The organism is Streptomyces sp. NPDC088197 (genome assembly GCF_044741185.1).
Taxonomy (GTDB): Bacteria; Actinomycetota; Actinomycetes; order Streptomycetales; family Streptomycetaceae; genus Actinacidiphila.
Map to the genome: position 1 here is coordinate 1 of NZ_JBIUSD010000024.1, position 56123 is coordinate 56123.

The 56123-nt window shown below is 71.8% G+C and carries 52 protein-coding genes (1 of these 52 running past the window's edge); 32 read left to right on the forward strand and 20 right to left on the reverse strand.

The features are described from left to right. The first annotated feature begins 382 nt into the window (after nt 1–382). Nucleotides 383–1426, forward strand: coding sequence for a hypothetical protein (locus ACIOC1_RS33605; protein ID WP_391049828.1), 1044 nt, complete (start codon nt 383–385; stop codon nt 1424–1426). 35 nt (nt 1427–1461) lie between these two features. Here ACIOC1_RS33605 and ACIOC1_RS33610 read toward each other — a convergent pair whose 3' ends face one another. Beyond that, nucleotides 1462–2430, reverse strand: a complete 969-nt coding sequence (locus tag ACIOC1_RS33610; RefSeq protein ID WP_391049830.1) for an alpha/beta hydrolase fold domain-containing protein — start codon at nt 2428–2430, stop codon at nt 1462–1464. A gap of 260 nt (nt 2431–2690) precedes the next feature. Between ACIOC1_RS33610 and ACIOC1_RS33615 the strand changes: the two genes are divergently transcribed. The 4 genes from ACIOC1_RS33615 (at nt 2691) to ACIOC1_RS33630 (ending at nt 6200) form a co-directional block, all read left to right on the forward strand. Next, entirely contained in the window at nt 2691–3167 is a 477-nt protein-coding gene (locus ACIOC1_RS33615; protein ID WP_355349192.1) for a MarR family transcriptional regulator, read from the forward strand. Between the two features lie 290 nt (nt 3168–3457). Next, nucleotides 3458–4495: a glycoside hydrolase family 11 protein gene (locus ACIOC1_RS33620; RefSeq protein WP_401858224.1), complete on the forward strand. Its 1038-nt coding sequence runs from the start codon at nt 3458–3460 to the stop codon at nt 4493–4495. Between the two features lie 151 nt (nt 4496–4646). Next, nucleotides 4647–5675, forward strand: coding sequence for a polysaccharide deacetylase family protein (locus tag ACIOC1_RS33625; RefSeq protein ID WP_401858117.1), 1029 nt, complete (start codon nt 4647–4649; stop codon nt 5673–5675). A 183-nt stretch (nt 5676–5858) separates the two neighbouring features. After that, nucleotides 5859–6200, forward strand: a complete 342-nt coding sequence (locus ACIOC1_RS33630; protein ID WP_355349186.1) for a DUF5713 family protein — start codon at nt 5859–5861, stop codon at nt 6198–6200. A 94-nt stretch (nt 6201–6294) separates the two neighbouring features. Here ACIOC1_RS33630 and ACIOC1_RS33635 read toward each other — a convergent pair whose 3' ends face one another. Beyond that, nucleotides 6295–7113 carry an SDR family NAD(P)-dependent oxidoreductase gene (locus ACIOC1_RS33635; protein ID WP_401858121.1) on the reverse strand — a complete coding sequence of 273 codons (819 nt, stop codon included), beginning with the start codon at nt 7111–7113 and terminating at the stop codon, nt 6295–6297. A gap of 87 nt (nt 7114–7200) precedes the next feature. Between ACIOC1_RS33635 and ACIOC1_RS33640 the strand changes: the two genes are divergently transcribed. Beyond that, a complete protein-coding gene (locus ACIOC1_RS33640) occupies nt 7201–8052 on the forward strand; it encodes a helix-turn-helix transcriptional regulator (RefSeq protein WP_401858124.1) in 852 nt (283 codons plus the stop codon). 32 nt (nt 8053–8084) lie between these two features. Here ACIOC1_RS33640 and ACIOC1_RS33645 read toward each other — a convergent pair whose 3' ends face one another. Beyond that, complete coding sequence (locus tag ACIOC1_RS33645) at nt 8085–8978, reverse strand: helix-turn-helix domain-containing protein (RefSeq protein ID WP_401725492.1); 894 nt, start codon at nt 8976–8978, stop codon at nt 8085–8087. Nucleotides 8979–9435: 457 nt separating this feature from the next. On the opposite strand from ACIOC1_RS33645, the gene ACIOC1_RS33650 reads away from it, so the two are divergent. The 6 genes from ACIOC1_RS33650 (at nt 9436) to ACIOC1_RS33675 (ending at nt 15615) form a co-directional block, all read left to right on the forward strand. Beyond that, a complete protein-coding gene (locus ACIOC1_RS33650; RefSeq protein ID WP_401858127.1) occupies nt 9436–12162 on the forward strand; it encodes a ricin-type beta-trefoil lectin domain protein in 2727 nt (908 codons plus the stop codon). A 300-nt stretch (nt 12163–12462) separates the two neighbouring features. After that, entirely contained in the window at nt 12463–13227 is a 765-nt protein-coding gene (locus ACIOC1_RS33655) for a G1 family glutamic endopeptidase (RefSeq protein WP_355349171.1), read from the forward strand. A gap of 190 nt (nt 13228–13417) precedes the next feature. Beyond that, complete coding sequence (locus ACIOC1_RS33660; protein WP_355349168.1) at nt 13418–13735, forward strand: hypothetical protein; 318 nt, start codon at nt 13418–13420, stop codon at nt 13733–13735. A gap of 136 nt (nt 13736–13871) precedes the next feature. Continuing rightward, entirely contained in the window at nt 13872–14207 is a 336-nt protein-coding gene (locus ACIOC1_RS33665; protein WP_401725483.1) for a hypothetical protein, read from the forward strand. A 93-nt stretch (nt 14208–14300) separates the two neighbouring features. Next, complete coding sequence (locus ACIOC1_RS33670; RefSeq protein WP_391049841.1) at nt 14301–14804, forward strand: N-acetyltransferase; 504 nt, start codon at nt 14301–14303, stop codon at nt 14802–14804. Between the two features lie 64 nt (nt 14805–14868). Continuing rightward, nucleotides 14869–15615: a ribonuclease H gene (locus tag ACIOC1_RS33675; RefSeq protein ID WP_401858132.1), complete on the forward strand. Its 747-nt coding sequence runs from the start codon at nt 14869–14871 to the stop codon at nt 15613–15615. Nucleotides 15616–15622: 7 nt separating this feature from the next. Here the strand turns inward: ACIOC1_RS33675 and ACIOC1_RS33680 are convergent, their stop codons facing one another. Beyond that, a complete protein-coding gene (locus ACIOC1_RS33680; protein ID WP_401858227.1) occupies nt 15623–16753 on the reverse strand; it encodes a nitric oxide synthase oxygenase in 1131 nt (376 codons plus the stop codon). A 336-nt stretch (nt 16754–17089) separates the two neighbouring features. Here ACIOC1_RS33680 and ACIOC1_RS33685 point away from each other — a divergent pair, with 336 nt between their 5' ends. After that, nucleotides 17090–17518, forward strand: a complete 429-nt coding sequence (locus ACIOC1_RS33685) for a nuclear transport factor 2 family protein (RefSeq protein ID WP_391161855.1) — start codon at nt 17090–17092, stop codon at nt 17516–17518. 24 nt (nt 17519–17542) lie between these two features. Here ACIOC1_RS33685 and ACIOC1_RS33690 read toward each other — a convergent pair whose 3' ends face one another. Together ACIOC1_RS33690 and ACIOC1_RS33695 are read right to left on the reverse strand one after the other, a co-directional pair. Beyond that, nucleotides 17543–18502 carry a D-2-hydroxyacid dehydrogenase family protein gene (locus ACIOC1_RS33690; RefSeq protein WP_401858135.1) on the reverse strand — a complete coding sequence of 320 codons (960 nt, stop codon included), beginning with the start codon at nt 18500–18502 and terminating at the stop codon, nt 17543–17545. 56 nt (nt 18503–18558) lie between these two features. Then, nucleotides 18559–19242 (reverse strand): TetR/AcrR family transcriptional regulator, encoded by a 684-nt coding sequence (locus ACIOC1_RS33695; protein WP_401858138.1) that lies wholly within the window; start codon nt 19240–19242, stop codon nt 18559–18561. A gap of 119 nt (nt 19243–19361) precedes the next feature. On the opposite strand from ACIOC1_RS33695, the gene ACIOC1_RS33700 reads away from it, so the two are divergent. After that, the gene (locus ACIOC1_RS33700; RefSeq protein WP_401858141.1) at nt 19362–20357 is read left to right on the forward strand and encodes an SDR family oxidoreductase; all 996 of its coding nucleotides are present in this window, start codon (nt 19362–19364) and stop codon (nt 20355–20357) included. Nucleotides 20358–20369: 12 nt separating this feature from the next. Here ACIOC1_RS33700 and ACIOC1_RS33705 read toward each other — a convergent pair whose 3' ends face one another. Beyond that, entirely contained in the window at nt 20370–22157 is a 1788-nt protein-coding gene (locus ACIOC1_RS33705) for a glycoside hydrolase family 76 protein (protein WP_401858143.1), read from the reverse strand. Nucleotides 22158–22732: 575 nt separating this feature from the next. Here ACIOC1_RS33705 and ACIOC1_RS33710 point away from each other — a divergent pair. From ACIOC1_RS33710 to ACIOC1_RS33735, 6 genes are all read left to right on the forward strand, one after another. Next, entirely contained in the window at nt 22733–24088 is a 1356-nt protein-coding gene (locus ACIOC1_RS33710) for a M20/M25/M40 family metallo-hydrolase (RefSeq protein ID WP_391049854.1), read from the forward strand. Nucleotides 24089–24270: 182 nt separating this feature from the next. Continuing rightward, the gene (locus ACIOC1_RS33715) at nt 24271–25725 is read left to right on the forward strand and encodes a YfcC family protein (protein ID WP_401858230.1); all 1455 of its coding nucleotides are present in this window, start codon (nt 24271–24273) and stop codon (nt 25723–25725) included. 171 nt (nt 25726–25896) lie between these two features. Then, nucleotides 25897–26937: an alpha/beta hydrolase gene (locus tag ACIOC1_RS33720; RefSeq protein ID WP_355349141.1), complete on the forward strand. Its 1041-nt coding sequence runs from the start codon at nt 25897–25899 to the stop codon at nt 26935–26937. Between the two features lie 123 nt (nt 26938–27060). Then, entirely contained in the window at nt 27061–27552 is a 492-nt protein-coding gene (locus tag ACIOC1_RS33725; protein WP_391161846.1) for a DUF5709 domain-containing protein, read from the forward strand. A 312-nt stretch (nt 27553–27864) separates the two neighbouring features. Further along, nucleotides 27865–30042, forward strand: coding sequence for a glycogen debranching protein GlgX (glgX, locus tag ACIOC1_RS33730; RefSeq protein ID WP_391049858.1), 2178 nt, complete (start codon nt 27865–27867; stop codon nt 30040–30042). A gap of 226 nt (nt 30043–30268) precedes the next feature. Further along, a complete protein-coding gene (locus ACIOC1_RS33735) occupies nt 30269–31387 on the forward strand; it encodes a P1 family peptidase (protein ID WP_401858148.1) in 1119 nt (372 codons plus the stop codon). Nucleotides 31388–31498: 111 nt separating this feature from the next. On the opposite strand, the gene ACIOC1_RS33740 is transcribed toward ACIOC1_RS33735, so the two are convergent. After that, a complete protein-coding gene (locus ACIOC1_RS33740) occupies nt 31499–32776 on the reverse strand; it encodes a glycosyltransferase (RefSeq protein ID WP_401858151.1) in 1278 nt (425 codons plus the stop codon). A 318-nt stretch (nt 32777–33094) separates the two neighbouring features. Between ACIOC1_RS33740 and ACIOC1_RS33745 the strand changes: the two genes are divergently transcribed. Both ACIOC1_RS33745 and ACIOC1_RS33750 read left to right on the forward strand, forming a co-directional pair. Beyond that, nucleotides 33095–33370: a GlsB/YeaQ/YmgE family stress response membrane protein gene (locus ACIOC1_RS33745; RefSeq protein WP_391049864.1), complete on the forward strand. Its 276-nt coding sequence runs from the start codon at nt 33095–33097 to the stop codon at nt 33368–33370. A gap of 314 nt (nt 33371–33684) precedes the next feature. Further along, the gene (locus tag ACIOC1_RS33750) at nt 33685–34770 is read left to right on the forward strand and encodes a sugar ABC transporter substrate-binding protein (RefSeq protein WP_401858155.1); all 1086 of its coding nucleotides are present in this window, start codon (nt 33685–33687) and stop codon (nt 34768–34770) included. A gap of 127 nt (nt 34771–34897) precedes the next feature. Here the strand turns inward: ACIOC1_RS33750 and ACIOC1_RS33755 are convergent, their stop codons facing one another. Next, nucleotides 34898–35293 carry a YkvA family protein gene (locus ACIOC1_RS33755; RefSeq protein ID WP_355348990.1) on the reverse strand — a complete coding sequence of 132 codons (396 nt, stop codon included), beginning with the start codon at nt 35291–35293 and terminating at the stop codon, nt 34898–34900. Nucleotides 35294–35614: 321 nt separating this feature from the next. Between ACIOC1_RS33755 and ACIOC1_RS33760 the strand changes: the two genes are divergently transcribed. Further along, nucleotides 35615–35914: a WhiB family transcriptional regulator gene (locus ACIOC1_RS33760; protein WP_401858158.1), complete on the forward strand. Its 300-nt coding sequence runs from the start codon at nt 35615–35617 to the stop codon at nt 35912–35914. Here ACIOC1_RS33760 and ACIOC1_RS33765 read toward each other — a convergent pair. The 3 genes from ACIOC1_RS33765 to ACIOC1_RS33775 all read right to left on the reverse strand — a co-directional run bounded on the left by ACIOC1_RS33765 (nt 35895) and on the right by ACIOC1_RS33775 (nt 38923). Continuing rightward, on the reverse strand, nt 35895–37778 hold the full coding sequence (locus tag ACIOC1_RS33765; protein ID WP_401858161.1) for a RecQ family ATP-dependent DNA helicase: 1884 nt from the start codon (nt 37776–37778) through the stop codon (nt 35895–35897). The genes ACIOC1_RS33760 and ACIOC1_RS33765 overlap by 20 nt on opposite strands. Nucleotides 37779–38020: 242 nt before the next feature. Further along, nucleotides 38021–38287 (reverse strand): GlsB/YeaQ/YmgE family stress response membrane protein, encoded by a 267-nt coding sequence (locus tag ACIOC1_RS33770; RefSeq protein WP_355348999.1) that lies wholly within the window; start codon nt 38285–38287, stop codon nt 38021–38023. Between the two features lie 288 nt (nt 38288–38575). Then, nucleotides 38576–38923, reverse strand: coding sequence for a chaplin (locus ACIOC1_RS33775; protein WP_401858164.1), 348 nt, complete (start codon nt 38921–38923; stop codon nt 38576–38578). Nucleotides 38924–39271: 348 nt separating this feature from the next. Between ACIOC1_RS33775 and ACIOC1_RS33780 the strand changes: the two genes are divergently transcribed. After that, nucleotides 39272–39463 carry a DUF4236 domain-containing protein gene (locus ACIOC1_RS33780; RefSeq protein ID WP_188283018.1) on the forward strand — a complete coding sequence of 64 codons (192 nt, stop codon included), beginning with the start codon at nt 39272–39274 and terminating at the stop codon, nt 39461–39463. A gap of 41 nt (nt 39464–39504) precedes the next feature. Here ACIOC1_RS33780 and ACIOC1_RS33785 read toward each other — a convergent pair whose 3' ends face one another. Further along, nucleotides 39505–39882 carry an MmcQ/YjbR family DNA-binding protein gene (locus ACIOC1_RS33785; protein WP_188283019.1) on the reverse strand — a complete coding sequence of 126 codons (378 nt, stop codon included), beginning with the start codon at nt 39880–39882 and terminating at the stop codon, nt 39505–39507. A gap of 201 nt (nt 39883–40083) precedes the next feature. On the opposite strand from ACIOC1_RS33785, the gene ACIOC1_RS33790 reads away from it, so the two are divergent. Further along, a complete protein-coding gene (locus ACIOC1_RS33790) occupies nt 40084–40494 on the forward strand; it encodes an SsgA family sporulation/cell division regulator (protein WP_401858168.1) in 411 nt (136 codons plus the stop codon). A gap of 14 nt (nt 40495–40508) precedes the next feature. Here the strand turns inward: ACIOC1_RS33790 and ACIOC1_RS33795 are convergent, their stop codons facing one another. Then, nucleotides 40509–41531 carry a DUF6745 domain-containing protein gene (locus ACIOC1_RS33795; RefSeq protein ID WP_401858232.1) on the reverse strand — a complete coding sequence of 341 codons (1023 nt, stop codon included), beginning with the start codon at nt 41529–41531 and terminating at the stop codon, nt 40509–40511. Between the two features lie 91 nt (nt 41532–41622). Further along, nucleotides 41623–41949 (reverse strand): hypothetical protein, encoded by a 327-nt coding sequence (locus ACIOC1_RS33800; protein ID WP_355349009.1) that lies wholly within the window; start codon nt 41947–41949, stop codon nt 41623–41625. 195 nt (nt 41950–42144) lie between these two features. On the opposite strand from ACIOC1_RS33800, the gene ACIOC1_RS33805 reads away from it, so the two are divergent. From ACIOC1_RS33805 to ACIOC1_RS33830, 6 genes are all read left to right on the forward strand, one after another. Further along, nucleotides 42145–43107, forward strand: a complete 963-nt coding sequence (locus ACIOC1_RS33805; protein WP_391049875.1) for an STM4015 family protein — start codon at nt 42145–42147, stop codon at nt 43105–43107. Nucleotides 43108–43237: 130 nt separating this feature from the next. After that, nucleotides 43238–44554, forward strand: a complete 1317-nt coding sequence (locus ACIOC1_RS33810) for an STM4014 family protein (protein WP_401858171.1) — start codon at nt 43238–43240, stop codon at nt 44552–44554. Nucleotides 44555–44594: 40 nt separating this feature from the next. Then, nucleotides 44595–45401, forward strand: a complete 807-nt coding sequence (locus ACIOC1_RS33815) for an STM4013/SEN3800 family hydrolase (RefSeq protein ID WP_401858235.1) — start codon at nt 44595–44597, stop codon at nt 45399–45401. Nucleotides 45402–45451: 50 nt separating this feature from the next. Beyond that, on the forward strand, nt 45452–46876 hold the full coding sequence (locus tag ACIOC1_RS33820; protein WP_401858238.1) for an STM4012 family radical SAM protein: 1425 nt from the start codon (nt 45452–45454) through the stop codon (nt 46874–46876). Nucleotides 46877–46886: 10 nt separating this feature from the next. Then, a complete protein-coding gene (locus ACIOC1_RS33825) occupies nt 46887–47789 on the forward strand; it encodes an STM4011 family radical SAM protein (RefSeq protein WP_401858174.1) in 903 nt (300 codons plus the stop codon). Nucleotides 47790–47878: 89 nt separating this feature from the next. Next, nucleotides 47879–48328, forward strand: coding sequence for a MarR family transcriptional regulator (locus tag ACIOC1_RS33830; protein ID WP_355349027.1), 450 nt, complete (start codon nt 47879–47881; stop codon nt 48326–48328). Nucleotides 48329–48350: 22 nt separating this feature from the next. Here the strand turns inward: ACIOC1_RS33830 and ACIOC1_RS33835 are convergent, their stop codons facing one another. Together ACIOC1_RS33835 and ACIOC1_RS33840 are read right to left on the reverse strand one after the other, a co-directional pair. Next, nucleotides 48351–49919, reverse strand: coding sequence for a UxaA family hydrolase (locus ACIOC1_RS33835; RefSeq protein WP_401858178.1), 1569 nt, complete (start codon nt 49917–49919; stop codon nt 48351–48353). A gap of 382 nt (nt 49920–50301) precedes the next feature. Beyond that, nucleotides 50302–52413 (reverse strand): MFS transporter, encoded by a 2112-nt coding sequence (locus tag ACIOC1_RS33840; protein ID WP_401858180.1) that lies wholly within the window; start codon nt 52411–52413, stop codon nt 50302–50304. Nucleotides 52414–52931: 518 nt separating this feature from the next. Between ACIOC1_RS33840 and ACIOC1_RS33845 the strand changes: the two genes are divergently transcribed. Beyond that, nucleotides 52932–53810: an SMP-30/gluconolactonase/LRE family protein gene (locus tag ACIOC1_RS33845; protein ID WP_401858183.1), complete on the forward strand. Its 879-nt coding sequence runs from the start codon at nt 52932–52934 to the stop codon at nt 53808–53810. A 51-nt stretch (nt 53811–53861) separates the two neighbouring features. Here the strand turns inward: ACIOC1_RS33845 and ACIOC1_RS33850 are convergent, their stop codons facing one another. The 3 genes from ACIOC1_RS33850 to ACIOC1_RS33860 form a co-directional block, all read right to left on the reverse strand. Continuing rightward, nucleotides 53862–54863, reverse strand: coding sequence for a LysR family transcriptional regulator (locus ACIOC1_RS33850; protein WP_355349039.1), 1002 nt, complete (start codon nt 54861–54863; stop codon nt 53862–53864). A gap of 202 nt (nt 54864–55065) precedes the next feature. Further along, nucleotides 55066–55830 carry an SDR family oxidoreductase gene (locus tag ACIOC1_RS33855; protein WP_355349042.1) on the reverse strand — a complete coding sequence of 255 codons (765 nt, stop codon included), beginning with the start codon at nt 55828–55830 and terminating at the stop codon, nt 55066–55068. After that, on the reverse strand, nt 55827–56123 hold the 3' portion of the coding sequence (locus ACIOC1_RS33860; RefSeq protein WP_355349045.1) for an SDR family oxidoreductase. 462 nt of this gene lie beyond the right edge of the window; 297 of the gene's 759 nt are visible here — the last part of the coding sequence; its start codon lies off the right edge, out of view — the gene reads right to left on this strand; the stop codon is at nt 55827–55829. The genes ACIOC1_RS33855 and ACIOC1_RS33860 overlap by 4 nt, the downstream gene beginning before the upstream one ends.

A 56123-nucleotide genomic window follows, 5' to 3' on the forward strand; every position in this document is an offset into this window, starting at 1 on the left:
TGCGGTGCAGTCCTAGACAGCTCCACCACACCGGAGGTCTTCGCCATGATCAAGCACCGGGACATGTCAACAACGCTCGTGATCAATACAGCTAGTCCCTAACGGCAGCGGCTCGCGCACCTGGCGCCTTTCTGCCCGGCACCGCCATCCCCGGGCAGGGAGGCGCCCCGCCATGTCCGGGCCCCGGCGGCCCGCGCGGGCGGACGGTCCGATTCCGCCCGCCGCGGCGGCGGAGTCCGGCCGACCCGTCGGGAAACCCTTCCGGCGTGGCGCGCGAAACAGGGTGGCCGATCGCCGGAGCAGGTGATCTGATGGACGTCGGGGACTGCCGACGCGGGGGCGCGGCGGCACCGAAGAGCCGGTCGAGGACAGGGGCGGGTCGATGTCGCAGGGGGATCCTGCCGGAGCGGTGCCGGAGTTGGAACCGCGGTCGGGCGCGGGGACCGACGAAGAGCACAAGAGCCAGTTGCTCGTACGGGAAGCGCTCTCGGTCATCGGCGCGGTCGTCCAGACGCTGATGGGACTCGTCGCCGACCTCCAGGCGTGGTGCGCGGTCCTGGAGCGCCGGGCGAATGAGGCGGTCGGCATCGACGCCCCGCCGCGGCGCAGGGAACTGGCCGACCACCAGGACCGGTTGGTCGCCGCGGAGTCCCTGCTGGCCAGAGCCCGCAGGGAACGAGAGGCGGCGGAGGAGCTGGCCGTCGGCGTCCGGCGGTCGGCCGTGGAGCAGGGCCGGGCCCGTACGCGACCTGGCCCGTCCCGCACCCCGGTCGTGGACGACGGTCCCGGCTCCGGGGCCGACGAGGGCTCCCGGGTGGGCGCCGCGATCGCCCGGCTGCGGGAATTCGACCTCGCGCTGGAGAGCGCCGACGAACAGCTCGAGGCGTACGACGCTCGGGCCGCCGCCGTACGCGTACTCGTGGAGCCCGGCCCCGAACCGGGTCCGGCCGACGACACCGCCGACGCCGTGACCGGATCGGCCGCGACGCCGAAGACGGCGGACGGCCGCGCGGACGGCTACTCGAAGGACGACCGGGAGACGGACGAGGCGGACCCGCCGGAGGACCGCAAGCCGCCGGCCCCGGTCTGGACGACCTGGTGCACCGTCCTGACCGGCTGCGGCCTGCTGCTCGCGGCCATACTGGCCGGCACCAGCTTCACCTACGCGCGCTGGGAGCACCCGGGCGCCGAGGCCGTGACCTGGTACGCGATCGGTGACCTGCTCGCCCTGTGCGTCGTCGTCTTCGTCGGCCTGATGGTGCTCGGCACCCTCGTGGAGCGCTACGAGCTGTCCACCCTGGGGGAGACCTCACTCGTCCTGGCGATCCTGCTGGTGGTGCCCGTGCTCGGGGTGGGGATGTGGCACCCCGAGGCGTTCGGCCATATGGGCATGTGGGGACGGTCGTTGGCGCGCTCGCTGGTGTGAGGCGCAGGCGAGCGCGTCGCGGGCCGCCGTGACGGTCAGTCGGTGCCGAGCGCTGAACGCAGCACGGTGACCGCCTGGTTGATCGCACCCTCCGCGGCCTGCGTGCCGCGCAGCGCGTTGAGCATCACGAAGTCGTGGATGATCGCGGGGTAGCGGGTCGCGGTGACGGCGACACCCGCCTGCCGGAGCTTGTCGGCGTACGCCTCGCCCTCGTCGCGCAGCACATCGGCCTCACCGGTGACGACCAGCGCGGGCGGCAGCCCGGTGAGCTGTTCCGTGGTGGCGCGCAGCGGGGACGCGGTGATCTCGGCGCGCTGCGCGGGGTCCTTCGTGTACTGGTCCCAGAACCACTGCATGCCGTCGCGGCGCAGGAAGTAACCGGTCGCGAACCGGTGGTACGAATCGGTGTCGAAGCTCGCGTCGGTGACCGGGTAGAACAGCACCTGCTGGACGAGCGGCACATCACCGCGCTCCTTGGCCATCAAGGTCAGCGCGGCGGCCATGTTGCCGCCGACCGAGTCACCGGCGACCGCGATACGGCTCGCGTCCAGACCCTTGGCCGCGCCGTCGGTGACGACCCAGCGGGCGACGGCGTAGTTCTGCTCGATCGCGACCGGGTAGCGGGCCTCGGGGGACAGGTCGTACTCGGGGAAGACCACCGCCGCGCCGACACCGGCCGCCAGTTCGCGCACCAGCCGGTCGTGGGTGTGGGCGTTGCCGAACACCCAGCCCGCGCCGTGGATGTAGAGGATCACCGGCAGCGTTCCGACGGCGCCCTTGGGACGGACGACGCGCACCCGTACGGACTCGGTCGGGCCGTCCTCGACGGTCACCCACTCCTCGTCCACCTCGGGCGCGTCGATCTCGCCGGACTGCACCTCGTCGACCGTCTTGCGGCCCGCCACGGGGCCGAGATCGAACAGATACGGCGGGTTGGCCGTGGCGGCGGCGAATTCCGCGGCGGCCGGTTCCAGGACGGGTGCTGCGGGAGTGGACTCGGACATGACGGGGGCTCCTCGTGGGACGGAAGGGGAGGGACGGACGGTGTGGGCGTCGGCTCCGGGCGTGCTCCGGGCCGGCGCGTCGTGGTGGATCGTGCTCGGCCGTGCCCTGTCGTGCTCGGCAGGGAGAGCCGACCACACCCCAGAAGACTAGGACACGATTAGCTCGCGTACAAGCTAATCGTGCGCGTTGAAATTGCCTCATGGTGAAGCTAGGCTGATCGGTCGACCCCGTCACCCGTCCCCGAGGAGGGCCAGCCCGCATGGACAGCACGGAAGCCGCCGACGCCGAGCCCGCGTTCACCCTGCTCCTGGACGACCAGCTCTGCTTCGCGCTGTACGCGGCCTCCCGTGCGGTCACCAGCCGCTACCGTCCGCTGCTGGACGAGCTCGGCCTCACCTATCCGCAGTACCTGGTGCTGCTGGTGCTCTGGCAGCACGGCGACGTCCCGATCAAGGACGTCGGCGCCGCCCTGCAACTCGACTACGGCACCCTCACCCCGCTGATCAAGCGGCTGGAGGCGGCCGGTCTGGTCCGCCGCGAGCGCAGTGCCGAGGACGAGCGCACCGTCCGCGTCATCCTCACCGAGCGGGGCGACGCGCTGCGCGACCGGGCCCGCGACGTACCCCCCGCGATAGGCGCGGCGATGGGTCTGTCGCCCCGGGAGACCGAGGCCGCCATGACCCTGTTGCGCCGTCTCGCGGACAACGTCTCGGCCGACCTCGCCCGCCGGTCGTAGACCTCGCGCCCGCACTCGGAAGGCTTTCCGAAACATTCGGGATTTCATCCCCTTGGGGGTGATCTCGCGGGTCGGCGGTTTTGTGGGTCAACCAATTCCTCCGGCTATTGATGCGCGTCTGCCTGCGGAAACGACTGGTGCCGTACGCCTGACTGGTGGCGAAGCTTTCGTAATCGGTGCCGAAAGTGTTGACACGTGACGTGCTCCGCTCAACACTGTCGCGGCAGACGGTCCTCACGAGACGAGGAGGAAGCACGCACATGAACGACGCACCCGCACCCGCACCCGACATGAGCCGCAGACGGCGGCCGTTAGGGCTGCTCAGCCGTTTCCGGCTGCTCATCAGCGGCGCCTGCGCGATAGCGCTGGTCGGCGTGGCCGCGCTCATCCTGCCCGGCACCGCCAACGCCGACACGATCATCACGTCGAACCAGACCGGCACCAACAACGGCTACTACTACTCGTTCTGGACCGACGGCGGCGGATCCGTCTCCATGAACCTGGGCTCCGGCGGCAACTACAGCACCTCGTGGAGCAATGCCGGCAACTTCGTCGCAGGCAAGGGCTGGGCCACCGGCGGACGCCGGAGCGTCGCCTACTCGGGCAGCTTCAACCCCTCGGGCAACGCCTACCTGTCGCTGTACGGATGGACGACGAATCCGCTGGTCGAGTACTACGTCGTCGACAACTACGGCACCTACCGGCCGACCGGCACGTACAAGGGCACGGTCACCAGCGACGGCGGCACGTACGACATCTACGAGACGACTCGGGTCAACGCCCCGTCGATCGAGGGCACCCGGACCTTCAACCAGTACTGGAGCGTCCGGCAGTCGAAGCGGACCGGCGGCACCATCACCACGGGCAACCACTTCGACGCGTGGGCCAGCCACGGGATGAGCCTCGGCAGCTTCAACTACATGATCCTCGCCACCGAGGGCTACCAGAGCAGCGGCAACTCCAACATCACGCTGGGAAGCACCGGCGGCACCACCGGAGGGTCGACCACGGGTGGTTCGACCACCGGCGGGTCCACCACCGGAGGCTCCACCGGAGGCGGGGGCAGTTGCACGGCCGCGCTGTCTGCCGGCGAGCAGTGGAGCGACCGCTACAACCTCAACGTCTCGGTCTCGGGCTCCAGTTCGTGGACGGTGACGATGAACGTCCCGGTGCCGGAGAAGATCATCGCGACGTGGAACATCAACGCCACGTATCCCAGCGCCCAGGTCTTGACCGCCAAGCCCAACGGCAGCGGCAACAACTGGGGCGTGACGATCCAGACCAACGGCGCCTGGACCTGGCCGACGGTCTCGTGCAGTCCGAGCTGACGCCGTACGCCGGTACGCGCGTAGCCCGTACGCCCGTATCCCCGGACCGTGTTGCCCGGTACCGCGTTTCCCGGCACCGCGTGTACCGGTACCGCGTGGCCCCGTCATCCCCCCACGGAGTTCGCAACGCCACCACAAGGAGGCCCCCCACATGCGAACCAGACCGCACATGTCATTGCGTTCCCTGATCACGGGACTTGCCGTCGCCGCCACGGCGGTGGCGAGCGTCGTCACCTTCACCGTCGACGCCACCCCGTCGCACGCCGCCACCTGCAACGGGTACGTCGGACTCACCTTCGACGACGGTCCGTCCAACGACCACACCCCGAGCGTCCTCAACGCCCTTCGGCAGAACGGCCTGCGGGCCACGATGTTCAACGAGGGACAGTTCGCCGCGTCCTATCCGTCCCAGGTCCAGGCCGAGATCAACGCGGGGATGTGGGTCGGCAACCACAGCTACACCCACCCCCACCTGATCCAGGAGAGCCAGGCCCAGATCGACTCGGAGGTCTCCAGGACCCAGCAGGCCATCGCCGCGGCGGGCGGCGGCACACCGAAACTGTTCCGTCCGCCGTACGGCGAGACCAACGCGACCTTGCAGTCGGTCGAGGCCAAGTACGGTCTGACCCAGGTCATCTGGGACGTCGACTCGCAGGACTGGAACGGCGCGAGCACCGACGCGATCGTGCAGGCCAACGCCCGGCTCACCAACGGCCAGATCATCCTCATGCACGAGTGGCCCGCGAACACGCTCGCCGCGATCCCGCGGATCGCGCAGGGCCTGGCGAGCCGCGGCCTGTGCGCGGGCATGATTTCCCCGCAGACCGGCCGCGCCGTCGCCCCCGACAGCGGCGGTACGAGCGGCGGCGGGACCGGCGGCACCACCGGAGGCACGACCGGGGGCGGTGGCGGGGGCAGTTGCACCGCGACCCTCTCCGCCGGTCAGCAGTGGAGCGACCGGTACAACCTGAACGTGGCGGTGTCCGGGTCGAGTTCGTGGACGGTGACGATGAACGTTCCCGCGCCGGAGAAGATCATCGCGACGTGGAACATCAACGCCACGTATCCCAGTGCCCAGGTCTTGACCGCCAAGCCGAACGGCAGCGGCAACAACTGGGGTGTGACGATCCAGACCAACGGCGCCTGGACGTGGCCGACGGTGTCGTGCAGTCCGAGCTGACCTGAGCCAGCCCGCGACGAGCGGCGCCGGACCGCGCTGAAGCGCGGGCTCACGCGACCGGGGCGCGGCGGCCGACGGCCGTCGCGCCACCGGCGTTGTCAGTGGTGTGGTGCACGATCGGAGACGTCGGACATTCCACACTGGACGCGGGGCTGATCCAGGGCAGAAGGGGAGGGCGTCGCCATGACGATCACCAACCAGCAGGTCAAGGAACGGGCGTTCCTCGAGGTGCTGTACGAGGACGAGTATTTTCCCGACCACGTCCTCGACAAGGGGAAGGCCATCCTGCTGGACCTGTGCGAGCGGATCGAGGCGGAGCGGCCCGCGGACCTGAAGGCGCTGTACGCGCTGACGGCGGTCGCGACGGAGCGGTTCAACGCTCTGGAGGCGGAGTTCGACGCCGCGGGCAGCGAGATCGAGACCGTCGCACGGGAGGAGATAGGCGGGGACATCTGGTTCGTGGCGACGGCCTACGGCTTCGAGGACGCGGACGTCGAGGAACTGATCGCCGCCCGCGAGTGGTGACGGCCCGAGTGGCACCGCCGCCCGCCGCCCGGTGACACCCGCCGATAACCGGTGACATCCGCCGACGACCGGTGACGGCCGCGGGCCGCGCGGCTCAGGCCGCCGCGCCGCCGTCCACCCGCAGGACGGTGCCCGTCACGTAGGACGCGCGGTCGCTGAGCAGCCAGGCGGCGGCCTCCGCGATCTCGGCGGGGTCGGCGGCCCGGCGCAGCGGGGTGTGCGCCGTGATCCGGTCGAGCAGACCGGGGGACTCCGCCGCCCAGGCGTGGATCATCTCGGTCAGTGTGCCGCCGGGAGCGATGGCGTTGACGCGGATGCCCTCGGGACCGTATGTGACGGCGGCCGACTCGGTGAGGCTGTTGACCGCCCGCTTCATCGCGCCGTAGGCGGGCAGTTCGGGGTTGCCCCGCAGGCTGCCGACGCTGGAGTTGTTGACGATGGCGCCGGTCCCCGCGGTCGCCCGGATCGCGGCGACCTCGGCGGCCATCGCGAGCCACGGACCCCGGAGGTTCACGGCGTAGAGGCGGTCGAAGGCGGCTTCCGGTACCTGGTCCAGCGGGCCGGGGGACGCGTTCGTGGCGCCGTTGTTGAAGGCGACGTCGAGGCGGCCGAACCGCTCCACCGTACGGTCGACCGCCGCGCGTACGCTCGCCGCGTCGGCCAGGTCGCACACCACGTGGTCGGCGGTGCCGCCCGCCGCCCCGACCTGCTCGGTCACGGCCTTGAGCTGCGCCTCGGTACGGGCCGCGAGCATGACGCGGGCGCCCTCGCGGGCGAAGAGCAGGGCCGCGGCGGCGCCGATGCCGCGACCCGCGCCGGTGATGAGGGCGACCTTGTCCGCCAGCAGCCCGGTGGCGGCGCCGGTCGCGGTGGTGTCGGTGGTGGGTGTGTCGACGTTGGGTGTGGTGTTCATGGCATCGAGCGTGCGCCGGACCGCCGGGCGCAGCCAGGCACCGGCTGTACCTGGCTGCGCCCGGCGGCACACGAGCACACTGGAGAGGTGGACAGACGAGAACTGGCCGACTTCCTGCGCAGCAGACGCGAGCGGATCACCCCTGCCGAGGTGGGGCTGCCCGCCGGGACCCGGCGCCGCACGCCGGGGCTGCGCCGCGAGGAGGCGGCCCAGCTCGCCTTCATCTCGACCGAGTACTACACGCGGCTCGAACAGGCCCGCGGCCCCCGCCCGTCCCGCGAGGTCCTGGCGGGGCTGGCCCGTGCGCTGCGGCTGACGGACGTCGAGCGCGACCATCTCCACCACCTCGCGGGCGCCCCGCCGGGACCGCCCGCAGGACCCTCGCGCGAGGTGCGCCAGAGCATCCTCGACCTGCTGGACCGCCTGCCGCAGGCCGCGGCGACCGTGATGTCCGCGACCGGAGAGGTCATCGCCTGGAACGACCTGGCGGCGGCCCTCATGGAGGACTTCTCCGCCCTGCCGCGCCGCGACCGCAACTTCGTCCGCCGCGCCTTCCTCGGACCGCACCGGCAGGGGCAGCGGCTGTACGGGGTGTCGGACGTGGACCGTTTCGCGAGCAACGCCGCCCAGCGGCTGCGTACCGTCGCCGCCCGCTACCCCGACGACCCCGAGGTGACGGAGCTGGTGGCCGAGCTGCGGGCCGGGAGCGCGGAATTCCGCGAGCTGTGGGCCTCCCACGACGTGCGCAGCGAGCCCACCCTCCGCAAAACCTTCCACCACCCGCTGGTCGGGCCGGTCACCGTCAACTGCGACGTCCTGGACATCGCCGACCGGGACCAGCAGGTCGTGATCTACACCGCGACGCCCGGCTCGCCGTCCGAGGAGGCACTTCGGCTGCTGTCCGTCATCGGCACCCAGCGCATGGACGTGACCGGCTGAAGCCACCGCCCGGCCGGGTGCGGGCCGGCGTGTCAGCCGAGCGGGTGCTCCTCAGCGGCCGATGCGGGGGTGCCACCCGCCGGGAGGTGGGACGCGGCCCACGAGGCGAGGAAGCGCAGGCCCTCGTGGGTACGGCTGCCCGGCTCCGCGGTCCAGACGATGAGCTGCTGGTCGGGGTCGGTACTCGCGGTCAGGGTGTCCCAGTCCAGACTGAGCTCCCCGGCGACGGGATGGCGCAGGGCCTTGGTGCCCACGCTGAGCGTGGCGACCTGATGGGTGGCCCACCACTGGCGGAACTGCTCGTCCTGCACGGACAGTTCACCGACCAGTTCGACGAGCCCCGGGTCGTCGGGGTACTTGGCGGCCTCCATCCGCAGCTGCGACACGCAGGTGCGCGCCACTTTCTCCCAGTCCGCGTAGAGCGATTTCATCGACGGATCGGTGAAGATGATCCGCACGTAATTCCGGTGCTTTTCCGGGATGGCCGAGAAATCGGTGATGAGCGCCGAGGCGAGCGAATTCCACGCGATGATATCCATGCAACGGCCCATGACAATGGCGGGTGTCGCACCGAGGTCGTCCAGAAGCCGTCGCAATTGCGGCTGGACTTTCTGCCGGGTGCGGCGGCGCGGTCGCACGAGTGTCTTCCCGGCCAGCCCGAAGAGGTAGTCGCGCTGGTCGTCGTCCAGTCGCAGCACCCGGGCCAGGGCGGCCAGCACGGACACCGAGGCATGGATACGGCCCTGCTCCAGGCGGGTGTAGTAGTCGGTGCTGATCGCGGCGAGCTGCGCCACTTCCTCCCGGCGCAGCCCGGGCACCCGCCGGGGTGTACCGGGGTCCGGCAGCCCCACGGTGCGCGGGCCGAGCTCGGCCCGCCGGGCCTTCAGGAACTCGCCCAGCTCATTCATGTGCGCGTCGCCGGTCATGCCAGCCATTGTCGCACCGGCGGCCCGCCGCGTGCGGGGGAGAGTTTCCTCCCCGGATGACCTCCTCCCGTGAGCCGGCGCTCCCTTTTTCGTATTCCCTTGAGGTATGTGATCACGGCCGTCGAATGGCCGCGGCGGTGAGACGGCCGATCACCGGGCGCCGAAGGCCCATTCCCCGGCCGACCGGGCCGCGCTGATCAACTCCCGCCTTCACCCGCTCCCGACTTCGCCACTCCCGCTCTCACCGCTCCCGTTCTCTCCGCTCACGCCCCCGCTGATCCACTTCGAGCGCCGTGCGACGGCGCGGCCCGCTGACGACGACTGCCGACGTTTGTTTCTGTTTTCTTCGTTCGCCATATTGACCAAGAAGTGAACATGACAACACACTGAACGCCATCCCCCCACGGTGAAGGGTTCAGTCATGTTACGAACATGGAGATTTGCCCCGTTGTGGGTCATGGGGCTGCTCATCGCACTGCTGACCGTCGGCGTCGCCCCCGCGGACGCGGCCACCACCACGATCACGGTGGACGGGACACAGGGCGGCCGGACCTTCGACGGCATCGGCGCGATCAGCGGCGGAGGCGGGAACTCCCGGCTGCTGACCGACTACCCGGCCGCGCAACAGGCGCAGATCCTCGACTACCTGTTCAAGCCCGGCTACGGCGCGAACCTGCAACTGCTGAAACTGGAGATCGGCGGCGACGCCAACTCCACCGACGGCTCGGAACCGTCGATCGAACACGTCAAAGGCCAGATCAACTGCGACGCCGGATACGAATTCTGGCTCGCGGAACAGGCCAAGGCCCGCAATCCGAGCCTCGGTCTCTACGGCCTCGCCTGGGCCGCGCCCGGCTGGATCAACGGCGGCTTCTGGTCCACCGACACGATCAACTACCTGATCTCCTGGCTCGGCTGCGCCAAGCAGCACGGCCTGACGATCAAGTACCTCGGCGGCTGGAACGAGCGCGGGCACGACGTCAACTGGTACGTCCAACTGCGAGCGGCGCTGAACACCGCCGGATACTCCGGTGTGCAACTCGTCGCCGACGACAGCGGCTGGGGCGTGGCCGACGACATGGCGAACAACGCCGCGTTCAACAACGCCGTCTCGATCATCGGCACGCACTACTCCTGCGCGGGCGGCGACGGCGGCAGCGCCGACACGTGCAGCAGCACCGCCGCCGCGCAGAACAACGGCAAGCCGCTGTGGGACAGCGAGAACGGCTCGCAGGACATGAATACCGGAGCCCCCGCCCTGATCAGGGCCATCACCCGCGGCTACACCGACGCCAAGATGGTCAGCTACTTCAACTGGCCGCTGCTCGCCGCGATCTACCCCAATCTGCCGTACAACACGGTGGGTCTGGCCACCGCCAACTCGCCCTGGTCGGGGAACTACACCATCGGCGCCAGCACCTGGGCCACCGCCCAGGTCACCCAATTCACCCAGCCCGGCTGGAAGTTCATCGACTCCGCCTCCGGCTACCTCGGCGGCGCCGAGTCCAACGGCACCTACGTGACGATCAAGTCGAACACCACCTCCGACTACTCCACCGTGCTGGAGACCACGACCGCCACCGCCGCGCAGACCGTGAACCTCCACGTCCAGGGCGGCCTGTCCACCGGCGCCGTGCACGTCTGGGCCACCCAGGTGAACGCGCCGACCGCGGCCACCTCCTTCGTCCACACGCAGGACATCATCCCATCGGGCGGCTCGTACTCCCTGACGCTGCAACCCGGTTACGTTTACACGGTCACCACGACCACCGGCCAGGGCAAGGGCACCGCCACCGGCCCGGCGGCGCACGCGCTGCCGCTGCCGTACTCCGACACCTTCGACGCCGCCGCCACCAACACCGAGGCCCGGTATCTCTCCGACATGCAGGGCTCCTTCGAGGCGCGGCCCTGCGCCGGCGGACGGACGGGGCAGTGCGTGCAGCAGGTGGCGCCGGTCAAGCCGATCGAATGGCAGGAGGACTCCGACGCGTTCACCCTCGTCGGCGACACGACCTGGTCGAATTACACGGCCGGAGTCGACGTCAACCTCCAACAGGCGGGCAGCGTGACCCTGTTGGGCCGGGCGGGTACCCAGTCGCGGCCCCAGAGCCACCAGGCTGCCTACCAGTTGCGGCTCTCCAACACCGGAGCCTGGTCGATCGCGAAGAGCACCAGCTCGGGCAACCTCAGCACGCTGACGTCCGGGAGCCACGCCGCGCTCGCGCTCAACACCTGGCACACCGTGACGATCGGCTTCTCCGGCGACCAGATCACCGCGACCCTCGACGGCGCCACCCTGGGCACCGTCAACGACGGCTCGTACGCCAGCGGTCAGGTCGGTTTCGGTGTCGTCGGCTACCAGACCGACCAGTTCGACAACCTCGCGATCACCCCGAAGGCCGCGGGCGACGTCAGCGGCTTCCTCAAGGACCGGCACTCCGGGATCTGCGCCGACGTGCCCGCCCGCGGTCAGGCCAACGGCACCGTGGTCACCCTGTGGGACTGCAACGGGGACACCAACCAGACCTGGACCGCCACCCCCGCCAAGCAACTCATGGTCTACGGCACCAAGTGCCTGGAGGCGGCGGGCGGCGGCACCGCGGACGGCACGGCCGTCGACATCTCCGACTGCACCGGCGCCACAGGTCAGCAGTGGAACGTCAACGCGGACGGCAGCGTCGTCAACGTCGGCTCGGGCAAGTGCCTCGACGTGACCGGCGCCGGCACCGCGAACAGCACCCCGCTCGAACTGTGGACCTGCAACAACGGGGCCAACCAGAAGTGGGACCGCGGCGCCGTCGCGGCCTCCCTCACCGGCCAGGACTCCGGCCGCTGCGTGGACGTGCCCGCCGCGAGCCAGGCCGACGGCACGAAACCCGCGCTGTGGGACTGCAACCGCGGCAATCAGCAGACCTGGACGTCCACCGCCACCAACCAGTTGACCGTCTACGACACCAAGTGCCTGGGCACCATCGGCCACGCCACCGCGGACGGCACCGGCCTGGAGATCAACGCGTGCGACGGCAGCGCCGCCCAGCAGTGGCGGGTCCGCTCCGACGGCACGGTCGTCAACGTGGCCTCCGGCACCTGCCTGGACGCCGTCGGTACGGGTACGGCCAACAGCACGCCGTTGGACATCTGGACCTGCAACAACGGCGGCAACCAGAAGTGGGCGCGCAACTGAGCGATGCCGGAGGCCGGTTCTCGCAGGTCCGCCGCGCGTGAGGCCGTCCCCGCGTCCGACACCCGGACGCCGGGACGGCCCCCTTTTCACCCCTGTTCGAGTGCCGTGGAGATCAACTGGACCTGCCCACAAGGCGACTTGGCGTGAGTTTTGCCGATCGTTTGATTCCGCCTGCACCTACGCGCCGCGCTTGTCAGCACACTGTCAAGCACCACTGGTGCCACGCACCCCTCAGGGGTCACACACCCCTCCGGTCGCGCCGGTGACACCTGTACCGCGAGACCCGCGAGAAGGAGCAGCATGTCGGCAACAACGCGCATCACCGCCGTATCCGCCGTGGCCGCAGCAGTCCTGTCCGCCCTCGCGACCGCGCCCTCCGCGGTCGCCTCGGCCGACTCATCGGTCCGCCTCACCCCCATGGGCAGCCACCGCCTGATCGGCCCGAACAGCCGCATCGTGCACAGCACCAGTTCCAACTGGGCCGGTTACGCGGCCACCGGCTCCACCTTCACCAGCGTCTCCGCGAGCTGGGTCCAGCCGTCGGTCACCTGCACCGGCGCCACTACGTACTCCTCGTTCTGGATAGGTCTCGACGGCGACGGCAGCAACTCCGTGGAGCAGACCGGGACCGAGGCGGACTGCTCCGGCGGTCGCGCCGTGTACTCCTCGTGGTACGAGATGTACCCGGCCTATCCCGTGAACTACTCCAACGCGGTGAGCCCCGGCGACCACTTCACCTCGACGGTCTCCACCAACGGCAGCGGCTCGTTCACGCTCACCCTCAGCGACACCACCAAGAACTGGACGAAGACCACCAAGAAGACGCTCCAGGGCGCCTCCCTGGCCTCCGCGGAGATCATCGCCGAGGCGCCGTCCAGCTCCACCGGCGTCCTGCCGCTCGCGCACTTCAGCACCGCGTCCTTCACCAACGCCACCGCCAACGGCCAGGCGATCGGCACCTACGGCCCCGACAAGATCAACATGGCCTCCGGCAGCACCACCAAGGCGACCACCTCCGCGCTCTCCGGCGGCAACGCCTTCAGCGTCACCTGGAACCACAGCTAGCCCCAGCGCCTCCGGACGCCCACCGCGCAGGTGACCGCGCCGTACGGACTCCGGCACCGCGCACGGCTCCTCCGTCCGGATGACGTACCCACGTCAGTCGTACCGCGAGGTGCCCGACACGCCGTACGCCGGCGGGCCGGGCACCTCGCGGGTGGGATGGCGGGCGGCGGAACGGGCAGACGTAACCCTCATGACCACCTATGTTGTGACCGTCCCCGGCACCTTCCTCGACGCGCCGACCGCCGAGGCCCGCTCGACGCTCGTCCGGGCCCTGCGCCCCGTCGACCCGCAGAGCACGGACTTCGGCGAGGACGAGGAGCTGGACATCCTGACGATGTACGGCGACTCCAGCGCCTTCAGCGTGCGCGTCGCGGTCGACGCCGACAATCCGCCCGCCGCCGAGGGGGCCGCGCGCGACCTCGTCAACGACGCGCTCGGCGTCGCGGGCTTCACCGAGGAGACCGCCCGGCTCGGCGACCCCGTCATCACTGGCATCGACGCGGAGTGAACGGGCCCGCGGGCGCGGCGGGCCGGTCCCCGACGACGGTCCGCCGCCGCTGTCCGCGCGCCTGCGGAACCGAGTACGGGAACTCACGCGCCCGCCACCGCCCGGCGGGCATGATCGTGGGCATGACCCGAGCCCGATGCCGCAGAGCCGCCCTCGTCCTCCCGCCGTCGCTGACCGCCGTGGCGGCGCTCGCGCTGACCGGCTGCGGCACGCGGACCGTGGACAGCGCGGGGGCCGAAGCGCCGTCCGGGCGGCCCACCGCGGCCGTCACCTCCGCCTCGGCCTCGTCGCCCTCGGCTACGCCCCCGACTCGGTCAGCGTCTCGGCCTGCGGCTCCACCCATGTGGGCTTCGTCGTCGACCACACCCCGATCTGCCTCAAGGGCGCGCTGAACACGGCCGTCACCGAGGTCGACGCCTTCGCCGGTTACGCCGACGGCACCGGCTGCCAACAGCCGCAGGGCGGTCACTGACCGCCGACGGGCCTTCGCGGAGCGTCCGCCGCCACGTCGCGGCGGCGATAAATCCGGTGCGGTGCGACGTTCCAGCGCGCTAGCCTCCGCCGCATGACCTGGCTGCCCGCTGACTTCGTCCACCCCGTCCGCGTCCCCGTGCCCGGCGGCCACCATCTGCGCCCGATCGCCGGATCCGACACCGCGCTCGACTACCCCGCGGTGATGGGCTCGCGCGACCGCCTCTGGTCGATCTTCGGCCCGGCCTGGGGCTGGCCGCCCGCCGACATGACGTACGAGGCCGATCTCGCCGATCTCGAACGGCACGCGACCGAGATCGCCGCGCACCAGTCCTTCAACTACGCGCTCTTCGACGACGCGAACACCGCGCTGCTCGGCTGTGTCTACATCGACCCGCCGGAGAAGGCGGGCGCCGACGCCGAGATCTCGTGGTGGGTGGTGGACGACCGGGTGGGCACCGACCTGGAGCGGGCGCTGGACGCCCTGGTGCCGCGCTGGATCGCGGAGGACTGGCCCTTCGAGCGCCCGCGCCACATCGGCCGTGACCTGTCGTGGAAGGAGTGGCTCGCCCTGCCGGACCACTCGCCCGAGCCGTAGCCCCCCCTCACCCCTGCCGGGGCGCCTCCTCGGGCCGGGGCCGTACGACCGTCCGCGGGCTGGCATGATCTCTGGCATGGCAGAACGCATCATCGCCGCGTGTGACGGGGCATCGAAGGGGAATCCGGGACCGGCCGCGTGGGCCTGGGTGATCGCCGACGGTACGGGGGAGCCCGACCGCTGGGAGGCGGGCCCGCTGGGCACGGCCACCAATAACGTCGCGGAACTCACCGCCCTGCTCCGGCTGTTGGAGACCGTCGACCCCGCCGTGCCGATGGAGATCCGGATGGACTCCCAGTACGCGATGAAGGCGGTCACCACCTGGCTGCCCGGTTGGAAGCGCAAGGGCTGGAAGACCGCCGCGGGCAAGCCCGTCGCCAACCAGGAACTCGTCGCGGGCATCGACGCGCTGCTCACCGGCCGTGACGTCGAGTTCACGTATGTCGCCGCCCACCAGGTCGACGGCGACCGGCTCAACGACTACGCCGACCGCGCCGCCAGCAACACCGCCATCACCCAGCAAGCCTCGGGCACCCGCTACGACTCCCCGCCGCCGCCCCGCAACCCCGACACCCCCCGCGCCTCGTCCGCCCCCAAGCGCAAGCCCTCCGGAGGCGGAAGCGGCAACGGCGGCGGGACCGGGACAGCGAGCGCCGCCACCGGCACCACGTCCGCCTCCTCGCGCACCCTCAACGCCAAATTCCCCGGCCGCTGCCGCTGCGGCCGCTCGTACGCCGCGGGCGAGCCGATCGCCAAGAACCCCGACGGCTGGGGCCACCCGGAGTGCCGCGACCAGGGCGGAACGCGGTAGCGCCGGATCAGGCGTACGAGGCGCCGTCCGCCGCCTCCCGCGGGTGGCGGACGAAGCCGGGGCTGAGGACGCGGTCGTCGTAGGTGCGGTGGAAGACCGGGGTGGTGGCGCCGGACATGGGCGGGACGATCCAGGCCCAGTCGGCCTGGACCTCGCGGCCCTTGCGCCGCTCGCGGTCGAGGTGCTGGAGGAAACGTTCCGCCTCGGTGTGGTGGTCGGCCAGGGTGACTCCGGCGCGGTCGAAGGAGTGCAGGACGGCGCGGTTGAGCTCGACCAGGGCGCGGTCCTTCCACAGGGAGCGGACGCTGCCGGTGTCGATGCCGAGACTGTCCGCGACGCGCGGCAGGAGGTCGTAGCGGTCGACGTCGGCCAGATTGCGGGCGCCGATCTCCGTCCCCATGTACCAGCCGTTGAAGGGCGCCGCCCCGTAGCAGACGCCGCCGATCTCCAGGCACATGTCGGAGACGGCGGGGACCGCGTGCCAGCGCAGTCCCCACTGGGCGCTCCAGGGGCGCTCGGGGTGGTCGAGCGGCACGTGCAGGACGGCGTCGGAGGGCAGATCGAACAGCCGGGGCTTGTCGTCGACGCCCTCGACGATCAGCGGGAGCACGTCGAAGGCGGTACGCGGGCCGCCGGGCCAGCCCAGCCGCGCCGCGAGGCCGGTGATGTCCGCGGTGCGCGGATCACCGGTGACCGTGCCGTCGGCCGCCCGGTATCCGGCGTAGCGGATGAGCTGCTCGTTTCTGATCCGCGGACCGCGCCGCTCGGGGGTGTCAGGGGCGAAGACCGAGATCAGCGGCCTGATCCGGCCGCCGTTGGTGGCGATCCGCAGATGCGTCGCGCACTCCTCGGCGATCTCCTCCGCCTCCGTGACGTGCCGTAGGTCGCGCACCTGCAAGGACCGCCAATAGAGCCGCCCGATGCAGCGGTTGCTGTTGCGCCACGCGACCCGCGCGCCGAACGCCAGCTCCGCCGCGGTGTGTTGATACGTGCCTGTGTCGCCGATCTCCGCGCGCACCGCCGTGAGCCTGCTGTCCAGGTCGCCCGCGGCGGGCTCCTCGCTGTGATAGAGCCGCAGGAACTCCTCGGCCTTGCGCCCGAGTTCACGCGCCGCCCTGAGCTTCGCGCGCCCCGCCATCACATCGACGGGGGCCGCCGGTGGCAGTGGCTCGCGCCCCGCGTCGTCCTGCCCTGCCGTGTCGCGCTGCCGGAGTCCCGGTCTGTTCAGGATTCTGAGTATCACAGGCACCTCGGATCGACGAAGGGCTGACCTCGATCGACGGTCCCGGAATTCACCCCCCGGTGTGACACGACCGTCGGCAGTGATCACAGTTGGCCGGACTCCGTCCGAACCGCGTCGCCTTCTGCCCGCCGACACGTCCGGGTCCGACCGCCGCCGGACCGTACGGCGGCGGTCGCGTGCGCACTACGCTGGCAGACCGGTCGGGACGGGCCCGGCCCGAGAGGAGTCCCGTTGCCGCTCACCACCGAGGACCGCGTCGCCGTCACCGAGCTGATCCACCTGCACGGCCACCTCTTCGACGGCGGTGAACTCGACCGGCTGGACGAGCTGTTCACCGCCGACGTGGTCTACGACGTGAGCGACTACGGCGGCGGAGCGCTCGTCGGCATCGCGGCTGTCCGGGAGGCGGCGCTCACGCTCGGCGACCGCAATCCCGTCGCCCACCACGTCACCAACGTCGTCATCACCGAACTGCCCGACGGCGCTGTCCGCGTCCGGTCCAAGGGCTTCGGCGTCAACACCGACGGCACGTGCGGGAGTCTGACGTACGACGACCGGGTGACGCGCGGCGCGGACGGCTGGCGGATCAGCCACCGTACGCTGCTGGCCCGGCGGATCCCGCTGAACGGCGTCGGCCGGGAGCCGGGACCCAGCGCCTGAGCCGACCCCCCCTTCACCTCGGCGTCAGTCGAGGCGACGGACCGGCGCGCCCGCCAGATACGCCCGGATGTCCTCGACCGCCTGCCCGTAGTACGTACGGTAGTTGGCCTCGGTGACATAGCCGAGGTGCGGTGTGGCCAGCAGCCGGGGCGTGGAACGCACGGGGTCGTCGGCCGGAAGCGGCTCGATGTCGAAGACGTCCAGACCCGCTCCGGCGATCCGGCCCTCGCGCAGGGCGGCGAGCAGCGCCGCCTGGTCGACGATCGCCGAGCGCGAGGTGTTCACCAGATACGCGGTCGGCTTCAGCAGCGCCAGTTCCGCCGCGCCGATCAGGCCGCGACTGCGCTCGCCCAGGGCGAGGTGGACGGAGACGAAGTCGCTGGTGGCCAGCAGTTCCTCCTTGGTGGCCAGGCGCGCCGCACCGACCTCGGCCGCCCGCTCCTCGGTCAGATTCCCGCTCCAGGCCACCACATCCATGCCGAAGGCGAGCCCGACGGCCGCCACCCGCCCGCCGATCCTGCCGAGCCCGAGCAGACCGAGCCGCGCGCCGTGCAGGTCGGCGCCGACCGTCGTCTGCCAGGGGCCGCCCGCGGCGAGGTTGGCGCTCTCCGGCACGATGCCCCGTGCCAGTCCCAGCAGCAGCGCCCACGTCAGCTCGACCGGCGGGGTGCCGGCGCTCTCCGTACCGCACACGGTCACGCCGTGCTCCCGCGCGGCGGCGTAGTCGATCACCGAATTGCGCATCCCGGAGGCGATCAGCAGCTTCAGCCGGGGGAGCGCGGCCAGTACCGAGGCGGGGAAGGGCACGCGCTCGCGCAGGGTCACGACGATGTCGAAGTCGGCCAGGGCCGCGACGAGTTCGGCCTCGTCCGCGACATGATCGGGGAAGCCGACGACCTCGACCTCGTGGGTCAGCGAGGACCAGTCGGCGAGCGTCGTGGCGACGCCCTGGTAGTCGTCCAGCACGGCGCAGCGCAGTCGCATCTCGGTCTTCTCTCCGTCAGGGTGCGGGGGTCGAGGGCTTGGACGGTGTCCCGGCGCTACTCGGGCACGCGGCGTGCCAGCAGCCCGCTGGCCAGGACTTCCAGCGTCTCGCGGACCGTCGCGGCGAAGTCCAGCCGCAGCGCCTCGAGCGCCGGGTCGGCGTCATAGGCGGCCAGCATCGCCGCCGACGGGTGGGCGTGCGTCCACACGGCGCCCGTGACCATCACGGCCGCGCCCGCGTACCGCAGCGCGTCGCCCTCGCCCAGTTCCGGCACGTGCCGCCGTACGAGGTCGGCCAGCGCGTACACGTTCCGGACGGCGGTGCGCTTGTAGTCGGCGGCGACCTCGGGCGAGACATTGCGCTCCAGCACGGCGGCCTGGGCGCCGGTCAGGTCGCAGAACACCGGGCGGACCGCCAACGACCCGGCGAGGACGGCCGCCACCTGGTCGCCGCGGTGCCGGGGCGGCGCGCCGGGGTCGACCTCGTCGTCCAGTTCGGGTCCGAGGTGCGCCAGCCACTCCCGGAAGGCGACGTCGAGCAGTTCGAGCAGCACGGCCTCGCGGGACTCGAAGTAGCGCAGCACATTCGACTTCGCCAGGCCGACGCGGCGGCTCAGCTCGTTGAGGCTGACCTCGGCCACCGGCATCTCGGCGAGCATCGCGGACGCGGTGTCCAGGATCGCCTGGCGGCGCTGGGCGCGCTGCTCCTCGCTGCGGGCGCGCTGGAAAGTCGTGGGCATGCCCACATTCTACGGACCTGCGGTCTGTTGTTATCGGACCGCCGGTCTGATAGCGTGAAACGTAACAGACCACCGGTCCTTTATTGAGGTGTCCCGGCACGGACGCCGAAGGAGTCACCATGTATGTCGTCCCCGACCTGACCGGCCGGAAGGCCGTCGTGACCGGCGCCAACAGCGGCACGGGCAAGGAGGCCGCCCGCCGCCTCGCCGCCGCGGGAGCGCAGGTGATCATGGCCGTACGCACCCCGGAGAAGGGGGAGCGGGCCCGCGCCGAGATCCTGGAGCGGCACCCGGACGCCCGCCTGGAAGTGCGCCGCGTCGACCTCGCCGACCTGGCGTCGGTCCGCGCGTTCGCCGACGGCGTGCTCGCCGACCCCACCCCGCTCGACCTGCTGGTCAACAACGCGGGCGTGATGGCCCCGCCGACCCGGATGACCACCGCCGACGGCTTCGAGCTGCAATTCGGCAGCAATTTCCTCGGCCCGTTCGCCCTGACCGTCCGGCTGCTGCCCGCCCTGCTCGCCACCACCGCGCCGCGCGTGGCGACCATGAGCAGCGGCACGGCCGCCTACGGGCGGATCGGCTTCGACGACCTCCAGTGGGAGCGGCGCCGCTACCGCCCGAATCTCTCGTACGCCCAGTCCAAGCTCGCCGACCTCATCCTCACCCGGCAGTTGGCCGCCCTCGCCGCCGACCGCGGCTGGAATCTGCTGAGCACCGCCGCCCACCCCGGCTACACCACCACCAACCTGCAAACCGCGGGCGCGAGCCTGGGCGGCGAGCCGTCACGGCTGCACAGGCTCGGAAGGCGGCTGGACTTCCTGCCCCGCCAAGGGGTCGAGCAGGGCACGGAACCGCTGCTGTTCGCCGCGGCCGATCCCGGCGCCGTCGCGGGCGGCTACTACGGCCCGGGCCGACGCCTCGGCCTGGTCGGCCCGACCACGACCGCGCGCATCACCCGCAGAGCGCTCGACGCCACGACCAACGCCCGGCTGTGGGCGGCGGCCGAGCGCCTGACCGGTGTCACCGTGCCCGAGACCGCGCCGACCGGGACGACCGGGCCAGGGAGGACCATGCGCGAGACGACCGCGCCCGCGACCCCGCCCGGAGCCTGATACCCGTGCCGCTCAGCCCGCCGCCAGCAGCGCGCTGAGCGCACTGGCCTGCGTGCGCCAGTCGCGCACATTGGGATGGTCCGTGCTGCCCTGGCCCGACCAGCGCTCGCCGAGACGGTTGAGCGAATCGCGGTCCGCCGACCAGATCGAGTTGCCCTGGGTGGTGGCGAAGCCGCGATAGGCGCCGCCGGTCGCGCCGTTGAGGTCCTGGAGGTAGCGCATGAAGACGCCCTTGAACTGCTTGGCGTTGTCGTCGCAGGTCGCGTTCAGCGCGTCGCACTGCTCGGTGAGCAGCCCCGAGGTGACCAGCGACGGTGCCGCGACCGCGGCGTCGGCCAGTTGGCGCGCCTTCGCCAGCGCCGTACCGTCACCCGTGGCCCGCCAGATCTCCACCGCGGCCCCGATCGCCAGGCCCTGGTTGTAACTCCACACGGTCTGGCCGTTGTTGGCGCAGGTACCGGTCAGCCCGTCGTTGACCAGCCCGGACGCGTTGATCAGACCGCTGTTCCTCAACCAGTTCCAGGACGTGGTCGCCCGGCCCAGCCAGGTCGTGTCCCCGCTGATCCGGTTGTGCAGCTCCGCGGTCAACCGCACGTACAGCCCGTTGGTCACCGCGTTCTTGTACGTCCGCTCGCGGTCCCACCACACCCCGCCCCCGCAGGTGCTCGTGTCCCACAGCCCGTTGACGTACGTGGCGATCGTGACGGCCTCGTTGAGATACGTGACGTTGCCGGTCAGGTCGTAGGCGTCGATCCAGGCCAGGGCCCACCACTCGGCGTCGTCGGTGGCCCGGCTGATGAAGTCGCCGTCGATCGGGTCGGAACTGCGGGCCCCGGCGGGGAAGGCGGCCTTGTTCACCTGGAAGGTGCGCGCCACCACCCACAGATAGCGGGTGTCGCCGGTCTGCCGCATGTAGTCGATCACCGTGCTGAGCGCCACCGCGGAATTCCACCAACTCGACGGCCAGTAGGCGGTGTTCGGGTCGTAGGAGTACATGAGGGCGTCGGCCGCCGCCGCGCTGCGGACCGTCGTCGGCCGCGCCCACGCGGTGCAGCTCCCGTTCTGGCCCTCGACGGCCCGGCCGCAGGCGCGCACCGCGCCGCCGTAGAGCTTGCCGAGCGGATCGGAGGTGTTGAACTCCGCTGTCCTGGTGCCCGACGCGCCGGACGGCACGGATGTCCGCCCCTTCGACGATCCGTCGGGCCAGCTCGCGCCGCCGTCCCACGAGCGGTCGAGCCAGATCTCGTCGCCCGCGCCGCCGCCGGAGACCGTGCCCCAGGCCATCCCCGAGTTGTCCATGTGCAGCGCGATGGTCCGCCCGTTGAGCGTCGCGTCCGCCACCGGCCGGGTGTCACCGGTGCCCGTGGACACATCGGCGCCGTCGCAGCGCGCGGCACACACGCTCAGCCGCGCCCAGCCCGTACAGCCCACGCCCTGCGCGTCACCGCACGCCCGCAGTACGGCGCGCCGGTGGTGGGTGGGGTCGTAGAGGTTGTACATCAGGGTGCGCGTGCCGGTCCAGGTCGACGGGATCGAGGCCCTGCCCAGCAGCCCGTCCCAGGTCGTCCCGCCGTCCCACGAGCGGTCCAGCCACACCGAGTCGTTGAGCTGTCCCGCGTCGATGGACGCCCAGGCCATGCCGTCGGCGTCCGAGACGTGCAGCGAGACCCGGCGGCCGTTGAGGGTCTTGTCCGCCACCGGGAAGGTCTCCTGCCCCGCCAGTGACGGGTCGCGGGTGTCGCAGTAGAGCGCGCACACGGCCGTGGCGTCGCTCGGCGCGGCGAGCGCGACCGGCGACACCGTAAGCGACGGCTCCGTGGACGCCAGCGCCGTGGGCACAGGCCCCGTGGACGACCGTCCCGTGTGCGACGACCCCGCAGCCGCGGAGGGCGACGAGCCGCCCGCAGGCGAGGCCGATGCGATGCCCGGCTGCGCGGCCAGGACGAGCAAGGCGAGGAGAAGAACGCGCCACAACCACCGTCTGCTCACACGACACCCCTGTCCGGGACCGGGCGGAACGGGTCACGCCGCGCTCGACCGCACGGCACGGCAACTCCGGTCGAAGCGCGGGCACTTCACCGTTTCTCACGTTACATTTCCACATTGAGACAGCGTTGTCATGCACAGTCAACCCCTTGGGTCACCCGCGTCCCACGGCAACCGTCCGCCGCGGCCACCGTGGCCCGTTCGGCCCATTAACGGCTGCGCCTCACCCGGACAGTCGACAGAGTGCTCGAAAGGACCGTCATGGCCCTGACCGCACCGGGGATTTCGGACGGCAGGGCGCGTCGGACCACGGAAGCGATCGCACGACAGCGTGACCGCGCCACGGAGCGGTCGGAAGACAGAGAACTCGGGATGAGGAGCACGCCGGTATGGATCTCGCCGCCACCGTCGACAGTCTGATGGAACAGCTCACCGCCGACCTGGTGCGGCTCGCCGAGATTCCCTCGATCGCCTTCCCGGGCTACCCCGCCACGGAGGTGAACCGGGCGCACGACCTGCTGGTCGAGCTCCTGAGGGACGCCGGGGTCGAGCACATCGAGCGGATCGACCTGCCCGACACCTCACCGGTCATCTACGCCGAGATCCCGCCGCCGACCCCGGACGCGCCGACCGTACTGCTCTACGGGCACTACGACGTCCAGCCGTCCGGCGACGAGTCGGCCTGGCAGTCGCCGCCCTTCGAGCCCACGCCCATCGAGGGCGGCCTGCGGGCCCGCGGCATCGCCGACGACAAGTCGAACGTCATGGCCCACCTCGGCGTCCTGCGCGCGTACGGCGGCCGGCCGCCGACCGGCGTCAAGATCGTGCTGGAGGGTCAGGAGGAGTACGGCAGCGCCTTCGACGACTACCCGCCGACCGACCCCGAGCGCTTCGCCTGCGACGCCATGGTCATCGCCGACATGGGCAATCTGCGGCCCGGCACCCCCACCCTGACCACGGGTCTGCGCGGAGTCGCCGAGGTCGTCGTGGAGGTGCGGACGCTCGCCGAGGCCCGGCACAGCGGCGAATTCGGCGGCGCCGCGCCCGACGCGCTGCTGGCCCTCATCCAGGCGCTCGCCTCGCTGCACGACGCGGCCGGTGACGTCACGGTCGAAGGGCTGCGCCGCGAGCCGTGGGACGGGGCCTCGTACACCGAGGAGGAGTTCCGCGCGCTGGCGACCGTGCCCGACGGCACACCGCTGATCGGCACCGGCAGCCTCGGCGAGCGGCTGTGGAGCGGCCCTGCCGTCACCGTGATCGGCATGGACACCCCCACCGTGGACGGCGCCGCGTCGGCCGTGGTGCCGTACGCGCGCGCCAAGCTCAATCTGCGCGTGCACCCCTTGCAGGACCCGAAGGAGGCCACCGACGCGCTGGTCAGGCACCTGCGCGAGCACCGGCCCTTCGGCATCGAGCTGACCGTGACCCCCAGCGACGCGGGCCCCGGCTTCGAACCGGCCACCGACGGCCCCGCCTACCGCGCCGCCCGCACCGCGCTGCGCGAGGGCTGGGGCGAGGAGGCCCAGCTCGCCGCCAGCGGCGGCTCCATCCCGCTGGTCAACGGCCTCGCCAAGGCCGTGCCCCACGCGGAGGTGCTGCTCTTCGGAGCCCAGGACAGCATGTGCAATCTGCACGCCCCCAATGAGCGGGTGCTCTTCTCCGAGCTGCGCGGCGCCGTCATCGCGGAGGCGGCCTTCCTCCGGGAGTACGCGGCGGACTTCCGCGCGGCGGGCGGGGCGCGGTGAGCGGCGATACGGCGCCCGGCGCCGACGCGGCCGATGCCAACGGATCCACCGCGTACCGGGACACCGGGACGGCGGGGACCGCGGACGGGGACTCCGCCGGCGGCTCCGGCTCCGGCACGACGGGTGACGGCGATCCGGGCCGACAGCCGCCCAAGAAGCACAAATTCACCTTTCCCAGCGCCCTGACCATCCTCGCCCTGGTCACCCTCGCGGTGTGGGCGCTGGCGTTCCTGATCCCGTCGGGCGAGTACAAGCGGAAGGACACGGGCGCGCCCATCCAGGGCACGTACCACCGTGTCTCGTCCGGACTGAGCTTCGTCGACCACCTCAAGGACCTGTTCCTCTCGCCGGTCAACGGCCTGTACGGCATCCAGAACGCCAAGACCGGCTTCGTCGCGCCCGACAACTCCGGTGACCTGTACGGCAGTGCGGGCGTCTTCCTGTTCGTGCTCGCCATCGGCGCGTTCATCACCGTGGTCTTCGCCACCGGCGCCCTGGACCGCGGCATCGCCCGCCTCGCGCACGCCCTGCGCGACCGCGGCGCGCTGCTCATCGCGGGCATCATGGTGACCTTCTCCGTGCTCGGCACGGTCGAGGGCTTCGCCGAGGAGACCCTGGGCTTCTACGGCCTGATCGTGCCCCTGATGCTGGCGCTGGGCTACGACCGCATGGTCGCCACCGGCGCGATCATCCTCGGCGCGGGCGTCGGCGTGCTGTGTTCCACGGTCAACCCGTTCGCGACCGGCGTCGCCTCGTCGGCCGCCGACATCTCGCTCGGCGACGGCATCGTGCTGCGCTTCGTGATGTGGATCGTGCTGACGACCGTGACGGTCGCCTACGTCGTCCGCTACGGCAAGCGCGTGCAGAAGAACCCCGACCGCTCCCTCGTCGGCTTCCTGCCCGGCGACCGGGAGCAGGGCGTCGACCGCGACCAGGAGCCGCCCGAGCTGACCGGCCTGCACAAGGCCGTACTGATGGCCGTCGGCCTGGTCTTCGCCTTCATGATCTTCTCGGTGGTGCCCTGGTCGAGCGCGCTGACCGGCAAGGCCGACGCGACCCCGTACGCCTGGGAACTGGACTGGTCCTTCGCCGAACTGGCCGCGCTGTTCCTGGTCGCCGCGGTGAGCATCGGCCTGGTCGGCCGCATGGGGGAGCAGAAGCTCAGCGCCACGATCATCCAGGGCGCGGCGGACTTCATCTCTCCCGCGCTGGTCATCGTGCTGGCCCGCGGCGTCACCGTGATCATGAACAACTCCAAGGTCACCGACACCGTGCTGCACTCCATCGAGGGCGTCGTCTCCGGCACGTCCAACTCGGTATTCGGGATCATCGTCTTCCTGGTCAACCTCCCGCTGGCCTTCCTCATCCCGTCCACCTCGGGGCACGCCACCCTCGCCATGCCGATCCTGGCCCCGCTGGCCGACTTCGCCGGGGTCTCGCGCTCGGTCGTCGTCACCGCCTGGCAGTCGGCCAGCGGCTGGATGAACCTCTGGGTGCCGACCACCGCCGTCACCATCGGTGGTGTGGCCCTGGCCAAGGTCCGCTACGACCAGTACCTGCGCTTCATCTGGCCGCTGCTGGCCATCCTCTTCGTCATGATCTGCGGCTTCGTCGCCGTCGGCGCGGTCGTCACCTGACGCCCGGCGGGACGCCGTTTTGCCGGAACGGCAACGGAATTGGCCTGCACTCCGGCCGGGCCCGCACACTCGCGGCAACGGCTCACGGCGTGCCGGGTCTCCCGGCCCGTGCACGACGTACGCCGCAGGTCAGACCGCCGCGAGCGCGGCCCGAAGCTCCGGGAGGAAGCAATGGCGCAGCCCACCCGTCCACAGCCGACCCGTCCGCACTCCGCGGCCACCGAGGACCCCGCGGCCGACGCGCGGCACCGGCTGGTCGACGTGCCCGGCGGCCGCATCCATCTGGTCGAGCAGGGCGCGGGACCGCTGGTCCTGCTCGTGCACGGCTTCCCCGAGTCCTGGTACTCCTGGCGCCACCAGCTCCCGGCCCTCGCCGCGGCGGGCTACCGCGCCGTCGCCGTCGACGTGCGCGGCTACGGCCGCTCGTCGAAGCCCGCGGAACCCGAGGCGTACCGCATGCTCCAGCTCGTCGCCGACAACGTGGCGGTCGTCCGCGCCCTCGGCGAGCGGACCGCGACGGTCGTCGGCCACGACTGGGGCTCGCCCGTCGCCGCCAACTCGGCGCTGCTGCGGCCGGACGTCTTCACCGCCGTCGGCCTGCTCAGCGTGCCCTACGCGCCGCGCGGCGGCCCCCGGCCCACCGAGGCGTTCGGCGCCATCGGCGGCGACGAGGAGTTCTACGTCAGCTACTTCCAGGAGCCGGGTCGGGCCGAGGCGGAGATCGAACAGGACGTGCGCGGCTGGCTCGCGGGCTTCTACGCGGCGCTGTCGGCCGACACGATGCCGGCGGCGGGGGAGAGCGACCCGCACTTCGTACCGCCCGCCGCCAAGCTCTCCGACCGCTTCCCCACCGGGCGGCTGCCCGGCTGGCTGACCGAGCGCGACCTGGACTTCTACGCGGGCGAGTTCGAGCGGACCGGACTGACCGGGGCGCTCAACCGTTACCGCAACGTCGACCGCGACTGGGCGGACCTCGCGCCCTGGGACGGCGCTCCGATCCGGCAGCCCTCGCTGTTCATCGGCGGCGACCTCGACGCCTCCACCACATGGATGGCCGGCGCCATCGACGCGTATCCGAGCACCCTGCCCGGACTGGTCTCCTCGCACATCCTCAAGGGCTGCGGGCACTGGATACAGCAGGAGCGCGCCGAGGAGGTCAGCGGCCTGCTCACCGACTGGCTGGCCGCGCTGCCCGCACCGCGCGAGGATTGAGGGGTACGCCGCACGGCCGCGGTGGGATGTCCACCGTTTCCGCCGCCGCACCACGGGCAGGCGACCGTCCGTGATGCCACCACCGGCATCGCGAATCCGCCGACCGACCAGGAAGAGGAAAAGATGTCCGACCGCATGACGGACGACGGCATGGGGGACGACGTCTACCAGCCGGACGGGAGCGAGATCCAGGAGGACGCGGGCCCGCTGGAGCCCGAGGACACCCTGGTCGACCGGGGCGTCGAGGACGTCCTGGACGAGGGGTACTCGCCGCCCGAGCGGCCCCTGGCCGTCGAACAGAACGGCACCACGGCCGAGGAGCAGCACGACGGCGACTCGCTGGACCAGCGGCTGGCCAGGGAGCGCCCCGACACCCCGCAGTTCCCCGACGGGGACGGCCTCGGCGACGCCGCCGACACCGACGGGGAACTGCTCGACCCCGAGGCGGGCGACCTGCGCGCGGGCCGGCTGACCAGCCCGGAGCAGTGGGTGGACAGCCCGGTCCAGGACGGTGTGGCCGACGACGTCGGCATCGACGGCGGCGCCGCCTCCGCGGAGGAGGCCGCCGTGCACCTCCTGGACGACCCGGAGGCCCTGCCGGGCGACGACGCCTGACATCCCCCGGCGCCCGAACCCGGACTCCTGACCCCCGGCGCCTCCACCCTGCGACAGCCGAACCCCCTCGACAGCCGAACCCCCTCGACAGCCGAACCCCCTCGACACCCGAACCCTCGCGACACCCCGAGCCCGACGCGGCTCGCGACAGCGACCTCCGGCCACCGCCGGAGGTCGCTGTCGTACGGTCCGCGACCCGTCCGCGCGGGCCTTCTGCGACCGTTCACTTCACGAACCCATGGCCTGAGATCAACGGGGTATGAGTGGGAGGACGTCGGATCGTCGCTCACGCAGGGTCGAGAGGGTCAGTGAATGCAGCAGTGGAACGGTCGTCCCTATCCGCTCGGAGCCACGTACGACGGCTCGGGCACCAACTTCGCCCTGTTCTCCGAGGTGGCGGAGAAGGTCGAGCTGTGCCTCGTCGATGACGCGGGACGGGAACAGCGCCTCACGCTGACCGAAGTGGACGGATTCGTCCGGCACGCGTATCTGCCGGGCGTCGGCCCCGGCCAGCGTTACGGCTACCGCGTGCACGGCCCGTACCGGCCGGACGAGGGGCATCGCTGCAATCCGGCGAAGTTGCTGCTCGACCCGTACGCCACGGCAGTGGAAGGCCAGGTCGACGGTGACGAGTCGGCGTTCGGCCACCGCTTCCACGCGCCCGAAGAGCAGAACACGATGGACAGCCTCGGCCACGCCATGCTGTCGGTGGTGACCGATCCGTCCTTCGACTGGGGGGACGACCGCGCGCCGGGTCACTCGTACCACGAGTCGGTGATCTACGAGGCGCACGTGAAGGGTCTGACGATGACCCACCCGGGCCTGCCGGAGCGAATACGCGGCACCTACGCGGGAGTCGGGCACCCGGCGGTCATCGAGCACCTGAAGGAACTGGGCGTGACGGCGATCGAGCTGATGCCGGTGCACCAGTTCGCGCAGGACGGCCATCTGCGCGACCGGGGCCTGTCGAACTACTGGGGCTACAACACCATCGGCTTCTTCGCGCCGCACAACGCGTACGCGTCGAGCGGGGTGCGCGGCCAACAGGTCACGGAATTCAAGGAGATGGTGAAGGCCCTGCACAAGGCGGGCATCGAGGTGATCCTCGACGTGGTCTACAACCACACCGCCGAAGGCAACCACATGGGGCCGACGCTCTCCTTCCGCGGCATCGACAACGCCTCGTACTACCGGCTGGTGGACGACGACCCGCGGCACTACTTCGACACCACCGGCACCGGCAACAGCCTGCTCATGCGGCATCCGCACGTCCTCCAGCTCATCATGGACTCGCTGCGGTACTGGGTCACCGAGATGCACGTGGACGGCTTCCGCTTCGACCTCGCGGCCACGCTGGCCCGGCAGTTCCACGAGGTGGACCGGCTCTCGTCCTTCTTCGACCTCGTGCAGCAGGACCCGGTGGTCAGCCGCGTCAAACTGATCGCCGAGCCGTGGGACCTGGGCGAGGGCGGCTACCAGGTGGGCAACTTCCCGTCCCTGTGGAGCGAGTGGAACGGCGAATACCGCGACACCGTCAGGGACTTCTGGCGCGGCGAGGACGGCACACTGCCCGCCCTCGCCTCCCGGCTCACCGGCTCCTCCGACCTCTACGAGGACGACAACCGCCGCCCGCGCGCCGGGATCAACTTCATCACCTGCCACGACGGCTTCACGCTGCGCGACCTGGTCTCGTACAACGACAAGCACAATGAGGCCAACGGCGAGGACGGCAACGACGGCGAGAGCCACAACCGTTCGTGGAACTGCGGAGCCGAGGGCGAGACCGACGACCCCGGTGTGCTCGCGCTGCGCGCCAGACAGCAGCGCAATCTGCTGACGACACTGCTGGTCTCGCAGGGTGTGCCGATGATCGCACACGGCGACGAGATGGGCCGCACCCAGCGCGGCAACAACAACGTCTACTGCCAGGACAACGAAACCGCCTGGGTGAACTGGACGTTGGACGCCGAGCAGCGCGAACTGTTCGACTTCACGCGCCGGTTGATCAAGCTGCGCGCCGAGCACCCGGTGCTGCGCCGCCGCCGGTTCTTCCGCGGCGACACCGGGGGATCGGCCGTCGCGGACGCCGTGTGGTTCCGGCCGGACGGCGGTGAGATGTGCGAGGAGAACTGGCACCGCGGCGACGCGCGCGCCGTCGCCCTGCTGCTGAACGGCGACGCCATCACCGAGTCCGACCCGAAGGGCGGCCGGATCTCCGACACGTCCTTCCTGATCCTGCTGAACAGCCACTACGAACCGCTCGACTTCGTGATCCCCGAACGCGAGTACGGCGGCCTGTGGCAGGTCGCCGTGGACACCGCGGCCGAGGCCGACGGCACCGACGAGTCCGAGGTGAAGGCCGGCGGCCGGATCCGGGTCCAGGACCGGGGCATGATCGTGCTGATCGCCGTGCAGCGGCCCACGGGCGGTCGCCTGCGGCGCGCCATCAAGGCGTCCCGCATGCCGAGACGGCGAGGAGCGCGCACCTGACACCGAGGCGGCAGTGACCGTCGATTTCACTCTTCGGTCAACTTGTTGCGTAAAAAACATTGAAGTTTACGTCGTTCTTCTGATGGGATACCCCTTGCTCCGGCGCGCCCTGACACGCGCCGGAGCACACCGACGTTCGGCCGCGGTCTCGTACGGTGAGGGGGCGGGCCGCGAGTACGCGGATGGCGCGGGCCCGCGTGATCGTGGCTACCTCACGGAGGACGACATGAGCGGCAGCGCACGGCCGGGTCCCGGCAACGGCCTCACCGACGTGGAGGGAGTGCGCGTCGGTCACGCCCAGCGGACCGGCGACGGCTGGCTCACCGGGACGACGGTGGTGCTGGCCCCCGAGGGCGGCGCGGTCACCGCGGTCGACGTACGCGGCGGCGGTCCCGGCACCCGCGAGACCGACGCCCTCGACCCGCGCAATCTCGTGCCGTACATCGACGCCGTGGTGCTCACCGGAGGCAGCGCCTTCGGGCTCGACGCGGCGGGCGGCGTGGTCGGCTGGCTGGAGGAGCGGGGCCGGGGCTTCCGGGTCGGCGGTCCCGGCCAGGTGGTGCCGGTGGTGCCCGCTGCCGCGCTGTTCGACCTCGGCCGCGGCGGCTCGTGGACGGCGCGACCGGGAGCGGAGACGGGCCTCGCGGCGGTACGCGCCGCGGCGGCGGCCCCGGAGGGCGCGCCGGTGCCGCAGGGCTGCGTCGGCGCGGGTACGGGCGCGGTGGCCGGCGGCCTCAAGGGCGGGGTGGGGACGGCCAGCACGGTCCTGGAGTCCGGCGTGACGGTGGCCGCGCTCGCGGTGCTCAACGCGGCCGGTTCCGTGGTCGACCCGGACACGGGCGCGCTCTGGGGCGCGAGGCCGGGCCCCGCCGCGGCGGAATTCGCCCCGTACGGCCCGCCCGTCGCGGCCGACGCCCTGGAGCGGGCCCGACGCCGTACGGCCGCCGCTGCCGCCGAGAACGCCGAGCGGCGGAGCCACCCGCTCAACACCACGCTGGCCGTGGTCGCGACGGACGCCGTCCTCACCCGCGCCCAGGCGCGGAAGCTGGCGGGCACCGCGCACGACGGACTCGCCCGCGCCGTCCGCCCCGCCCACTCCCTGTCCGACGGCGACACCGTCTTCGCCATGGCGACCGGCCGCCGCCCCCTCGTCCCGCCGGGGACGGCCGACGCCGCCGACCCCGCCTTCGGCGTGCACATCGAGGCGGGCGCGATGAACGCCGTCCTCGAGGCGGGCGCCGACGCGCTCACCCGGGCCCTCCTGCACGCCGTCCTCGCCGCCGAGACGGTGGACGGACCGGGCGGCCTCTTCCTCTCGTACCGGGACGCGTACTACGGCGCCTGACGGCTTCGGCGCGGCTTCGGTACGGCTTCGGTACGGCTTCGGTACGGCGCGGGGGAGCGGTGGGGCCCCGCCGCGCCGTACCGCGTACTCCGGCTTGCCGTCCCGGCGGGCTCAGGCGCCGTACGGGACCCCCGCGCGCGTCCTGGTCCTGCGACGGGCCGGACGGACCGCGCGCACCGCGTCCTGGTGCACCCGCTCGATGAGCGCGCCGTAGGCGGTCACCATGCGGGTCTGGCTGAAGCGCTCGCGGCTGCGGGCCAGCGCCGGGGCGAAGTCGGCGGCCAGCGCCGCCGCCCGCGACCAGGCCGCGGCGATCGGCTCGGCCTCCGCCGGGGTGAGGAAGCCGTGCCCGGCGACCAGCTCCGCGCAGTCCCCGACATCGGTGGCCACCGGGACCGCGCCGCACATCATGCCCTCGATCAGGCACAGCGGCGCCGCCTCACCCGACGACGACGTCAGCGAGACCACGTCCGCGGCGGCGTACACCGTCTCCATGTCCTGCCGCACGCCCAGCAGCGACAGCCGCCGCAGCAGGCCGGGAGCGTCACCGAAGGCGGCCGTGATGTCCGCGGTCAGCTCCGGGTTCTCCGCGGTCATCCCGGCGCCGCACATCAGGACGTGCGCGCCGGGGTCCCGCCCGAGATGGATCCTGGCCGCCCGCAGGAACAGCGGCACGTTCTTCATCTCCGCGTAGCGAGCCGCGAAGACCGTGACGGGCGCGTCCGCCGCGATACCGAGCGAGGACCGCATCGCGGCCCTGCGGACCGCGTCGGGCCGGAACCGCAGCAGATCGACGCCGTTGGGGATGACGTGCATCAGCTCGGCAGGGATGCCCGCGGCGACGTACGCGGCCCTGGTCGACTCCGCGCAGCAGACGCAGGCCCGCACCCGGCCCGCCGCCACCGCGGCGCGCAGCGCGTCCAGCGCGGGGCCCTGATTCTCCGGATCGGACCTGTGCAGGCACACCACCACCGGCCGGTACGGCAGCCCGGCCTGATTGAGCAGCGCGAGCGGCTGTTCCTTGAGCGAAAGGAGTACGTCGGCCGCCGCCGTCGCCCTGGCGGTGGCCGCGAGCTCCGACCGGCTGAACACGCCGCCGCCGCTCTCGTGGCCGCCCTCACGGCTGCCCGCCTCGGCGTCCTCCCGGCCTTCGCCGCCGAAACGGTCGCGCAGGGCCGACACCGGTACACCCGCCGCCGTGAGCGCCCGGTAGCAGGCGTCCTCGGACATCGGCTGCCTGGTCGCCTCGCGGTGCATCTCACCCTCGATGCTCAGCACCGCGTGCCGCTGCGCGCCGCCGCTGAGACCGCGCACGACGTCGCTGTGCAGAATCCTCGCACCGCCGGAAAAGAAGCCCTCGTAGATCGACAGCACACGCAGCTCGTTCATGACGCGCACCCATCGCAGGTCCCGCTCTGCGGGAAATCGACAAACCTGGTTGACCAGCGGATTAGCCGCGATGGGACCACCTAAAACTTGCGCGCGTGTGAATTCCAGATTTCACCGAGTGACGCTTTCTGTAACGTGCGGTGCGGATATGGAAATATGCACACCGAGGGGCGCCCGGCGGCCGGGCGACAACCGTGCCGTATTCCACGCGGCCGGACCGGGCGGCGTGCCCCGACTCCGGTGCCCCCGCCCGGTGTTGACCCCCGCGCGGTGCGCACTCGTGTGTGTGACCCGCGGGTCGCAGGGCAGACGGCCCCTATGGGAATCATCAGTTGGGTCATCCTCGGTCTGCTCGCCGGGGCCGTCGCGAAGATTCTGCTGCCCGGTCGCGATCCGGGCGGCCTGATCGGAACCACCCTGATCGGCGTCGCAGGGGCGTTCGTCGGCGGCTGGCTGTCCGCCAAAATCCTCGACAAGCCGGTACAGCACCACTTCTTCGACGCCGCCACCTGGGGCGCGGCGATCGGCGGGGCGCTCGTGCTGCTCATCCTCTACCGCATCTTCTTCGGCGACTCGCGGGACGCGAGGCGCTGACCACCGGTCACCCGGGCGCACGGCCGGGGGGGGGGCCCCCCCCCGGGGGGGGGGGCCCCCCCCCGGGCCGTGCGCCCGGTCCTGTCGTGAGCGGTATGACACATATCCGACCCGTGAAAGCGCATTGCCTCGAACGCCCGGCTTCGGATTCACATGTTGTAGGCGTTGCCTCATGAGGCGACGACAGGAGAGCCCAATATCGATTCAATGAATCGATCCGATGTTTACTTCTTGACGTACGGAGCGTCCCGAGAGTTGACTCGCCTGCACCCGGGTCGCGGTGTTGCGGCCCAGTCAGGGAGGGGCAACCGCGCATGAAGGCAATGACGCGACGGCTCATCGTCGGAACCGCCGCCGTTTCGCTCGCGCTCACCACCGTGGCCGCCTGCGGCAAAACCCATGACAAGTCGTCAGGCGGCGGCAAGGACAAGACGATCGGCCTGCTGCTCCCGGACACCACGACCACCCGGTACGCCAAATTCGACCGTCCCCTGATCGAGGCCAAGATCAAGGAACTGTGCTCGGACTGCAAGGTCAGCTACGACAACGCCTCGGCCGACCCGGCGAAGCAGGCGCAGCAGGTCAGCAGCATGATCGCCAAGGGCGTCAAGGTGCTCATCCTGGACGCGCAGGACTCGGTGGGCATCCAGTCCTCGGTGCAGGCCGCGGTCGACAAGGGCATCAAGGTCGTCGCGTACGACCGCCTCGCGCAGGGTCCGGTGTCCGCCTACGTCTCCTACGACAACGAGAAGGTCGGCGAGTTGCAGGGGCAGGCGCTGCTGGACGCCATGGGTCCCAAGGCCGTTCCCACCTCGAAGATCGTGATGATCGACGGCGACCCGGCCGACCCGAACGCCGCCGCCTTCAAGGAAGGCGCCCACAAGATCCTTGACGGCAAGGTGAACATCGCCTACGAGCAGTCGGGTCTGTGGAAGGACACCGTCGCCAACCAGAAGGTCACCGCGGCGATCACCCAGCTCGGCAAAGCCGCCATCGCCGGTGTCTACTCCGCCAACGACGCCATGGCGGGCGGCATCGCCACCGCCCTCAAGGGTGCGGGCATCAACCCGCCGCTCACCGGTCAGGACGCCGAACTCACCGCGATCCAGCGGATTCTGGCGGGCACTCAGACCAGCACCGTCTACAAGGCGTACAAGCCGGAGGCGGACGCCACCGCGCAGATCGCGATCGACCTGCTGAACGGCAAGGACGTCAAGTCCGTGGCCGACGGCGCCGCCAAGAGCGGTTCCGGCCAGGACGTCCCGGCGAAGCTGCTGGACGCCATATCGGTGACCAAGGAGAACATCAAGGACACGGTCATCAAGGACGGTCTCTACACCACCGCCCAGATCTGCACCGCCGAATTCGCCCAGGCGTGCAAGGACGCCGGCATTCAGTAGGAGACGCTTCGAGCGGGACGCGCATCCGACGGATGACGCGTCCGGCGAGAAACCTCCGGCAGCGGTTTCGACCGGCCGGGTCAGGGGCGCGTACCGCGTACGCCGTATCCCTCGGCCCGGCCGGTGGTCACACCGCCGAACCCTTCGGGGGCAGCGCGCCGCCGCGCGGACCGTCGGACTCCCAGCTCACGAAGCGCCCCGACTCGCGGACCAGACCGGTCATGAACCACAGCACCACCGCCGAGTCGTCCGTCCACCCGAGAACCGGGATGACGTCCGGGATCGCGTCCAGCGGCGAGACCACGTAGATCGCCGCCAGGACCGTGAAGGCCAGCAGCTTGGCGCGCGACAGGCCCGGATAACGGCGGTGCAGTACCGCGCTGACCAGACGCGGTGTCGCCACCAGCCGCCGGAACAGGCCCGGTTCGCCCGGGCGGCGCGTCTCGCGGTACAGGCCCCACGCGGAGCGGCCGGTGCGCAGCGGCACGGGCGCCCTGCTCGGCTTGCGGTCGCTTCTGGCCATGGCGGCGGCTCCTTCGGCGTACGGACGGACATGGATACGGGGCGAGGCCGAGTGGAGACCTGACGGCCTCCGGTCGGTCGGGAACCTCCCGGCCTCACTGTCACCGCCTACCCCCGATCCGGCCGTGCGTGACGCCGCCACGCCCGACGGAAGGCGTCCGAGAGCGAATCGGGTCATCGGGTTGTCGGATGTCCGTAAGGCTTCGGGCGCCGCCGCCCTCACAAACTCCTCACGTTGAGCGCCGACCGCCTGGGCAGGCGAGTACCCATGGGCCCGGTACGTGGGCCCGACACTCCGCACCCGACGAAAGGCGGTGTCTCCGTGAGCTGGCAACACCAGGCCGCATGCCGCACCGAGGACCCCGAACTCTTCTTCCCCGTGGGCAACGCCGGACCGGCCAAACTCCAGGTGCAGAAGGCCCAACGGGTCTGCGCGGACTGCCCGGTCAGGGAGACCTGCCTGAGCTACGCCCTCGACATGGGCGAAAGCCTCGGCGTGTGGGGCGGCACCAGCGAGGAGGAACGCCGCACCCTGAAACGTCGGAGGTCTCGGCAGCAGGCCGCGGTGGCCCGCGCGTCGTCGGGCACCGCGGAGCCGCATGTCACGCACCGCGCCCCTTGACCGGCGTCAGCAGATCCCGCTCCCGGACGACGGACAGCGACAGGGTCCGGTATCCGGCGGATTCGAAGAGCACGGTGACCGTGTCGTCCGCGACGCCCATCACCTCGCCCTGACCCCATTTGTCGTGCAGGACCCGGACGCCGGGCGCGTACCGGCCGTGCGAAGCGGCCGCGGCCCCGGCGTCCGGCCGCCCGCGGCCGCGGCGCCAGATACGTGCCCGGCTCCCGCCCCGCGCGGCTGCCGCGGCTGACTCCCGGCCGCCGGAACCGGACTCCGCGTCCTGCCGGGAGTCGCCCCGCGAGCCCGTACCGCGCAGGACACCCGCGTGACGGTCCCTTCCGGAGGCCGGGGCGCCGGGTCCGGCCGCCGAACCGCACGTGTCGCAGTTGCCGCAGTCTCCGGGGAGCGCCTCGCCGAAGTAACCCAGCAGGAAGGCCCGCCGACAGCCGTCGGTCTCCGCGAAGCCGCGCATCATGTCCACGCGGGACTGCTCCAACTGCCGGTGGCTGTCGGCGGTTTCCAGCGCCCGCTCCACCGCGGCCTTCCGCGCCGCGGCCGTCGCGCACTCCGGCGTCAGCGACACCTTCCCGTCCGCCGCCGTACGGACCGCGCCCGCCTGCCCCAGCAGATTGAGGACACCCGTCAACCGGCTCGCCGTCAGACCGGTGTCGCCGCGCAACGCCGTCACGGAGACCGCGCCGGGCTCCTCGGCAGCCTTCTTCCCGGCCGCCTTGCCCGTCGTCCGTTCGGCCGACCGCTCGGCGAGCTGGTCCGCGACCAGAGTGAGGGCGTCGGCGTCCGGGCGGCCGGAGGAGAAGAACCGCCGCAGCCCCAAGTCCTGCGGCCGGTAGGCCATGTACGCCCGCGCCGGTTCCCCGTCGCGGCCCGCGCGGCCGATCTCCTGGTAGTACGCGTCGAGCGATCCCGGCACCGAGGCGTGCACCACGAACCGCACATCGGGCTTGTCTATGCCCATGCCGAACGCCGAGGTGGCCACGACGACCGCCAACTCCCGGCGCTGGAAACGGTCCTGGACGGACGACCGCTCCGCGGCGCGCAACCCCGCGTGGTACGCGGCGGCGGACACCCCCGCGTCCCGCAACTCCTCGGCGTACGACTCGGATTCGCGCCGGGTTGCCGTATAGACGATGCCGGAGCCGGTCTCGGCGCCGACGCGGTCGAGGACCGCGCGCCGCTTGGCCTTCTCCTCCTGGAAGTAGCCGACCGCCAGGTGGATGTTGGGCCGGTCGAACCCGGCGATGACCTCCTGGGCGCCGCGCATGCCCAGCAGTTGAAGGATCTCCGCGCGGACCGGCGCCGCCGCGCTCGCGGTGAGTGCCAGGACCGGCGGGCGGCCGATCCGTTCGCGTACGGCGCCCAACCGCAGGTAATCAGGGCGGAAGTCGTGGCCCCAGGAGGAGACGCAGTGCGCCTCGTCCACCACGAACAGCGCGGGACGGGCCTGCTTCAGCCGCAGGATGACGTCCTCCCTGGCCAGTTGCTCGGGTGCGAGGAAGATGAAGTCCAGGTCGCCGCTCTCCACCCGGTCCCAGGTCTGCGCGTTCTCCGCGTCGCGGTGCGTGGAATTGACCGATGCCGCGCCCGGTCCTTCGCGCTTGAGCAGCCCCTCGACCTGGTCGCGCTGGAGGGCGATCAGCGGGGACACCACGACCGTCGGGCCCTTCAGCAGGACGCCCGGCACCTGGTAGACCGCCGACTTCCCGGCACCGGTCGGCATCACGACGATGACGTCCTGGTGCCGCATCACCGCCTTCATCGCCTCCAGTTGCGGCGGGCGCAGGCTCGGCCAGCCGAACACGTCACGTGCGCAACGCCGTAGCCGACGGGCGGTCGATCCGAACATGCTGCTCCCTGCGGTCGTGGTGGTTGAGGCGGTCGGTCGATGAAGGTCGGCCGATGAAGGTCGGGCGTTGGAGGGGGAGGGCGCCGGGGCGGTGTCGTGGGTGCGGGTGACCGTCGGCGGCGCGATCGGGCAGACGGAAGGCGCCCTTCCCGGGGTCGGGTTCCATGCGGAACTCCTCGAGGAAAGGCGCCTGCGTTCATATCATCCGGATGCCGGGTGTGGCCGGGACCAGGACTCATGGATCACCGACGGCGCGGGCTCGACCTGTCGAGAGCGGCGATACCGACAGCGGCCAGACCGATCTGGATGAGCCACTCGATCCAGTCGACTCCGCTGGTGTCGTCGACGTTGAGACCGTGGGCGATGGCGGCTCCGATGATGGCCGCCACGATGCCGATCAGGATGGTCCAGATGACGCCGATGTGCTGACGGCCGGGGACCACGAGCCGACCGAGCACGCCAATGATAATGCCGATGATGATGGCACTGATGATGCCGGAGATCTCCATGACGTCCCTTCTTGTCGTACGTGGCCACCCACGTGCGTTCTCGGGGGTCGTCTGCCCTTGAAGGACACGAACACGCACTCGGCCCCAGCGAGGGGGAGTTGGGCCCAAAGGGGTGCTTCGCGCGGCCGGGGCCGAGGGGTGCGGGCCCGCGGCCTCCCGGCGTGAAGCGTTCCGGCGTGCGGTGTTCCGGCAGGGAGCGTCCCGGCATGGAGCGTCCCGGCATGGAGCGTCCCGGCCGCCGGCCCTTGCGGGCGGCGACCGGGACGGGGTGCTCAGGAAGCGGTCCGACTACTTGCAGTCGTCCTTGGCCTCGGGGTGCCAGACGTGACCCTCGTGGCCCCAGTGACCCATGCCGTCGTGGTTCGCGCCGTCCCAGCCGGCGCTCTCGTGGTGACCGCCGCCGTTGTAACAGGTGTTGCCGAAGGCGGGGTTCAGCGCGCCGATCAGGTTGATCGAGTTGCCGCAGGCGTTGATCGGCACGTCGATCGGGATCTGGATCAGGTTGCCCGACAGGACGCCGGGCGAGCCGATGGCCGCGCCGGTGGCGTCGGCGTCAGCGGCGGCGACGCCGCCACCGGCAAGCACGATCCCGCCGACGAGCGCGGCCAGGACGGCGCCGTTGCGCATGAGCTTCATGGGTACTCCTTTGGTGCTGGTGGTCTGCACTGAGCCCACCGGCATGCGGAGTGTGATCATCCGCCTTACCGGTGTCCGCACTCAGAGTTCGCCACCCGTCGTCGGCCCGGTGGCTGCCGCGCCCGCAAGTCACTCGTCCGGACGGCAGCGAACACCGCTCCCCGAGTGAGCCCGCGGCCCGACTGCGCCGGACGGCTCTGCCGAACGCCTCTGCCGAACCCCTCGGCCCGGGGCCTCCGCGGTATCGAACGGTCGGAACGCGGGCGGACGGCGACGGTTCAGGAGTCGTCGGGGTGAGGCGGTGTCAGCTGGGCAGACGAGCCGACAGGCCAACCACCGGAGGACATCATGCCGCTGACGTTCCGTAAGTCGTTCCACATATTTCCCGGCGTACGTATCAACGTGAACCGGAAGTCGCTGTCCCTCACGCTCGGACGCAGAGGCGGCGCGCACCGCACCTGGTCGACCACGGGACGGCGGACGACCTCCGCGGACCTGCCGGGCCCCTTCGGCTACCGGCACACCGACCGGCGCAAGTGATCGGCGCGGGCGACCCGCCCCGCCGGTCTCGGAGACCCGTCTCAGAGACCGGAATCCCGCACGAGGGCTCGCGGCGCCTGGCAACGCCAGGCGCCGACGAGCAGCTCCCGCAGCTCGTCCTCGGCGACGGCCTTGAGCCGTACGAGCACGGCGGGGAATCCGTTGTAATGCGGCTCGGTGAAGAACTTCGCCGGGTCTGAGGCGAGGAGCGCCTCCTTCTCCTCCTGGCCCGCGACCCGGACGGCCACCACGTCGGTCCGCGGGACGCGGGCCTGCTTCGGGTCGGTCCGCTCCAGCCACACCCAGGCGAATTTCTTGTGCCTGCCGCCATTCGGCACCGATACGGACATCCCGTCGTCCGCCGCCACCGCCTCCGGCAGGGTCAACGCGATCCGGCGCACATCGTGATGATCAGCCATCTCCGCATCCTCCATGGAATGCGGGTGCCCGCGCCCGTGGTGGCCATGCCCCGCCGGGAAATCCGCCGGGCGGCGTACTGGCGGCCGGTATGTGAGCGGCATGTGATCCGCGGGCGGGGGCACACGGAGCCTCAGAGGTCGAGGACCTGTCCGGTAGTACCGCCACCGGCCGCGTCCCGTCGTTCGGCGAAAAGAGACTCGATGCCCGACTCCTGCTGCCACGCGGTGACGGCGTCGATGCCGCTGCCCAGCGGCCACCGGCTGCGGATTCCGGCGTGGATGGCCTACGACCCGCAGGACTGCCTCGCGGTGCGGATGACCTTCGGCCTCGGCGGCCCCGAGACCGCCACCTGGATCTTCGCCTGGGACCTGCTGGCCAGGGGCCTGACCGGAGCCGTCGGCCTCGGCGACGTCCGGGTCACGCCCTCGGCCGGAACCGGCTCCCGGCTGCTGATCCGCCTCGGCCGTCCCGGCCAGGACGCCCGCGTCGAGCTGGACGCCGCCCCCGTGCGCCGCTTCGTCTCCTTCGCCCGGGAGCGCGCCCCGCTCGACGCCCGGACCGTCCGGTCCGCCCTGGACACCGAGCTCTCCCGCATCGTCGAACGCGCCTAGGGCCTGTCCGGCGGTCAGGTCTGGAGCAGCGGCTCGTAGGCGTCGGCGGTCAGGCCGAACGTCCAGGCCACGCCCTCCTTCGCCGTGCTGGTGCCGGGCGGCACCCGCAGCCAGTACGTACGGCTCGTGCCGTCCGGCTCCGGCGTGGAGTTGACGACCTCGACCATCGTCACGTCCTCGTCCCCGGTCAGCGCGATCCGCCAGAGGATGCCGGTCTCGTCCCGGTGCACGGGGACCGCGCCCGACTCGGTCAGATAGCGGTCGTAGCCGTAGTGCTCCAGCATGACGCGGCGAAGCTCCGCGTTCTCCTCGCCGCGTATCCGCTCCGGCGTGAGGGTGCCCAGCTCACGCAGGAACTCGGCGGGGACCGGCATGCCGCGCCAGGCGTGCAGCGCGAAGCCGTCGGGGAAGGCGAGCGCGGGACCGTCGGCCCGGTCGAGGCGGCCCGCCTCGTCGCGGTGCAGCTCGGCGGGGCGCTCGCAGACGATCGCGACCCGCTCGTACGGCCACCACCAGCCCGCCGAGCGGGCGACCGCCGCCAGCCCGTCCAGCGGGGAGCCCTCCCGCGTGTCGAACGCGCACAGCCAGGCCGCCTCGTGCTGACCGAGGACCGCGTCGAGCAGCAGCAGCCGGATCTCCGGCTCCTCCTTCCGCCCCCGCGCCAACTCCTCGACCACACCGGCCCTGATCCGGCCCGCCAGCGCTTGCGTCCCCTCCCACAGCCGCGCCCCGGTCGCGTTCCACCGCTCGCTCCAGCCCGCGGGGCCGAGCGCCGCGTGCAGCCGGGCCCGCTCCGCGGCCCACGGCCGTCCGCGCACCTCGTCCCGCACGCTGTGGCCCTTGCCGCGCGTCCCCTGAAGCGCGGCCTCCGCGCGCAGCATCGCCACGGCCGCGCGCGGCGATCCGGCCCAGCGGACGCGCTCCGGCTCGGCGAGACCCGCGCGCCGGTACGCCAGCCGCACCCCGGCCTCGGCCGCCGCGCGGTCCGCGGATCCGGTGGCCACGGCGGCCTGCCTCCACTGCTCGACGGTCGACATGCCGTCCCCTCCCATGAGTTCTGCTCCCTGCCCTCGACGTGCTGTCCTGCCGTGCCCGCGCGCCCGGACCCCGGGCGCCACCGCGGGACGCTCAGTCGGCGACCACGCGGACCGAGCCCGGTACGTACTCCCGCTGCCGCACCACGCGGTACCAGCCCTTGGGCAGCGATATCGCCGCGTGCTCCTCGTGCACGACCCGTCCGCCGTCCGGCAGATGCAGCAGCATCGGCGCGAACGGGGCCGGCGGGCTGAAGAGCCGTCCCGGTCCCATGACGGCGTGCGCGTGACCCGTCACCTCGCCCAGCGCGAGGACGAGCCGGCCGCGCGCGTCCCGCGGCTCCTGCGGCGCGTCGTCCATGTGCGGCGGCAGCGCCGCCTCCTCGGTCGGCGCGATGAGCACATCACCCTGCCGGTACATCGCTCTCCCTCCGCGCGGCGCTCCGTGCACCGCGTCGACACCGACCGTAGGCCCGGGGTCTGACAACGGCTCAGAGTCGGCCCGGCCGCAGCCGTTGTCAGTGCGGCTTGGTAGAACTTGCTCACACATCGGCCGGTGATCGCCGCGGCCGAATTCGTACGGCCGTCGAATGTCGAACGTCAGGAGCAGGCGGACATGACCATCGGGAACCACATGCGGGAGCTGCACGGCCTGCCCGCCTTCGACTTCCCCGGACCCGACGACAAGGGCACCGACCTGCCGGAAGCGGACGCCGCCGCCTGGCGGATCGGCGTCGACTCCTACGACAGCGAGGAGAAGTGGGAGGACGCCTTCGCCCGGTTCACCCAGGCCGTCGACATCACGCGGGTGCGCGCACTGATCGTCGGTTCCTGGAGCGACGCCTACGAGAGCGGACCGGAACCGCTGATCGCGGCCATCTTGTCCGTGAAGGACCGACTGCCCGCGCTGCGGGCCCTGTTCCTCGGCGACATCGTGGGCGAGGAGTGCGAGATCTCCTGGATCAACCAGGGCGATGTCACCCCGCTGCTCGACGGCTTCCCCGAACTGGAGTCGTTCGGGGTACGCGGCGGACAGGACCTGGCCTTCCCCGCCGTGACGCACGCCCGGCTGCGCTCGCTCACCGTCGAGACCGGCGGCATGCCCGCGCAGGCCGTCCGCGGCATCGCCGCCAGCGACCTGCCCGCGCTGGAACACCTCGACCTGTGGCTCGGCACCTCCGAGTACGGCGGGGACAGCGAGATCACCGACCTGGCGCCCTTCCTCACCGGCGCGCTGCTGCCCAAGCTCCGCTCGCTGGCCCTGCGTAACAGCGAGATGCAGGACGAGATCGCCGCGGCCCTCGCCTCCGCGCCCGTCGTGGCCCGGCTGGAGACCCTCGACCTGTCGATGGGCGTGCTGACCGACGAGGGCGCCACGGCGCTGCTCGCGGGCCAGCCCCTCACCCACCTCAAGACACTCGACCTGCACCACAACTACCTCACCTCGCCCGTCGCCCGGCGCCTGCGGGAAGCCCTCGAACCGTCGGGCGTCCACGTCGAACTGGACCGCGACGACGCCGACGAGGAGGTCGATGACGACGACGAGACCGTGTGGCGTTTCGTCGCCGTCGGCGAGTAGCCGGTCGTTCCGTCAGTCGTCCAGTCGGTCGCCGACCGGGCGATGACCACCGCCGGGCGGCGGACCGTGGACCGGTGACCGTCCATCAGCGCCGGGCACGTGGGCGACCAGGGGAGAGGGGGAAGGTGACGTGAGAGACGAACCGCGCTTCGCGGTCGTCGGCAACCCGGAGAACCGGCGGGTCGGTCTCTTCGCGCGCGCCGCGACCGAGGCCGGGCTGCCCGCGCCCCGCGTCGTGCCCTGGCGCGACGTCCTGCGCGAGGGCGGCGCGACCTTCGCGGCGGACGAGGTCGTACGACTCGACTCGCCCGGTGAGGACGCCGAAGTGGACCGCGCGCTGCGGGACATGGACGACCCCACGCGGGTGGAGGGCAGCGCCCGCTGGTACGCCCGATTCACCGCCGCCGTCCGCACCCTGGACGGCGGCAGGCGGCTGGACGACCCGGACGAACTGGCGGTGCTGTTCGACAAGCGCCGCTGCCACCGGAGGCTGGCCGAGGCCGGGGTGCCCGTACCCGCCTCGCCCACCTCGGGTGCCGCCGCCCCCGCGGTGCGCGGCTGGGCCGACGTACGGGCGCTGATGCGCGAGCACGCCATGCCGCGCGCCTTCGTCAAACTCGCGCACGGATCGTCGGCCTCCGGGGTGCTCGCCGTGGAGACGGCGGGCGGCGGGCGCGTCCAGGCCACCACGTCCGTCGAGTCGGCGGACGGACGCCTGCACAATTCGCTGCGGGTGCGCCGTATCACCCGCGAGACCGAGATCGCCGCGCTGGTCGACGCGCTCGCACCGGACGGCCTGCACATCGAGCGATGGCTGCCCAAGGCGTCGCTGCACGGGCGCGTCGCCGACCTGCGGATCGTGGTCGTCGACGGCCGCGCCACGCACGCCGTGGTGCGCACCAGCCGCTCGCCGCTCACCAACCTCCACCTGGGCGGCGCGCGCGGCGACCTCGGCGCCGCGATCGAGGCCGCGGGCGTCCGGTGGGAGCAGGCGCTGGAGATCTGCGAGCGGGCCGCCGCCTGCTTCCCCGGCACGCTGTGCGTCGGCGTCGACCTGCTCCCCGCGATCGGCTGGCGGCGCTTCGCCGTCGGCGAGGTCAACGCCTTCGGCGACCTGCTGCCGAGGCTCACCGGACTGCCGGGCAGCGGAGCGGAGGGCCTGGACACCTACGCCGCCCAGATCGCCGCCGTACGCGCCCGCGCCGCGTCGCCGACCGGAGTCCGACCGCCGTACGCACCGGTCGCGTACGAACGGAGAGCGTACGAACCGGCCGCGTACGAACGGAGCGCGTACGAACCGGCCGCCGTTGAATCCGCCGCGCCCGTACCGGCGCCGCACGAACAAGCCCCGCCCGAACCGGCACCGCACGGCGCGGCGCGGCACGTACCAGCAGGCCACGAACCGTCGCACCACCAAGCGCCCAGGACCCGACATGCGACCCTCTGACGCGTCCGCGCCCGCCCTCCTGGACGGCGGAGGCCCGGACATGAACGAGGTCGTGGGCCGCGACGACCTCCTCCTGATCACCCTCGACACGCTCCGCCACGACGTCGCGGCCGAGTTGGCCGCGGCCGGCCGCATCCCGCATCTGGCGCGCCATCTGCCGGGCGGGCGCTGGGAGGAGCGGCACGCGCCCGGCAGCTTCACCTACGCCTCGCACCAGGCGATCTTCGCCGGATTCCTGCCGACCCCGGCGGCGCCCGGACCGCACCCCCGGCTGTTCGCCGCGCGCTTCGCCGGGAGCGAGACCACCGAGGCGGGCACGTACGTCTTCGACACGCCCGACCTGGTGTCCGGGCTCGCGGCGGCCGGATACCGCACCGTCTGCATCGGCGGCGTCGGCTTCTTCAACAAGCGCGGCGCGCTGGGCGACGTCCTGCCGGGACTGTTCCAGGAGAGCCACTGGGAGCCGGAGTTCGGCGTCGCCTCGCCCACCTCCTTCGAGGCGCAGGTCGCGCGCGCGGAGCAGGTCGTCGCCGAACTGCCCGCCGACCAGCGGCTGTTCCTCTTCCTCAACGCGTCCGGGCTGCACCAGCCCAACTGGTTCCACACACCGGGCGCCACCCGCGAGGCCGGTGACACCCGCGCCACGCACGCGGCGGCGCTGGAGTACATCGACCGGCACATCGGACGTCTCTTCCACGCCATGGCGGCCCGCCGCCGCTGCTTCGCCATCGTCTGCTCCGACCACGGCACCACCTACGGAGACGACGGCTACACAGGTCACCGCCTCGGCCACGAGGCGGTCTGGACGGTGCCCTACGCCCACTTCTTCCTGGAGCCGTCCTCATGAACGCGCCGATCACCACGACCACACCGATCTCCGTGACGACACCGACCAGCATGACCGCGCCGACCAGCACGACCACACCGACCAGCACGACCACACCGGTCTCCACGGCCACGCCCGCCGACGCGCCGTCCCCCGACCAGCCCGCGCCCCCCGCCGACAGTCCTTACCAGAGCTACGTCTACGCGTATCCGCACAAGACCGCCTACCGCCCGCTGCCCGACCGGCCCGCGCTGAGCGGCCTGTGGCAGGCGGAGCCCAAGGACGCGCTCTCGCTCTATCTGCACATCCCGTTCTGCGAGGTCCGCTGCGGATTCTGCAACCTCTTCACCCGCATCGGCGCGCCCGGCGAGCTGACCACCCGCTATCTCGACGCGCTCGACCGGCAGGCCACCGCCGTCCGGGACGCGCTCGGCGACAGCGAGCCGCTACGGTTCGCCACCGCGGCCTTCGGCGGCGGCACCCCCACCTTCCTGACGGCCGCCGAACTGGAACGGCTCTGCGACATCGCCGAGCGCCGGATGGGCACCGACCTGCGCGCGATCCCGCTCTCCGTCGAGGCGTCGCCCGCGACCGCCACCGCCGACCGGCTCGCCGTCCTCGCCGACCGCGGCGCCACCCGGCTCAGCCTCGGTGTCCAGAGCTTCGTGGACGACGAGGCGAAAGCCGCCGTACGGCCCCAGCGCCGCGCCGACGTCGAAGCCGCGCTCGCCCGCGTCCGCGACGCCGGTATCCCGGTCCTCAACATCGACCTCATCTACGGCATCGACGGCCAGACCCCGGCCAGTTGGCGCACCTCGCTGGAGGCCGCGCTGCGCTGGCGGCCGGAGGAGCTGTACCTCTACCCGCTGTACGTACGGCCGAAGACCGGCCTGGAGAGCCGCACCGCCGTCAGCGACCCGGCCTGGGACGAGCAGCGGCTGCGGCTGTACCGACAGGGCCGCGACCACCTCCTGACGCACGGCTACGAGCAGGTCTCCATGCGGATGTTCCGCCGGGCCGACGCCGCGCCCCAAGGGCCCGACGACCACGCCTGCCAGACCGACGGCATGATCGGCCTCGGCTGCGGCGCCCGCTCCTACACCTCCACGCTGCACTACTCCTTCGACTACGCCGTCGACATGCGCGAGATCCGCGCGATCATCGACGAGTACACCACCACCGACGACTTCACCCGCGCCGCCCACGGCCGCCGGGTCGACGCCGACGAGGCCCGCCGCCGACACCTGCTCCAGTCGCTGCTGCAAGCCGACGGCATGCCCCTGGCCGACTACCGCGACCGCTTCGGCACCGACGCCCACGCCGACTTCGCCGCCGAGATCGACCGCTTCGCGGCCCGCGGCTGGCTCGACGACGAGGCCCCCGCGACCGGCCGCATACGGCTGTCCCCCGAAGGACTCGCCCACTCCGACGCCCTCGGCCCCGAACTGTTCTCACCCCGGGTCCGGGCGGCGATGGCCGCGTACGAGCTGAAGTGAGGACGCCGCCATGGATCTGACGCTGCTCTACCGCGGCCCGCTCGCCTCCTGCGACTACGACTGCCCGTACTGCCCCTTCGCCAAGCGCCGCGACAGCCCCGCGCAACTGCGCGCCGACCGCGCCGCGCTCGCCCGCTTCGCGCACTGGGCGCGAGAGCGGCGGGGCGACCGGCTGTCCGTGCTGTTCACCCCGTGGGGCGAGGGCCTGGTCCGCTCCTGGTACCGGAACACCCTGGCCGAGCTGTCGCACGAGCCGCACATCGACCGGGTCGCCATCCAGACGAATCTGAGCTGCCGCACCGACTGGCTCGCGGACGCCGACCCCGGCACCCTCGCCCTGTGGTGCACCTACCACCCCGGCCAGACCCCGTACGACCGCTTCCTGCGCAAGACGCGCGAAGTGGCCGACCGCGGTGTCCGGTTCAGCGTCGGCGTCGTCGGGCTGCCGGAACACCTCGCGGACGCGGCCCGGCTGCGCGCCGCGCTGCCCGGCCACGTCTACCTGTGGGTGAACGCCGCCGAGGGCCACACCTACACCGACGCGGAAGCCGACGCCTGGACGGCCCTCGACCCGCTCTTCCCCTACAGCCGCCACCCGCACCGCTCGGCCGGCCTGCCCTGCCGCACCGGCGAGTCCGTCCTGTCGGTGGACGGCGACGGCACGGTCCGCCGCTGCCACTTCGTCCGCGCCGAACTGGGCAATCTCTACGACGGCTCCTACCGGGCCGCCCTGGCCCCCCGCCCCTGCCCGCTGGCCGTCTGCGACTGCCACATCGGCTATGTCCACCTGGAGTCGCTGCCGCTCTACGACGTCTTCGCGGGCGGAGTCCTGGAGCGCGTCCCCGCGGACCGCACGGCCACCGCGCCGGAAGCGGGCGCCGCGGGCGGCAGGGCCCTGCTGCCGCTGGTCTGACCCGCCGTCACCCTCGGAGGCCGCGGGGGACGGCGGCGGACCCACGGGGAGAACGGGCAGGTGGGCCGCGCGCCGGATAGTCTTGGGCGGTGGGCAGCGAACCGAGACCGCAGGCCGGAACGGCCGCTGAGCTGATGAAGGCCATGACCCGGCTCCGGGCCCGGCTGCGGGCCGAGTCGGCGACGGACGACATGCGGTGGACCTGGTCGCAGATCACCACGCTGGGGCGCATCGTGGACGAGGGCCCCACCACGGCGAGCGATCTGGCCGCGGCCGAACACGTACGGCGGCAGTCGATGGCCGAGACGCTCGCGGCGCTGCGCGACGGCGGGCTGATCACCTCGGGCAAGGACCCCGCAGACGGCCGCAAGACGCTCCTGCACGCGACGGCCGAGGGCCGGGCGCTGGTCGAGACCATCCCCGCCGTCCGGGAAGCCTGGCTGGAGGCGGCGGTACGCGATCTGCTCCGGGCCGACGAGCGCAGGACGCTGCTGAAGGCGGCCGAGATCATGAACCGCCTGGCGGACAGCGACCGTTGACCCGCCGCCGGGGTCCGGCCTCCTACAGCACGGCCCCCATGCGCCACGGCACGATCTCCTCGGCCCCGAAGCCGAGCGCCTCGGACTTGCTGGGCGCGCCGGAGGCCATGTCCACCAGCGTCTCGAAGAGCCGGGTGCCGTACCGCACGTGCTCGTCGCGGGACATCGCCGGGCCGGCGTCGAAGTCCATGTCGCCGCTCATGTGCTGGTAGAGCCGGCTGGTGGTGCTGATCTTCAGACAGGGCACGGGCCGTGAGCCGAACAGCGAGCCGCGACCGGTGGTGAAGGCCAGCAGATTCGCGCCGCCCGCGACCATGCCGGTGGCCGACACGGGGTCGTATCCGGGCGTGTCCATGAACGTCAGACCGGGCGCGGTGACCGGCTCCGCGTAGCCGACGACTCCGTTGAGCGGGCTGCTCCCGCTCTTGAGTACCGCACCGAGCGACTTCTCCCAGATGGTGGTGATGCCCCCGGCCCTGTTGCCCTTGGAGGGGTTGTTGTCCAGCGCGGCGCCGTGCCGGGTGACGTACCGCTGCCACCACGCGATCAACTCGTCGAGCCGTTCGGCGATCGCGGGCGTGGCGGCGCGGTCGCGCAGCAGGTGCTCGGCGCCGTAGATCTCCGGGGTCTCGCCCAGGACGACCCGCCCGCCCGCGGCGGCCAGCAGATCGGCGGCGACGCCCAGCGTCGGATTGGCCGTCAGCCCCGAATAGGCGTCGCTGCCGCCGCACTGGAGTCCGAGGGTGAGTTCGTGCAGGCCGACCGGCTCGCGGGCCAGCGTCGCCAGGCCGCCGACCATCTCGGCGACGCGGTCGAGGGCGGCGTTCACGGTCGCCGCGGTGCCGCCGAGCGCCTGGATGGTGAGCGTGCGCACGGCCGGATCGTCGCCGAAGACGTTCTCCGGCTGGTTCACCTCGCAGCCGAGACTGACCGTCAGCACACCGGCGATGTTCACATGGCGCGCGTAGCCGCGCAGGGTGCGCCGCAGCAGGTCGTCGCCCTCGGTGCCCTCGGCCATGCCGCAGCCGAGGTCGTGGGTCAGGGCGATGACGCCGTCCAGTCCCGGCGCCCCGGCGTGGCGGTCGTTGGCGGCCTGGGCGATCATCCGGGCCACGGTCGCCGAGCAGTTCACCGTCGGGAGCACGGCCAGGTAATTGCGGGTGGCGGCACGGCCGTCGGCGCGCCGGTAGCCGAGGAAGTGGTCGCGGGTGGCCTCGGCCGGGGGCCGCCAGGCCGGGGGAGCGGGCCGCGGCGCCCCCGCGCGGGCGGTGGCGTCGCCGAGGCCGAGATTGTGGACGTGTACGTGTTCGCCGGGCCGGATGTCGCGGGCGGCGACACCGATGACCTCCCCGTACTTGCGGACCTCGGCGCCCGCGGCGATGGGGGAGACGGCCACCTTGTGGCCCGCGGGGATGTCGTCGGCGGCGGGGACCACACCCCGCGCGACCCGTACGGGCGTGCCCGCCGCCACGTCCGTCCGCACCAGCCCGATGTTGTCGGTGCCGGGCCGTGCGACCAGCGGGACGGCCGGTTCACCGGCCGTCCGCGCGGGCGCCGCCGCGCCGGTGTCCGTTCCGCGCACGTTCGTCATGCGCACACCGGCCGGACGGAGTTCGGAAGGAGACCCGCGCCGGAATCCGGCGGGAGATCCCCGAACACCGAGGGAAAGCTCACCCACTCATCCGCTGTGTGCGCTGATTCAGGGTCCCGTTCCGTGAATCCACCGCGGCGGATTTCCGGCAACTCTTCAATTGCGCACAGGGGACTGGAAAGTGGGATGTCCATACCTCAGGACGATACGTGCGCACCTCGGCGACAGTGAAGCGTGGATGTCGGAACAGCCCTATTCGGAAAGCGGATCGGCCCAGTTCAGAGCCGGGAGGCGGGGCACTGCCCGGACAACACCGCCGACCCGTATCGCATATGGGCCCGATCCGATTTCCGGATACCGACTTCACGTCGGGAGCGGGGGCTCAAGCCTGCTTGCCGAGCGCGGACAGATCGTCGGTGGTGATGACGTCCGCCTGGCTCGGGAACACCCTCTCGGTCAGCACGCGGTGGACCTCCGGATCGGGGTCGCCGGTCGCGTCCTTGAGGACGTAGAGCCGGTAGTCCTCGTCGGCGGCGTGCCGCACGGTCGAGAGCACCACGCCCGAGGTGGAGAGCCCGGCGAGGACGAGGGTGTCGATCTCCTGGCCGAGCAGCGTCGGGTGGAGTCCGGTGGCGGCGGAGAACGCGCCGACCCTGACCTTGCGCACCACGACGTCGCCCTCCCGTACGTCGAGCGCGTCGTGCAGGTCCGCCTCCGGGCTGCCGTCGGCGAGGAATCCGTGCCGGGCGACGGGGGCGAAGGACTTGTTGCGGTCGGGCACGGCGGCGAAGTCCTCCGGTGCGAAGGCGACGCGGACGTGGACGACGCGGATGTCCAGCGAACGTGCCCAGGCCAGGGCCTGTTGGGCGCGGGCGAGCACGGCCTCGCCGTCGGGAACGGCGGCCAGGACCGCGGGCTGGAAGTCCATCAGTAGCAGGGCGGTACGGGAGGCGACGACGGGCTGGGCGGGGGTGGTCATGTCGGTACTTTCTGAGAGACGCGGATCACCTGAGCGGTGCGGTTCAGCGGTGTGGTCGTGTCGGACGGGGGGATCGACCGCCGCCGCGGAGCCCTGTCGGACACCGGCCAGGTGGCGGTCGAAGACGGTCATGAGGAGGACGACGGCGCCGATGGCGACCAGCGACCACGAGATGCGGTGCAGGCCGGTGTCGTCGACGCGGCTGTGGAAGGCGATCCCGGTGATGGCCGCCGAGGCGATCGAGCCGATGTACCCGAAGGTGCGCAGCAGCCCCGAGGCCGTGCCGACGCTCTCGGGCGGGGACTCGCGGTAGAGGACCGTCTGGTTGGCCACGGTGCTCGCCCCCGAGGTGAGGCCGAACAGCGCGGTGACGGCGACGACGGCGGCGACCGGTGTGTGCGCCGTGAGCGGCAGGGCGGCCGCCGCGCCGAGCAGCAGCAGGACCGCGGAGCCGATCAGCACGCCCCGCACCGATGTGCGGCGCGAGGCGATCCGGGCCGTGACGGCCGACAGGGCGCCCATCGGGACGAGGACCAGGCCCGCCTGGTACGCGGACAGCCCGTGCGCGGCCTCCAGCCACTGGGTCAGACCGTAGAGGATCACATAGGTGCCCATCAGCGTCAGCCCGTTGCGCAGATACGTGCGGGTCAGCGCGGGCTTCGAGGCGAGCAGCCGCACATCGAGGAACGGACGGGCGGCCCGCAGTTCCCAGGCGACGAGTGCTCCCGCCAGGACGACCGCGGCCGCCAGCGCGGTCCAGTCCGGCGTGGGCAGCCCGGTCAGGAAGACCAGGAGCGAGGTGAGGGCGCCCGCGAAGCCCGCCATGCCGACGACGTCGATGCGTACGGCCAGCTCGCGGGGTGAGCGGCCCCCGGCGCGGGCGGGGTCCTTGTCGATCCACAGCAGCGCCATCGCGAAGGCGGCACCGGCGGCCGGGACGTTGACCAGGAACGCGGTCTGCCACCCCAGCCCGCCGACGAGCAGCCCGCCCACGGCCGGGCCGATCGCCACGGTGGCCGCACCGGCGACCGCCAGACCGCCGAGGACGTTGCCCGGCGGATCCTGGAGACCGACCGCGGTCGCCCGGCGGCGGATCAGCAGCATCGCGGAGGGGTAGGCGGCGGACGTGCCCGCGCCGATCAGGACGCGGGAGAGCACCAGGACGGGCAGATTCCAGGCGATCGCGCCGATCACGCCCGCGGCGAGCACGATGAGCGTGCCGGTCAGGAACACCCGGCGCGGGCCGAACACCTCCGCCAGCCGTCCGGCCGCGGGCTGCGCTATCGCACTGGTCAGATAGAGGCTCGAAATCAGGATCGCGGTCCGCCCGACCGGTATGTCCAGCGAGGCGGCGATGGGGACCAGAGCCGTCGCGATCATGGAGCTGTTGACCGGATTGAGCGCGGCCCCCGTGTACAGCGGGGTCACGAAGCGCGCGCCGAAGGGCTTTCCCCGCCTGTCGCCGTGCGCCCCGCTGACGAGTACCGGTACGGCACCGCGTGCGATGACCTTCACCGCGTGACTCCTCTCGCTTCCCGCGCCCGCCGGTCCCCTGCCGCCCGCGTTCGGGCGTGGTCCAGGGCGGGTCGCAGCGGCCTCGAATAGGCAGGCTGCCTGTCGAATAGATTAGCAGGTTGCCTGCCTATCTGTGAGGGGTCTCCTTGCAGGGTCCTGCTCGGGGTCCCGTGCGAGGTCCCCGTGCGGGCTCAGGACCTGGCGAGGGCCCTGGTGGCATTCCGAACGGCCGCTGGGCGCGGCGGCCCGCGCCTTCATCAGGGCGGTGCTGCACGCACCCCGGCCGGAGGGGACGAACGCCGTGCCACCGCTGTGAATTGGGCCGTGCGCGACCACGGGAAACGGCCCATTCGCAGCCCGGATCCCCGCCATCCGCTATCCGCCGTTGACAGTGGCCACGGCTGCGGGCGAGGTTGTCCGGCAGGGGCCGCCGCGACTGCCCGGAACAGCACGCAGAAGAGGCATGCGGCCGAAGAACACGCGGGAAAACGTGGACGTCACGCGGAAACGGAGTCGTCATGGGCAGTGTGCGGACCTACACCGATCTGGATGTCGCGGTGCGCAGCGACACCTCCGAGGTGGGGGAGGGCCCTGTCTTCGACCCCAGGACCGGCCGGCTGGTGTGGGTCGACATCTACGGCGGCACGGTCTACGAGGACGACCTGGCCACCGGGCGGCAGACCGTGACGGAGGTCGGTGTCATGGTGGGCGCGGTCGCGCCGCGGGCCCACGACGACGGGTTCGCCGCCGCCGTGGCCGGCGGATTCGGCTTCCTCGTCGACGGCGTGACCACCGTCGTCGACCCGGTCCTGCCGGAGCCGAACCTGCGGATGAACGACGGCAAGGTGGACGCCCGCGGACGGTTCTGGGCGGGCAGCAACGACATGCGGTTCGCCCCCGGCCAGGGACGGCTCCACCGCTGGGACGCAGACGCCCCGAGCGTCGTCGTCGCGGACGGGCTGGTCCTGCCGAACGGACTGGGCTGGAACGCCGACAACACCGTGATGTACCTGGCCGACAGCTACGCCCGACTGCTCTACCGCAGCGCGTTCGACGCCGACTCCGGGGAACTGGGCGGCCTTGAGGTCCTGACGAAGACCGACGGCTCCGGGGTCCCCGACGGCCTGGCGGTCGACGTCGACGGCTGCTTCTGGACAGCCATGCACGGCGGCGCCGAGGTACGGCGCTACGACCCGGCGGGCCGCGTGATCGGACGCGTACCGGTGCCCGTCCCGCAGCCCACGAGCTGTGCCTTCGGCGCCGACGGCAGGCTGTACGTCACCTCGGCCCGCGAGGGCCTGTCCGCCGAGGATCTGGAGCGCTCCCCGCTGTCCGGCTCCGTCTTCGTCGTCGCCACGGACACGCGCGGCGTCCCCGTGGCGGCCTTCCGCGGCTGAGACGGGAAGGCCGCTCCGGGCGCGTACGGCGGCGGCGTCCGGGCGACCGGCTCAGGCCGTCGGCGGAAGGGGCCGTACGCTCGCCGGGAGCGGCGTGCGGCCCTGCGCGTTGAGGAAGGCGCAGACGGCCGCGTTGCTCGAACGCCGGCGGGGCCAGAACAGCGCGACGTCCCGGTGGGCGGTGGGCGACTCGATACGGCGGACGGTGAGACCGTCCGTCGTCGTTGTCTCCACGGCCAGTTGGTTGATGATCCCGATGCCGAACGCCGACCGGACAAGGGCGATGAGCGTGGCGGGATGATCGGTGAGATAGGCGATGTCCGCCTTCGACTCGTACTCCCCGAGCATGTGCCGCAGGTCGTAGCCGCCGCCCTCCTCCTCGGAACCGGCCGGATTGCCGATGAGGGGCCGGGAGAGGATGTCGTCCACGCGGACGGTCGCCTTGGTCGCCAGCGGATCGTTGTCCCGCATGACCGCGACGATGTCCTCCCGCCAGATCGTGCGGTGGCACAGCGTGGGCTCGCGCATCTTCGGCAGCGTCGGCCGGAAGGCGATGTCGACCGTGCCCGTCGCGACGGCCTCCTCCAACGTGGCCGCGGTCCCTTCCCAGAGCTCGACGGTGAGACCGGGATGGTCGGCCTTGAGGACCTGGAGGAGCGTCGGGAGATAGGTGGAGCTGACCGACGGGTAGCTGGCCACGGTGAGGTGAGCGACGATCTGGTCCTGCGTACTGCGGGCGGCGTCGACACCGCGCTGGAGTTCCTGGAGCGCCGCCCGCGCGTGACCGTAGAAGAGGTCACCCGCCTGCGTGGTGCAGACCGGGCGGGCCTTGCGGTCGAAGAGCGTGACCCCCAGGGCGTGTTCCAGCGCCGCTATGTGCGCGCTGACCCGCGACTGCGAAAGGTGCAGAGTATGCGTGGCGGTGCCGAATCCGCCCCGGTCGGCGACCGCGAGGAAGCTGCGCAGCCACGCTGTCTGCAGCGACATCGCGTCGCGGGGAACCGTGGTCCCCTGCTCGGACGGGACGTCGTTGTCACCTGTGGACAGGGTCACTGACGGTTCCTTTCGTGTGCGGCCAAATTACCCGATCGCCCCCCGGGCCACTACGGGCGTGCAGGACATCAATGCCTGATCAGCGCGGTCCGGCCGGGGACCGGGGCTGCCTCTCGCGGACGGCGTCGTCCGCGAGAGGCGGCCCCGGCGGACCCCGGACCGTCACTCCCCGGCGTACGGCCGGTCCCCTTCCGAGGACGGCTCACGCCGCGGTCAGGCCGCCGTCGACGATCAGCGCCGCGCCGTTGATGAAGCGGCCGTCCGGGCCCGCGACGAAGGCGATCGTGGCGGCGATCTCCTCGGGCGAGCCGAGCCGTCCGTCCAGTTGGCGGGCGGCCATCGCCTGCCGGGCCGCGAGCGGATCGGGGGCGTTCGCGACGATCTTGTCGATCCACTCGGTCGCGACGGTGCCGGGGCAGACCGCGACGCACCGGATGCCGTCCTTGGCGTGGTCCACCGCGATGGCCCGGGTCAGCCCGACCAGCCCCGCCTTGGAGGCGCAGTACGCGGCCCGCCGGGCGAGGCCGACCTGGCCCGCGACCGAGGCGACGTTGACGACCACGCCACCGCCGTTGTCGAGCATGAGCGGCAGCATCGCGCGGGTGGTGAGGAAGGGCCCGGTGAGATTGACCGACAGGACGCGGTCCCAGTCCTCGTCGCTGGTCTCCAGCACCGTCGCGGCGAGTCCGGTGCCCGCGACATTCACCAGCAGCGCGGGCGTCCCCAGCGTGACGGCGACTTCCCTGGTGACCGAGCCGACCGCGTCGGGATCGCGCAGGTCGACAGGGAAGGCGCGGCCCGTACCCCCCGCCTTCTCGATCTCCGCGCAGGTCCGCGCCAGGCCGTCGGCGTCGATGTCCAGCACCGCGAGGTCGTATCCCGTGTCCGCCAACCGGAGCGCCGTGGCCCGGCCGATGCCGGACGCCGCCCCGGTGACCACCGCGACCCGCGGCTCCCGGGCGCTCACGAGTACGCCAATCCGGGAAGCGCGCCGTCCATCGCGTACCCTCCGTCGACATCGAGACCGGCTCCGGTGGTGTAGCACGCCTCGTCGGACGCCAGGTAGCAGATGGCCGCCGCGATCCACTCGGGCGGCGCGATGCCCAGCGGCACGCGGGACTCCAGCGCCCGCTCGACGGCGGGTGTGTAGATCGGGTCGCTCATGCCGGTACGCACCGGCCCCGGCCGTACGCAGTTGACCGTGATGCCGTGCGGGGCGAGTTCGGACGCCATGGTCCGCGTCATCGCCTCGAGACCGCC

Coding starts and splice junctions, on each gene's coding strand:
- ACIOC1_RS33605 (WP_391049828.1), top strand. CDS start 383: ATGTCGCAGGGGGATCCTGCCGGAGCGGTGCCGGAGTTGGAACCGCGG.
- ACIOC1_RS33610 (WP_391049830.1), bottom strand. CDS start 2,430: ATGTCCGAGTCCACTCCCGCAGCACCCGTCCTGGAACCGGCCGCCGCG.
- ACIOC1_RS33615 (WP_355349192.1), top strand. CDS start 2,691: ATGGACAGCACGGAAGCCGCCGACGCCGAGCCCGCGTTCACCCTGCTC.
- ACIOC1_RS33620 (WP_401858224.1), top strand. CDS start 3,458: ATGAGCCGCAGACGGCGGCCGTTAGGGCTGCTCAGCCGTTTCCGGCTG.
- ACIOC1_RS33625 (WP_401858117.1), top strand. CDS start 4,647: ATGCGAACCAGACCGCACATGTCATTGCGTTCCCTGATCACGGGACTT.
- ACIOC1_RS33630 (WP_355349186.1), top strand. CDS start 5,859: ATGACGATCACCAACCAGCAGGTCAAGGAACGGGCGTTCCTCGAGGTG.
- ACIOC1_RS33635 (WP_401858121.1), bottom strand. CDS start 7,113: ATGAACACCACACCCAACGTCGACACACCCACCACCGACACCACCGCG.
- ACIOC1_RS33645 (WP_401725492.1), bottom strand. CDS start 8,978: ATGACCGGCGACGCGCACATGAATGAGCTGGGCGAGTTCCTGAAGGCC.
- ACIOC1_RS33650 (WP_401858127.1), top strand. CDS start 9,436: ATGGGGCTGCTCATCGCACTGCTGACCGTCGGCGTCGCCCCCGCGGAC.
- ACIOC1_RS33655 (WP_355349171.1), top strand. CDS start 12,463: ATGTCGGCAACAACGCGCATCACCGCCGTATCCGCCGTGGCCGCAGCA.
- ACIOC1_RS33660 (WP_355349168.1), top strand. CDS start 13,418: ATGACCACCTATGTTGTGACCGTCCCCGGCACCTTCCTCGACGCGCCG.
- ACIOC1_RS33665 (WP_401725483.1), top strand. CDS start 13,872: ATGCCGCAGAGCCGCCCTCGTCCTCCCGCCGTCGCTGACCGCCGTGGC.
- ACIOC1_RS33670 (WP_391049841.1), top strand. CDS start 14,301: ATGACCTGGCTGCCCGCTGACTTCGTCCACCCCGTCCGCGTCCCCGTG.
- ACIOC1_RS33675 (WP_401858132.1), top strand. CDS start 14,869: ATGATCTCTGGCATGGCAGAACGCATCATCGCCGCGTGTGACGGGGCA.
- ACIOC1_RS33680 (WP_401858227.1), bottom strand. CDS start 16,753: ATGGCGGGGCGCGCGAAGCTCAGGGCGGCGCGTGAACTCGGGCGCAAG.
- ACIOC1_RS33690 (WP_401858135.1), bottom strand. CDS start 18,502: ATGCGACTGCGCTGCGCCGTGCTGGACGACTACCAGGGCGTCGCCACG.
- ACIOC1_RS33695 (WP_401858138.1), bottom strand. CDS start 19,242: ATGCCCACGACTTTCCAGCGCGCCCGCAGCGAGGAGCAGCGCGCCCAG.
- ACIOC1_RS33700 (WP_401858141.1), top strand. CDS start 19,362: ATGTATGTCGTCCCCGACCTGACCGGCCGGAAGGCCGTCGTGACCGGC.
- ACIOC1_RS33710 (WP_391049854.1), top strand. CDS start 22,733: ATGGATCTCGCCGCCACCGTCGACAGTCTGATGGAACAGCTCACCGCC.
- ACIOC1_RS33720 (WP_355349141.1), top strand. CDS start 25,897: ATGGCGCAGCCCACCCGTCCACAGCCGACCCGTCCGCACTCCGCGGCC.
- ACIOC1_RS33725 (WP_391161846.1), top strand. CDS start 27,061: ATGTCCGACCGCATGACGGACGACGGCATGGGGGACGACGTCTACCAG.
- glgX (WP_391049858.1), top strand. CDS start 27,865: ATGCAGCAGTGGAACGGTCGTCCCTATCCGCTCGGAGCCACGTACGAC.
- ACIOC1_RS33735 (WP_401858148.1), top strand. CDS start 30,269: ATGAGCGGCAGCGCACGGCCGGGTCCCGGCAACGGCCTCACCGACGTG.
- ACIOC1_RS33740 (WP_401858151.1), bottom strand. CDS start 32,776: ATGAACGAGCTGCGTGTGCTGTCGATCTACGAGGGCTTCTTTTCCGGC.
- ACIOC1_RS33745 (WP_391049864.1), top strand. CDS start 33,095: ATGGGAATCATCAGTTGGGTCATCCTCGGTCTGCTCGCCGGGGCCGTC.
- ACIOC1_RS33750 (WP_401858155.1), top strand. CDS start 33,685: ATGAAGGCAATGACGCGACGGCTCATCGTCGGAACCGCCGCCGTTTCG.
- ACIOC1_RS33755 (WP_355348990.1), bottom strand. CDS start 35,293: ATGGCCAGAAGCGACCGCAAGCCGAGCAGGGCGCCCGTGCCGCTGCGC.
- ACIOC1_RS33765 (WP_401858161.1), bottom strand. CDS start 37,778: ATGTTCGGATCGACCGCCCGTCGGCTACGGCGTTGCGCACGTGACGTG.
- ACIOC1_RS33770 (WP_355348999.1), bottom strand. CDS start 38,287: ATGGAGATCTCCGGCATCATCAGTGCCATCATCATCGGCATTATCATT.
- ACIOC1_RS33775 (WP_401858164.1), bottom strand. CDS start 38,923: ATGAAGCTCATGCGCAACGGCGCCGTCCTGGCCGCGCTCGTCGGCGGG.
- ACIOC1_RS33780 (WP_188283018.1), top strand. CDS start 39,272: ATGCCGCTGACGTTCCGTAAGTCGTTCCACATATTTCCCGGCGTACGT.
- ACIOC1_RS33785 (WP_188283019.1), bottom strand. CDS start 39,882: ATGGCTGATCATCACGATGTGCGCCGGATCGCGTTGACCCTGCCGGAG.
- ACIOC1_RS33790 (WP_401858168.1), top strand. CDS start 40,084: ATGCCCGACTCCTGCTGCCACGCGGTGACGGCGTCGATGCCGCTGCCC.
- ACIOC1_RS33795 (WP_401858232.1), bottom strand. CDS start 41,531: ATGTCGACCGTCGAGCAGTGGAGGCAGGCCGCCGTGGCCACCGGATCC.
- ACIOC1_RS33800 (WP_355349009.1), bottom strand. CDS start 41,949: ATGTACCGGCAGGGTGATGTGCTCATCGCGCCGACCGAGGAGGCGGCG.
- ACIOC1_RS33805 (WP_391049875.1), top strand. CDS start 42,145: ATGACCATCGGGAACCACATGCGGGAGCTGCACGGCCTGCCCGCCTTC.
- ACIOC1_RS33815 (WP_401858235.1), top strand. CDS start 44,595: ATGAACGAGGTCGTGGGCCGCGACGACCTCCTCCTGATCACCCTCGAC.
- ACIOC1_RS33820 (WP_401858238.1), top strand. CDS start 45,452: ATGACCGCGCCGACCAGCACGACCACACCGACCAGCACGACCACACCG.
- ACIOC1_RS33825 (WP_401858174.1), top strand. CDS start 46,887: ATGGATCTGACGCTGCTCTACCGCGGCCCGCTCGCCTCCTGCGACTAC.
- ACIOC1_RS33835 (WP_401858178.1), bottom strand. CDS start 49,919: ATGACGAACGTGCGCGGAACGGACACCGGCGCGGCGGCGCCCGCGCGG.
- ACIOC1_RS33845 (WP_401858183.1), top strand. CDS start 52,932: ATGGGCAGTGTGCGGACCTACACCGATCTGGATGTCGCGGTGCGCAGC.